Source organism: Streptomyces sp. CBMA29, assembly GCF_014596445.1.
Lineage (GTDB): Bacteria > Actinomycetota > Actinomycetes > Streptomycetales > Streptomycetaceae > Actinacidiphila.
Genome location: NZ_MECL01000095.1, coordinates 1 through 42,521, shown reverse-complemented (window position 1 = coordinate 42,521; position 42,521 = coordinate 1). Strand labels below are relative to the sequence as shown.

Genomic DNA, 42,521 nt, shown 5'->3' with positions numbered 1-42,521 from the left:
GTCGGGTCGCTCCTGCACGCGTGCGCCGCGGCCCGGCTGCCGCTGAACCGCCCGCTGCTGGTCGCGGCGGCCTCGCGAGGTCCCGGCGGGACCGGCCGGTGGGCCGTTCACCTCGTGCCGGAGCCGACGGGCGGATCCTGGTCGGGCGCCGTACCCGGTCCGGCGTCCAGCTCCGCGATCCGGGCGGTGACCCGGCCCGTGTCGGAAGCTCCGACGCTCTCGTAGAGCGCGACCGACCGCTCGTACGCACGCCTCGCGTCGTCCGGGCGGTCGGCCCGCTGAAGGACCACACCGAGCATGTCCAGGCTGTACGCCTCCCAGTGCACCGAACCGCGCGCCTCGAATTCCGCGACGGCCTGCCGCAGGCAGATCTCGGCCTCAGCGGTCCTGCCCGCCTCCCCGAGCGCGCGGCCGAGCAGCGCCAGCGCCCGGTTCGCCTCGTACGCGTCGGGCAGTGCCAGCAGGTCGGCCCGCGCCTGGCGCAGCGCCGCGACGGCGGCTTCCGGACGGCCGGCCAGCCGGGCGGTGTCGCCGAGGGACATCCGGGAGAGAGCGGCGCCGCGCAGGTAGCCGGTCTCCTCGCGCAGCCGCAGGGCCCGGCCGAACCAGTCCGCCGCTTCGTCGAGCCGCCGGGCGAAGTGGTGCGACTGGCCGAGGCCGTGGAGTGCCTGAGCCTCGCCGAGCCGGTCCCCCGCCGACCGCGCCAGGTCGAGCGCCTGGCCGAACCACACGATCGCCTCGTCCGTGGCGCCGGAGTCGCACAGACCGGTGGCACCGGAGGTCAGCATGCGCAGTTCGCCCGGCGTGTGCCCGGCGCGGCGGGCCGCCTCCAGGCCGAGGCGGTGCGCCTCGACCCACAGCTCGTAGGGCCGCAGCCGCAGCCACAGCGGCCACAGCGCGTCCACGAGTTGCCAGCACAGGCCGTCCCAGCCGCGCGCGGCCGACAGCCGCACCGCCGTCATGAGGTGGTGCTGCTCGGCCGCCAGCCAGGCGAGCGCCCGCCTCTCCTCGCTGAAGGCATGGGCCCGGTCGGGGGACAGCGCCGAGTAGTCGCGGTCGAGTGTGCGGTGGGACGGGCTGATCAGGGCTTCGGCCGCGGTGGCGGTCGCGAGGTACCACTCCAGGGCGCGGCGTACGGCGGCCGTACGGACGGGCTCCGGGTCGCGCGCCTCCGCGAGGCCGCGGGCGTGCAGGCGCACCAGGTCGTGGAAGCGGTGCCGCCCGCCCGCCGCCTCCTCCAACAGGCTGGCCTCGGCGAGCGTTTCCAGCAGCCGGTCGGCGACGGCCTCGCCGCGGTCGGCCGCGGCGGCGGCCAGCGGCAGGGCCACGTCGGCGAAGGGCAGTACGCCCAGCAGCCGGTACAACGCGGCGGCGTCCTCCGGCAGCAGGCGGTAGGACGCGTCGAGGGCGCTCTGCACGGCGGCTTCTTCTCCGATCCGCAGTTCCGCGAGGCTCTGCTCCCCGCGGTCGAGGGCTTCGGCCGTGGCCGCCAGCGGCTGGCCGGGGCGCGCCGCCATCCGCGCGGCGGCGACGCAGACGGCCAGGGCCAGGCCGCCGCAGGAGTCGATCACCCGGCGCACGGCCGCCGGCTCCGCCTCGGTCCGCAGGGCTCCCACCCGCTGGGCGAGGATGTCCGCGGACGCCTCGGCGTCCAGCACGCCGACCGGGTGGAAGAACGCGCCCTCCAGGCCGAGACCGGTCAGCCTCCGCCTGCTGGTCACGACCACGACGCTCTGCTCGGAGCCCGGCAGCAGCGGCCTGACCTGGGCGGCGGAGATGGCGTTGTCGAGCATGAGGAGCAGGCGGCGGCTCGCGGTGACGGACCGCCACAGGGAGGCGAGTTCCGCCGGATCGCCGGGGATCGCCGTCATCCCGAAGGCGCGCAGGAACATGCCCAGTGCCTCGGGAGGCGCCGCCGGGCCCTCGGGGGCGTGCCCCCGCAGGTCGACATAGATCTGCCCGTCGGGGAAGTCCGCGGCGACGCTGCGCAGCCAGTACGCGGCCAGGGCCGTCTTGCCCACTCCCGCGGGCCCGTTGACGACGGCGACCAGAGGTCCCGCGCGGAATTCGCCGCGCAGCATGGCGTCGAGGTCCGCCAACTCCCTTGTCCTGCCGGACAGACGGCGAGGCGCGGGGATCAACTGCCGCGGAGTCGGCAACGCCACGGGCGCCGGAGCGGCGTGCCAGTGGACGTCGCCGATGGTGTGTCCCTGGACGACGCCTCCTCGGTGGTCGCCGCCGGTGACGGTGTTGACCAGCCGGTCGGTGGGCGGGGCGTACGGCGCGTCGACCGGTCGGGGGTCGACCGGTCGGGGGTCGACCGGTCGGGGGTCGGGGTGCCGGGGGTCGGGGTGCCGGGGGTCGACCGGTCGGGGGTCGGGGTGCCGGGGGTCGGCGGGGCCGGTGCTGTCGGCGGCCGTTGACGCCATCCACCGCGCCAGGCGTCGGCGGAGCGTGTCGCTGACGGCCGCGGCGGCGCTCAGGGTCCGCGCCGGATCGCCGGGGCCGGTCGGGGACGTCCCGTCGAACGCGTCGGCCCCCTGCGCCGCGAGCAGGTCAACAGCCTCCCGCAGCAGTTCCTCCGCCGTCGCCCGCCCCGCCGCGTCCGCCCGCCGCAGCGCGGCCTCGACGTCCCCGCGACTGATCGCCTCCACAGCCGCTCTCCCCCGCTCTGCCCCGGGCCGCGCGCAAGCGCGGTCCTGCTGTCCAGCCGTCCGATGCCGGTACTCGGTACTCGGTACTCCGTGCGCCTACGCCTCCTTCGGCCACCAGCCGGAGCCGTCCTGGTCGTCGCGGGCCAGGGAGCGCCTGATCCGGTCCGACTCCAGCGGATTCAACGGTTCGAACAGGGCCAGGGCGTGCCGCCACAACGCGCGGGCGTCCTCCGCCCGCCCCTCGTCCCACAGCAGCCGGGCCAGTACGTCGGTGGCCAGCGCCTCCTCCTCGGGTGCCTGAATGCGCTGAGCGAGGGCCGCCGCGGCCTCCAAATGCATCCGGGCGTCGGGGAATTCACCAAGGGCGCGCTCCACGGTTCCGGTGCCGCGCAGAGCGGCGGCCTCTTCGTGACTGGCCCCGATCCCCCGGGCCAGACGCAGCGCGTCCTCGTGGTGGGCCTTCGCCTCCTGCCAGAGGCCCGCGCCCAGCAGAACCTTGCCGAGCACATTGAGGGCGTGCGCCTCGTGCCGTACGCCCCCGGTGCGGCGAAAGGTCGTGAGGGCCGTCCTGCCCAGTTCCAGGGCTGCTTCCGGGTCGCCCAACTCCCCCAGCGCGGCTGCCAGGTTGGTCCTGATCACCGCCCGGTCGGTCTCGCTGAGTACGACCGCTCCGATCGCCAGGGCCTCTTTGAAGCAGGCGCGGGCCGAGTTCGCGTCCCCGGTCCTGAGGTGGAATTCGGCCAGGTTGTTCACGAAGGTCGCCTGGAGTTCGACGTCACCGGCCTCGCGCACCGCCGCCAGCGCGGCGGTGAAGTTCTCCAGAGCGCCGCGGTAGTCACCCATGGACAGGCGCACGACGCCGACGTTGTTCAGACTTCTGCCGTAGCCGCGGATGTCACCGGAGCGGCGCCGCAGCTCCAGAGACTCCTGGTGCAGTACCAGGCCCGCGTCGTATTCGCCGACATGCCATTGCAGGACGCCGAGTTGCCCGAGCGCTTCCGCCGTCACGACGTCGTCCTCGCAGCCGCGGGCCAGGGCGAGGGCGCGCTCGACGGCCTCGGCCGACCGGGGGTAACGGCTCACGCGGGCGTAGGCGGTGGCCAGGTCGAGCAGCGCGCGGGCCTCCGCCCGCGGATGGTCGGCGGACCGCCAGTGCGCGGCGGCGGCCTCGTGCATGGTCACGCCTTCCCGCCAGTAGCCCTCGGAGTCGGCCAGTTCACCCAACGCGTGGGCCAGTTGAGCCGCCTGCCGAACGTGTCCCTGCTGGCGGAGGCCGCGTTCGACCGTCAGCGCGCCTTCGAGTTCGGCGCCGAGCCAGGTACGGGCCGCGGCGGCGTCCGCCATACGGGGGACGCTCGCCCGGCCCTGCGGTGCAAACTGTTCCAGCCGGTTGCGGTGCGGGTGCAGCAGCCGGTCGGCGCGGTCGGCGGCCCGCAGCGCGTAGCCGCCCAACCGCCGCAGGGCCGCGTCACGTTCCTCCGCCGCCTCCTCCAGCCCCGCCAGGGTGGCGGCGAATTCGCCGAGCAGGTCGTGGAAGCGGTACCGCTCCGTCCGGGGCTCCTGGAGCAGGCAGTACTCGAGCAGGTCCTCGATGAGACGTTCGGTGCGGTCCAGCGGTTCACCGATGACCGCGGCGGCGGCGTACAAGCCGAAGTCGGGCCCCGGGTGCAGGCTGAGCCTGCGGAAGGCGGAGCGCTGCTCGGGGGTGAGCGCGTGGTACGACATCTCGAAGGCGACGGCCACTTCGCGGTATCCGTCGCGCAGTTCCTGGAGTCTTCCGGGGCTGCGGGACAGCCGCTCCATCAGATGGTCCAGGTCCCAGGAGGGTCTGGCCTTGAACCTGCTGGCCGTGATCTCGACAGCCAGCGGGAGCAGACCGCAGCGGGTCACGATGTCGGCGATCCTGTCGGTTTCCGCGGCGCGCTCCGGGCCGACCAGCCGCTGGAAGAGGCTGACGGCGTCGTCGAGCGGCAGCACGTCCACGAACAGCGGCTGGGCGGCGGGCAGTTCGACCAGCCGGTGCCTGCTGGTGATCAGCACGAGCGAGGGTGAGCCGTCGGGCAGCAGCGGGAGCACCTGCCGTGTGCCGGCGGCGTCGTCCAGCACGATGACCGCGCGCTTTCCCGCTACGAGCGTCTGCCACTGCGCGGTGCGCGCCTGGAGGTCGGGACGGATCTCCTGCGGCGGTACCTCGAAGCTCCGCAGCAGTGCGGCCAGCGCCTCCTCGGTGGTCAACGGCGACTGGGCGACGGAGTGTCCGCGAAGGTCCACGAAGACCGAGCCGTCAGGGAAGCTGTCGCCGAGCCGATGGGCCGCGTGCAGGGCGAGGGTGCTCTTGCCGACGCCCGGCATACCGGAGATGGCCTCGATGGCGATGACCCAGCCCGAGCCGCCCGAGCCGCCCGACCGGCGCCCGGCCCGTAACAGACGGCTGATCTCCTGTTCCCGGCCGACCAACTCCTGCCTGCGGCTGGGCAGATGGCGCGGCGCGACCCGTACCGGTGGCGCGGTCGTCTCAGCGGGCTCGGCCGTCTGCGGCTCCGAGGGCCGCGGCGCGGGCGGGCGCAGACCGGGGATGAGGTCGGGGAGCGCGGCCCGGCGCAGGATCTGTCCGTGCACCCGCGCCAGGGGCTCGCCCGGCTCACTGCCGAGCTGGGCGCGGAAGAGGGCGCGGGCCCGCTGGTAGACGGCCAGCGACTCGGCATGCCGCCCGACCGCGTAGAGGGCGACCATCAACTGCCGTGCCAGGGTCTCGTCCAGCGGGTGACGGCCCGTCAACTCCGATGCCTCGGAGACGACATCGGCGAAGTGCCCGAGCCGTAAGCGCAGCGCCAGCCGGGTGTGCACCGTGGCGAGCCGCCGCTCGGCCATCATGTCCCGCGCCGACTGCGGCCAGATTCCCGGCAGTCCCGCCAGCGCCTCACCGATCCACAGCCCCTCGGCCGCGTCCAGGCCGTCCAGCGCCCGTGTGTCCTCGCCCGCTCGTGCCGCGACCGCCGCCTCCCGCGACAGCCGCACGAACCGGTGCCAGTCGACGCTCTCCGACTCCGCTTCCAGCGTGTACGTGTGCGCCCGCAGGGTGATCACCGCGGGCGGCCTGGAGCGCTGGCCCGCCGCGCCGACCGTGCGCAGGGCGTGCCGCAGCCGTGAGATGTACGTGTGGAGGTTGGCGCGGGCCGTCTTGGGCGGTTCGTCGTCCCACAGCCGCCCGACGAGGACGTCCTGACTGACCGGGCGGCCGACGTCGAGGGCGAGCGACGCGAGCAGACAGCGTTCTCTGTCCGAACCGAGCCGTACGACCGAGTCTCGCGCCGACAACTCGACCGCGCCAAGGAGATGAACCTCCATCGTTGCCCCTCCGGCCGATGGACACGCTCTGAAGAGTGAGCATGACACGACGGTGCGTCACGGGGCCATACCACCTCCGCCCTCACGCACGCGGGAAATCCCCGAAGGTTCGCTCGCGCGACGGTGCCTTCTGGTAGGTGCGGCCGGGCCGCGACGGGTTCACGCATCGCGTGCAGTTTGGCATATGCCCGAGGCAGATCCCATAGGCATATGTCCGAGATTGCAGGTGTTGACCCTGACTTGCGCCGAATGATCCACTCCGCCAGTCTCGCGCTGTACAACCCTCATATCCCCAACAGAACCAGGAACGAAGAGACATGAAGAAGCTTGCCGCCAAGCTCCCCGGCGTTGTGTGCGGTGTGGTCCTGTTCGCGGCCTTCGCGGCCATCTGCATCCCGTCGGTCATAGGCGGTTCGTCGGCCATGTTCTGACGGGTCGACGCAACGTCACGGCGCACACAGCGCGGCCCGCCCCGGCAGGTGCAGGGGCGGGCCGCGGCGCGTTGCGAGGGGGACGGGGCTACGGCGGGCCCTGGAGGGCGAAGGGGGCGCCTTCGGGGTCGGTGAGGGTGGCGGTGCGGCCGTGGGGGGACGGGTGGGCGGGGTGGGTGACATGGCCGCCGAGGGCCGCGGCGCGGGCGGCGGCTTCATCGACGTCCGCCACGCAGAAGTGGGTCGTCCAGTGGGCGCCGCGGTCGCGCGGGACGCGGGAGCCGACGCCGTGGATCGTGGCGACGGGGTGGCCGCCGACGCGGAGCAGGACGTCGTCGGAGCCGGAAGCGGCGACGCCGGCCTCAAGGCCGAAGACGGCCTCGTAGAACTTGCCGACGAGCGACGCGTCCCGCGTCACCAACTCGCTCCAGGCGAGCGTGCCGGGCTCGCCGGCGGCCTCCGCGCCGCCGAGGAGTCCGCCCTGCCAGACGCCGAAGACGGCGCCCGAGGGGTCGACGGCGAGGGCGAGCCGCCCTTCGTCGTTGACCTGGAGGGGGCCGATGCCGACGGTTCCGCCGCATTCGCGGACGAGTTCGGCGGTCTCGTCGACGTCGTCGGAGGCGAGCATCGTGGTCCAGGCGACCGGCCGGTGCGGCTCGGACGCCCCCTCGCCGATGCCCGCGATGCGGCGGCCGTCCAGCTCGGCGAGGGCGTACGTGCCCAGTTGCGGCGGTCCCGGTACGAACTCCCAGCCGAACAGCGCGCCGTAGAAACTCTGCGCAAGGTCGGCCCGGTGCGCCATGAGGCTGACCCAGCAAGGGGTGCCAGGTGGGCGACGGTTCGGTACCTCGGTCATGGATGCGGTCTCCTGGCGGGCAGCCCGCACGGCGTGCCCCGCCGGTCGGGAATGGTGTGGCACAGCCGATCGTCGCACCACCCGGAGCGGCGCGTGCCGTGACCGCGCCGCATTCATCACCCTGGTGCCGCGCGGCAACCGAAATGTCATGTCACGTCCGTTTCGCGGCCGTTGCCGTACGGTGTCCCGCCGTACGGCGGCTACGACGGGTCGACCACAATGTGCGTATGGAACCCCTCATCTCCGTGACCGAACTCGCGTCCGCCGCAGAGCGGGACGGCGTCACCGTCCTCGATGTGCGCTGGCAGCTCGGCGGCCCTCCCGGCCACCCCGCCTACCTCGAAGGCCATGTGCCCGGCGCGCGGTACGTCGGCCTGGACGCCGAACTGGCCGGGCCCGCCGGGGCCCGCGGACGGCACCCGCTGCCCGACCCCGAGGAATTCGGCGCCGCCATGCGCCGGGCCGGGGTGAGCGGCGACCGGGACGTCGTCGTGTACGACAACTGGCAGGGCTGGGGCGCGGCCCGCGCCTGGTGGCTGCTGCGCTGGGCCGGGCACCCCCGCGTACGCGTCCTCGACGGCGGTCTCGCGGCCTGGACCGCGGCCGGACACCCGCTGAGCCGGGACGAGCCCCCGCTCGGCACAGGAGACTTCGTGCCCGCGACCGGCGCCCTGCCGCTGCTCGACGCGGCCGGTGCGGCCGGCCTCGCCCGGCGCGGGCTGCTCCTCGACGCCCGCGCGCCCGAGCGCTACCGCGGCGACTCGGAGCCGATCGACCGCGTCGGCGGGCACATCCCCGGCGCCGTCAGCGCGCCCACCGCGCAGAACACCGGCGCCGACGGCCGGTTCCTGCCCGCCGCCGAACTCACCGACCGCTTCACCGGGTTGGGCGCCGGGCCGGACGCCGAAGTCGGCGTCTACTGCGGCTCGGGGGTCTCCGGCGCCCACGAAGTCCTCGCCCTCGCCACGGCCGGAATCCCGGCCGCGCTCTACGTCGGCTCCTGGAGCGAATGGTCCGCCGACCCGGCCAACCCGGTCGCCACCGGACCCCAGCCGGGCTGACCCCTGCGGCTCGACGGGACCCCGTACAGGCCCGACGGGCCCCGGACACCCGAGCCGCCGGACTCACGAGCCCCCACACACCCGAGCCGCCGCACCACGCGTAAGGGGCAGCCACCTTGGTGGCTGCCCCTTACGGCCGTCGGTTCCCGGTCCGTCGAAGCCGCGCGCCGCACGCGCTACGGGTTACCGCTACTCCTGCTTCTTGCGCCTGCTCCCGAACACGATCTCGTCCCAACTCGGCACCGTGGCCCGGCGTCCGGGGCGGACCCCGTCGGCCTCGGCCTGGCGGTCGGTGGTGCCGACCAGACGGTCGCGGTGACCGGCGACGGCACGCGGCATCAGGACATCGGCGTAGGCGGACCCGGCGCTGGCGGCCGGAGCCGCCTCTTCCTCGGTCTCCTCCTCCGGTTCCACGGCGGGCGCGACGTCCGGGGGACCCGGCGGGCCCGGCGGAGGCGCGGGCACGACCATGTCGCCGCGGAAGTTGGGCACCGCTTCGAGCAGGCTGGTCAGTGAGTCGCGCTCCTCCGGCTCCGGCCGGTCCTCGGCGCGCGCCTCACGGGCCTCGCGCTCGGCACGGTCGGGCCGGTCGGGCCGTTCCAACTGCCGGTCGAGGGCGCGGTCGAGAGGCCGGTCGCGCGGCAGGCGGGCGATCCTGGGCACGAAGGGAAAGCTCGGTTCCTTCGTGCTCTCCTGCTGCGCGGCGTTCTCACCGATCAGCGCCCTGGCCTCGTCGTCAACGGCCGCGACCAGGCGGCGCGGCGGGTCGTAGGTCCAGCTCGCGGAGTGCGGTTCACCGGCCACCCGGTAGACCAGAAGGACTTCCCACGTGCCGTCGTCGCGGCGCCAGGAGTCCCACAGGACGGTGTCCTTCTCGGCGCCGCGCAGCAACAGCCGCTCGGCGACGGCCTCGCCGAGCTGGGGCCCGGTGCTCTCGCCCTGGCGGCGTACCGGCGTCTTCCTGGCCCGCTCGGCCATGAAGGCGCGCTCGGCCAGGACGGGACCCTCGAAGCGCCGTACGCGCTCGACCGGGATACCGGCCATCGACGCGACCTCTTCCGCCGACGCACCCGCACGTATACGTGCCTGGATGTCGCGGGGCCGCAGATGGCTCTCGACCTCGATCTCGATCTGTCCGAGACGGGCCCGGTCGTTGCGGACGGCGGCGCGCAGCCGTTCGTCGATGGGGAGTGTGTATTCCGTGCTGTCGGCAGCCTTGAGCACCAGTCGTGTGCCGTCATTGCTGACGGCCACAACCCGCAATTCGGGCACGGTTACCTCCCGGGTGGTGCCTGCCGACGTCACGTGCGTCGCTGCTCCCGTTGGACGAGTGTGGCCTGCCCGGGTGCAGCGTGCCACAACCTTGCAGAGTTACCCGGCGTGTCGGGGTGACACGGTGACACGCCGTTATGGGACGGTGGTCGATTGGCCACTCAGCGTGACCGATCGCGGCACCCCGGGACGAGTGCCGTCGGGCTCCCCTCCCGCTGTTCCTGACCAGCTACCGACCACCCGGACGGGCAACCGGGAGCCAGGATTCGCCACGGTACTCCATTTGGGCCAGCGGGGTGGGCTGCCGCGCCGTCGAATCTGGGCCAGGGGCGCGGGAGTTGAGTGGCACGGCTCACACGAAAGGGTTGCGCGCCGGGTGCAAATGCGGACTTTCTCGCATGAAGCGACTACGAGCCCAGCACCCGCCGGAGGTAGTCGTTCGCGAACCGCCGGTCCGGGTCCAACCGGTCCCGCAGCGCCGTGAATTCACCGAACCGCGGATAGGCCGAGGCGAGGTACTCCGCGTCGCGGGTGTGCATCTTGCCCCAGTGCGGGCGCCCGCCACGCTCGGTCATGATCCTCTCGACCGCGGTGAAATACTCCTGGTAACGGCTACCCCGGTACATATGCACCGCAATGTACGAAGTGTTCCGGCCGGACGCCGTCGACAGCGCGATGTCGTCCGCGGGCGCGACCCGTACCTCCACCGGGAAACTGATCCGCAGATCGGACCGCTCGACCATCGCCTTCAGCTCGCGGATCGCGTCGACGGCCGCCTCGCGCGGCACCGCGTACTCCATCTCCACGAAGCGCACCCGGCGCGGACTGGTGAAGACCTTGTACGGGATGTCGGTGTACGAACGGGCCGACAGGGCGCGGCTGGAGAGCTTGGCGATGCCGGGGATCACGGCGGGCGCGGCCCTGCCGACGGCGCAGGCGGCCTGGAAGACGCCGTTGGACAGCAACTCGTCGTCGATCCAGCCGCGTACGGCGGGGACGGGCGCGGCCGGGCCCTGACTGCGGTTGTTCCGCTTGGTGTTGCAACTGTCGGTGTGCGGGAACCAGTAGAACTCGAAGTGCTCGTTCTCCGTGGCGTGCTGCTCGAACTCCGCCATCACCCGGTCGAAGGCCATCGGCTCCTCGCGCGCGGTCAGCAGGAAGACCGGCTCGACGGCGAAGGTGACGGCGCTGACCACGCCGAGCGCGCCGAGCCCGATCCGGGCGGCGGCGAAGACCTCGGGGTTCTCCTCGGCCGAGCAGGTCAGCACCGAGCCGTCCGCGGTGACCAGTTCGAGCGCGGTGATCTGGGCGGCGATCGAACCGGAGTCACGGCCGGTGCCGTGCGTGCCGGTGCTGGTGGCGCCCGCCACCGTCTGCTCCATGATGTCGCCCATGTTGGTGAGCGACAGGCCCTCGGCGGTCAGCGCCGCGTTCAACTGCTTGAGCTGGACGCCCGACTCGACGGTGACGGTGCCCGCCGCGCGGTCGATGGCGCGGATCGCGGTCAGCCCCTCGGGGCGGATCAGCACCCCGTCGGTGGCCGCCGCGGCGGTGAAGGAGTGCCCGGAGCCGACCGCCTTCACCGGCAGGCCGTCCTCGGCGGCCCGCCGCAGCACGGCCGCCAGTTCGCCCACGGAGGCGGGCGCCACGGCCCGCGCGGGCCGGGCCGAGACGTTCCCCGCCCAGTTACGCCACGCCTTCTGCTCGGCCCTGCTTGTCGTGCGTGCCGTACTGCCCGTCGTGCTCATCGCGCGGCCCCTCCCGCTCCGGCACCGGCTTGAGCCGGCGGTACCCGACAAACGCCACCACCACGGCGAGGACCGCCGAGGCGGCGGGCACCGCGAAAGCCGCCGACGCCCCGTGCGAGTCGATCACCCGACCCGCCACCGAGGCCCCTGCGGCGACCCCGACCGCCATCCCCGTGGAGGTCCACGTGATGCCCTCGGTCAGTTTCGTCCGCGGTACCAGCCCTTCGATCAGGCCCATCGCGGTGACCATCGTCGGAGCGATGGTCAGGCCCGAGAAGAACAGCGCCACGGCCAGAAACGGCAAGTTTCCGACCAGTAGTGGCGGGATCATACTCACTGTCATCAACGCGATCCCCAGCAGGAACCTCCCGGTGGGCGTCCCGCGCGGGGTCATCAGCCCGAAGACCAGCCCGGCCAGACACGATCCCAGGGCGTACGTCGCCAGCACCAGACTGGCCAGCGCCTTGTGCCCGCGCTCGTCCGCGAAGGCCACCGTGGCCACGTCGACCGCGCCGAACAGCGCCCCGGTGCCGACGAAGACGCCGGTGACCACCAGCAGCCCCGGCTCGCGCAGCACCGACCGGTCCGAGAGGCGGTCACGCGGATGCGGCGGCGGCTCGGTGGCGTGCTGCGCGGTCAGCAGCAGTACGCCGGCGCCCAGGAAGACCGCGGCCAGCAGCGGTCCCGCCTCCGCGAACCAGGCCGTGCACAGCCCGATCGACAGGATCGGCCCGAGGATGAAGACGATCTCGTCCACCACCGACTCGAAGGAGTAGGCGGTGTGCAGGAGTTCGGGAGAGCCGCGGTGGATCCGCGACCAGCGGGCGCGCACCATGGCGCCCATGCTCGGCGTGCAGCCCGCGCCGACCGCGCACACGAAGTACACCCAGTCCGGCGACCCGGCCCGTACCGCGATCAGCAGGGCCGCCACCGACAGCACCGTCACGGCGCTCGCGGGACGCAGCACCCGCCGCTGTCCGTACCGGTCGACCAGCCGGGAGATCTGCGGTCCGATGGCCGCCCCCGACAGGGCCAGCGCGGCGGCGAGCGCGCCCGCGAGCCCGTACCTCCCGGTGACCTGGGAGATCATCGTCACGATGCCGATGCCCAGCATGGACAGTGGCATCCGCCCGATCAGCCCGGCGGCGGAGAACGCCTTGGTGCCGGGAGCGGTGAAGATCGCGCGATAGGGGCTGGACAAGGGCGCTCCCGGCGGCGTCGCCGAATTCTCGGTAAGGAACGTAGCTGGCGCGTACAGCTTACGAGTCGGCGCAACCGGATTTTGACCGCCCGGCGCCCCCGGATTCCACCGTGCGAGAGGCGCCCGCGGCGGGCACCGCGTGACCGGGTACGCCCGTCGGGGGAGGCGGAGCGCGGCGAGATCATCGCGGGGTGGCAGGATCGATGACATGTCCGATCAGCCACCTCAGCGCGACCCCCACGACGCCGGCCCGTACGACGCCCTGCTGCTGCTCTCCTTCGGCGGCCCCGAGGGACCCGACGACGTGGTGCCCTTCCTGGAGAACGTCACGCACGGCCGGGGCATCCCCACAGAGCGGCTGAAGGAGGTCGGGCGGCACTATTTCCTCTTCGACGGCGTCAGCCCGATCAACGCGCAGAACCGCGAACTGCTCGACGCGCTCCGCAAGGACTTCGCCGGGCACGGCCTCGACCTGCCGGTCTACTGGGGGAACCGCAACTGGGCGCCGTATCTGACCGACGCTCTGCGGGAGATCGCGCGGGCGGGCCACCGCCGGGTCCTGGTGCTGGCCACCAGCGCCTACGCCTCGTACTCCGGCTGTCGGCAGTACCGCGAGAATCTGGCCGCCTCGCTGGCCGTACTGGCCCAGGAGGGCCACCCGGTGCCGCGGGTGGACAAGCTGCGGCACTACTTCAACCACCCCGGCTTCGTCGGGCCGATGACCGAGGCGACGCTGGCCGCCCTGGACGCGCTGCCCGCGGAGGTACGCGACGGCGCCCGGCTCGCCTTCACCACGCACTCGATCCCCGCCTCGGCCGCCGACACCTCGGGACCGGTCGAGGGCCACGGCGACGGCGGCGCGTACGTCGCGCAGCACCTGGACACCGCCCGGGTGATCGCCGACGCGGTACGCGCGGCGACCGGCGTCGACCGGCCGTGGCAGCTCGTCTACCAGTCGCGCAGCGGCGCCCCGCACATCCCGTGGCTGGAGCCGGACATCTGCGACCACCTGACGCGGGAGCACGCGCAGGGCGCGCCCGCGGTCGTCATGGTGCCGATCGGCTTCGTCTCCGACCACATGGAGGTGAAGTACGACCTGGACACCGAGGCCGTCGCGAAGGCCGCGGAGCTGGGGCTGCCGGTCAGCCGCGCCGCGACCGTCGGCGCCGACCCGCGCTTCGCCGCCGCGGTACGCGACCTGGTGCTGGAGCGGGCCGCGACCGAGCGGGGAGCGGCCCCGGCGCGCTGCGCGCTGGGCGCGCTCGGCCCCAGCCACGACATCTGTCCCGCGGGCTGCTGCCCGGCCAGGACCCCGCTGCCCGCCGCCGCCGGAACCGACTGACCGGTACCGGCCGGAACCGACTGAGGAGACCCCCGTTGAGCCCCACCCCCGACGCGTCGTCGACCGAGCCCACCGCGCTGCTGGAGATCGCCCTCGAAGCCGCGCGCAGGGCCGGTGAGCTGCTGCGCGACGGCCGCCCCGCCGACCTGGGCGTGGCCGCCACCAAGTCCAGCCCGATCGACGTCGTCACCGAGATGGACATCGCCGCCGAGAAACTGATCACGTCCTACATCAGCGGTCTGCGCCCCGACGACGGCGTCCTCGGCGAGGAGGGCGCGAGCAGCGAGGGCACCAGCGGGGTGCGCTGGGTGATCGACCCGCTCGACGGCACGGTGAACTACCTCTACGGCCTGCCGTCCTGGGCGGTGAGCATCGCCGCGGAGGTGGACGGCGAGGCGGTGGCCGGTGTGGTGGCCGCCCCGATGCGCGGCGAGACGTACCAGGCGGTACGCGGCGGCGGCGCGTTCGTCAACGGCGAGCGGGCCCGCTGCCGTCCGGCCCCGGCCTTCTCGCACGCGCTGGTCGGCACGGGCTTCGGCTACCTGTCCGAGCGCAGGGCGGCGCAGGCGACGGTGGTGGGCGCCCTGCTGCCGCGGGTCCGGGACATCCGGCGCGGCGGCTCGGCCGCCATCGACCTCGCGGACGTGGGCTGCGGGCGGCTGGACGCGTACTTCGAGCGCGGCCTGAACCCCTGGGACTTCGCGGCCGGGGCGCTCTTCGCCCGCGAGGCGGGCGCGCTGACCGGTGGACGGCCGGGAGAGGCCGCCTCGGGCGAGCTGACGGTCGCGGCCCCCGGCGGCCTCTTCGAACCGCTCCAGGAGCTGCTGGACGGCTTGGGCGCCTGGCACGACTAGGGCCGTCGACACAGGGGCGGGGCGGTGGGCCGGACCGCGGCGCGGGCCCGTAGGACCCGCGGGGCCGACCATCGGATGATCGGCTGATATCCGCGCGTAGACATGCGAACGCCCCGGCACCTGTGAGGTGTCCGGGGCGTGCGGCTCGGGGTCAGCCGGTGTGGATCAGGCGACCTTCGGCCGTACGTCCACGCCGTTCTCCGACGCGAGTCGGCGGAGGTCTTCCAGTTCCGCCTGCTCGACGTCGGCGAGGAAGTCGTCGCCCGTCTCCCGGGCCCGGCGCAAATCGGTCTCCGTGCTGTGTATGCGCTGGAGGATTCCGGTGGTGAACGCGTCCATTAGGCGCCCCCTCGTCGTCGTCGTTGACACGGGGTGTGTCAAGCCAGGTACCACGCGAGGGAAACGCGTGGCGAGGCGTGGTGGGTGGGTGTGCAGTCGTCTTGCCCACCCGCTTCGGGACGGAAACCTCCGTCGGCCGGAGGAATATTCCGCTCTCGGCTCCCTTACCGCCGATTTACGGTCCTCAGGTGCAGGATGGTGGAGCATCCGCACAGCTCATGCCGTTCCTGCCGGGGCTCCGCCCCGCCGCAGGACCGCTCATGTCCCCCCGCTCTGGAAGGAACAGCGCCTTGCGCGTACTGGTCGTCGAGGACGAGCAACTGCTCGCCGATGCGGTTGCCACCGGGCTGCGCCGCGAGGCGATGGCCGTCGACGTGGTCTACGACGGCGGCGCCGCCCTGGAGCGGATCGGGGTCAACGACTACGACGTGGTCGTCCTCGACCGCGACCTCCCGGTCGTCCACGGCGACCAGGTGTGCCGCGAGATCGTCGATCTCGGCCTGCCCACCCGGGTGCTGATGCTCACCGCCGCCGGTGACGTCAGCGACCGGGTGGAGGGTCTCGAACTGGGCGCGGACGACTATCTGCCCAAGCCCTTCGCCTTCACCGAGCTGACCGCGCGGGTCCGCGCGCTCGGCCGCCGTACCACCGCGGCCCTGCCGCCGGTCCTGGAGCGCTCCGGCATCAAGCTCGACCCCAACCGCCGCGAGGTCTTCAGGGACGGCGCGGAGGTGCATCTGGCGCCCAAGGAGTTCGCGGTCCTCGAGGTGCTGATGCGCAGCGAGGGCTCGGTGGTCTCCGCCGAGCAGCTGCTGGAGAAGGCGTGGGACGAGAACACCGACCCGTTCACCAATGTGGTGCGGGTGACCGTCATGACCCTGCGCCGCAAGCTCGGTGAGCCTCCGGTGATCGTGACGGTCCCCGGTTCCGGTTACCGGATCTGATCCGCGTGGCGTCCCCCTCCGCCGGCTCCCCCGCGCCCGCCCCGCCCTCGGCCCCGCCCAGGCCCCCCTGGGACCCGCTGCCGGGCGAGAGCCCGCTGCCCTGGCTGCGCCCGACCATCCGGATACGGCTGACCGTCCTGTACGGCGGCATGTTCCTGATCGCCGGTGTGCTGCTGCTGTGGATCATCTATCTGCTGGCGGCCCAGGCGCTGCACCAGGGCAGCGAGCCGCTGTTCACCGTCAACAGCGGCCGGGTCAACATCGTCAGCAACACCTGCCCGAGCCTGATCAACGAGACGGATTCGGGGCGCTTCAACTCCGCCCTCGCCCAGTGCATGGCCGTCCAGCGCGAGGCGGCGCTCAATGTGCTGCTCAAGCGCTCACTGCTGGCCCTGATCGGCCTGGCGGTGGTCGCGCTGGTCTTCGGATACGTGATGGCCGGGCGGGTGCTCGCGCCGCTCGGGCGGATCACCAGGACCGCGCGGGTCGTGGTCGGCTCCGACCTCAAACGCCGGATCGAGCTGGACGGCCCGGACGACGAGCTGAAGGAGCTGGCCGACACCTTCGACGAGATGCTCGACCGGCTGGAGAGATCCTTCGACGCCCAGCGCCGCTTCGTGGCCAACGCCTCGCACGAGCTGCGCACACCGCTGGCGATCAACCGGACGCTGCTGGAGGTCCAGCTCGCCGATCCGGACGCCTCGGCCGATCTCCTCCAGCTCGGCAAGACGCTGCTGTCCACCAACGAGCGCAGTGAGCAGCTGGTCGAGGGCCTGCTGCTGCTCGCCCGCAGTGACAACGAGATCGTGGACCGCAAGCCGGTGGACCTGGCGGAGGCCGCCTCCCGGGCGCTCGACCAGACCCGCGCCGAGGCGCAGGGCAAGGGCGTGGAGCTACGCTCCCGGCTCGACGGCGCGGTCGTCCAGGGAAACGGCGTACTGCTGGAAAGGATCGCCCTGAACCTGGTACAGAACGCGGTGCGGTACAACGTGGCGGAGAACGGCTGGGTCGACGTCTCCACGGCCGTGGAGGGCGGTCAGGGGCTGCTCGTGGTCTCGAACACCGGACCGGTCGTTCCGGCGTACGAGATCGACAACCTTTTCGAGCCGTTCCGGCGTCTGCGTACCGAGCGGACGGGAAGTGACAAGGGGGTGGGACTCGGGCTGTCCATCGCGCGTTCGGTGGCACGGGCGCACGGAGGCGTCATCGTGGCCGAGCCGCGCGAGGGAGGCGGCCTGGTCATGCGGGTCGCGATCCCGTTGTGAACCGCGTCACGCCCCGGACGGCCACCGGCGACGACAGCACCGACGAGTGTTCGCTATGCGAGAAATTTTGCGGTCTGTTCCCCGCCGGGAACCGTTGTGATCGACAGCACATGCTATTTGAGGGACACCTACACACAGTGATCAAGACGTTGGGGAAAAAGACCGGAAAATCCATGTTTCCCCAGGTCATGATCACGGGAAGTACACGTGATGGCGCCCGCGACATACGACTTTCAGACTGTCGCGAGCGACGATCGGCCACCCGTGCGATCACCCCTTCGGGGGCGACCTTGGGTGTCGATTGAGTAACAGGGCTTGATGTGAGGCAAAATCTCCGCCTCGGGTCGGGCACAAGTCCGGCCTCCCGCGCGTTACGTGCGCTGGAGACACCGCAGACACCCACAGGGGGAGAGCGAAAAATGGCTACGGATTACGACACCCCACGCAAGACCGACGATGACGTCAACGAGGACAGCATCGAGGAGCTGAAGGCCCGGCGGAACGAGAAGTCCACCTCCGCGGTGGACGTCGACGAGTTCGACCAGGCGGAGTCCCTGGAGCTGCCGGGCGCCGACCTCTCCAATGAGGAACTGTCGGTTCGCGTACTGCCCAGGCAGGCCGACGAGTTCACCTGCATGAGCTGCTTCCTGGTCCACCACAGGAGCCAGCTCGCGGCAGAGAAGAACGGAAACCCGATCTGCCGCGACTGCGCGGCCTGATCCGCGGGCGCGGTGACGGGCTCGCGGCGGGACGGCCGGGCGGACGACGACGGCCGGGCGCAGGACCAGGACCAGGACCGGGCACAAGGCTCGGTGGAAGGTCCGACGGAAGGCCGGGTGGAAGGCCGAGAAGGCGACGAGCGGGGCCGCATGGCCTCGCTCGCGGCCACGACCGCGCGCGGGGCGCGCGGAATACGCAGCGGGGCGCGCTACGGCGGCAGGAAGGCGAAAGCGAGCATGGGCTCGGTCGCCGAGCGGCTGATCGAGGTCGCCCCGCGCATCCCGGTCCGTGACCTGGCGACGCTGCGGGGGCAGTTTCCCGGTCTCGGCCCCGAGGACATCGCGGACCGGCTCATCGCCACCGCGGTGAAGGGCACCATGACCGTCGGCGCCGGTGTGGGCGCCGCCGCGATGCTGCCCGCCCCGCCGGCGATGCCGGCCGAACTGACCGCCGAGACGCTCGGCGTCGCCGCGGTCGAGTTCAAACTGATCGCGGAACTGCACGAGGTCTACGGACTGCGTGTCCCGGGCAACTCCAGGGAGCGCGCGACCGCGTATCTGTGGTCCTGGACCGAACAGCGCGGTATCGATGTGCTGAAACTCTCCACGGTCAACGTGGCCCTGGGCAGCAGCATGAAGAGGGAGATGCGCCAGCGGCTGCTGCGCCGCACGCTGCGCAATATGCCGACGCTGACGCCGTTCATGATCGGCGCGGCCGTCGGCGCGTTGATGAACCGGCGCGACACCCGCAAGCTCGCCCAGCGGATCCGCGACGACCTGCGCGCCGCCCAGCTTCCGTGGCCCGAGCTGCCCGCCGTCGGCGCACCGGCCGACGCGGCCCTGACCGGCACGCTGTGGCAGCCGCCCGCCATCGAGCCCTGACCGGCCGCGGGCGCCCCCGCAGGGGCCGCCCGGCACCGTCCGGCCCGACCGGTCCTACTGGGGCGCCTTCACCGCGTTGAGCGCCTCCGCCAGCCGCTTCGGCGAACGCGTCGACAGGTAGACGTACGGCGTCGGGTCGGCCGGATCGGTCACGTCGACCTTCAGCGCCGTCGGCACGTACGAGCGCATCAGCATGTACGCCCGCGGGTCGGCCTTGTGGGAGCGCCAGGCCACCGTCTCCGCCGGGTCGAGCACGGTCGCCTCGCCCAGCGCCGCCAGCGGGATCCTGGCCTTGCCGGCCACCAGCGAGCCCGCCACCACCCGGATCCGCGCGGACCCGTACGAGCTGACCGCCATCATGGCGCCGGCCGCGCCGGCCGCAAGACCGGCCAGCATCGGCAGCGGGCCGAACGGGAAGAGGATCAGCGCCATCGCCACACCCACCCCTGCGGCCATGAACCACCAGGAGCGCGGCACGGTGAGACGTTCGTCGTAAGGCTGCATGGCACCAGACTGCCATGCGGTCGTGTGCTATCTGCCGCGCAGGCGCGCCAGCGCACGGGTGACCCTCGGCGGAGCCTGCCGCAGCCCGGTGGCGAGCTGCTTCGCCCAGTCGGAGGCCGCCGTCGGCGCCACCGCGTCCAGCACGGCGGTCGAGCGGGCGCCGCCGCCCACCAGATAGCGCGGCAGCGGGTGCCGGGCGGTCAGCGCCTTGCGCACCGCGAGGGCCACCGGGCGCGGCCCCGGCAGGTCGCGGCTGCCGCGCAGCACGTCCCCGGCCGCCGCGTACTGCTCCTGGTACGCCGACGCCCGCTCGTCGGGCAGCAGCCCGGCGCCGGTCTCCCAGATGCCGGTGCCGTAGGAGCCCGGCTCGATCAGCGAGACGTGCACGCCGAACGGAGCCGTCTCCATCCGCAGCGCGTCCGTCACCGACTCCAGGCCGCGCTTGCTCGCGCAGTACCAGCCGAGCATCGGCAGCGACACCCGCCCGGCGATCGACGACACGTTGACGATCCGGCCCGCCCGCCGGTCCCGCATCGCGGGCAGCACCAGGCGGGCGATCCGCGCGGGCGCGACCAGATTGGTCTCCAGCTGGCGCCGTACCTGCTCGTCGTCCACGTCCTCCACCGCGCCCGGCTGCGCGAACCCCGCGTTGTTGACCACCGCCCACGGCCCGCCGTCGGTCATCGTGGCGATCTCGGTGAACGCCCGGACGCAGGACGTCGCGTCGGCCACGTCGAGCACCGCGGTGCGCACCGCCGCGCCCGTGCGGTCGACCGCCGCGCGCAGCGCCCGCGCGTCCCGGTCGTTGCGGACCGTGCCGATCACGTCGAAGCCGCAGTGCGCCAGCTCCAGCGTGATGGCACGGCCGATGCCGCGTCCGGCTCCGGTGACGACGACGGACTGGCCTACTCCTGGGGACATGCGCGCGCTCCGGTGCTACCAGATGACAACGGGGGGACTGCGGGGGCGGTACGAGGGTGCTACGGGGGGCGGTCTCCGCCGGCCACCGGGCGGCTCCCCCGGGACCAACGGACACCGGCAGGGAAAGGATCCCGCGGAAGGGTAGGGTCTCGGGCGTGAGTGGAGCGAACACACCCAGAAGCGCCGGACGGTCGTCGTTGACGCCGCCGCCCGACGCCACCGCGCCCACGCGGCACCCGGACGCCCCGGCGCCGGGCGAGCTGCTCGGGGCGCACTACGACCAGTGCTTCGGCTGCGGCGAGGGCCTGCCCCACGGGCTGCACCTGGCGGCGAGGGCGGGCGAGGGCGTCAGCGTCACCGCCGAGTTCACCGTCAAGCCCGCCCACCAGGGCGCGCCGGGCCTCGCCCACGGCGGGGTGCTGGTCACCGCGCTGGACGAGACGCTGGGCTCGGTCAACTGGATGCTGCGCGCCATCGCCGTCACGGGACGGCTGGAGTCGGACTTCCTGCTCCCGGTCCCGGTCGGCGCCACGCTGTATCTGTCGGCGCGCTGCACCGCGGTCGCCGGACGCAAGATCTACAGCTCGGCCGAGGGCCGGATCGGCGGCCACGACGGGCCGGTCGCGGTGCGCGCGGAGGCGCTGTTCGTCGAGGTCAAGCTCGACCACTTCACGCAGAACGGCCGCGCGGAGGAGATCCGCGCGGCGATGTCGGACCCCGACCAGGTGAAGGTCGCCCGCGCCTTCGAGGTGAACCCATGAGCCGTGAGCCGCTGCGCCTCGTCAGCGAGGTGAACCCGTGAGCACAGAGCGACAGCCGGTGGACGTACTGCTGCACCGGCTCGACGAGTCCGTGCCCGTACCGTCCTACGGGCATCCCGGTGACGCGGGCGCGGACCTGACCACCACGCTGGCGGCGGACCTCGCGCCCGGTGAGCGCGCGGTCCTGCCCACCGGGGTGTCGATCGCCCTGCCCGACGGGTACGCGGCCTTCGTGCATCCCCGCTCGGGGCTGGCCGCGCGCTGCGGTGTGGCCCTGGTGAATGCCCCGGGAACGGTGGATGCCGGGTACCGTGGAGAGATCAAGGTGATCGTCGTCAACCTCGATCCGCGCGAGACCGTGCGGTTCGAAAAGGGTGACCGGATCGCCCAACTGGTCGTCCAGCAGGTCGAGCGGGTCCGTTTCCATGAGGTGGCGGAGCTGCCCGGCTCTGCCAGGGCCGCGGGGGGCTTCGGCTCCACGGGGGGTCATGCCGCGGTGGAGACGCCGTCGGCCGACACGTCCAGAGTCGGATTCGCATCGGTCGTTGCAGACCGGGAAGGACAGTGACCGTGTTCCGTCGTCGCAAGGAGCGCGAAGACGACCTCGACGAGCTCGACGAGGCCGCAGGCCCTGACGAGCAGGTCGAGGACGCCGAGGAGTCGGACGACTCCGGTGAGTCCCTCCGGTACAACCTTCCGCCCGCCCCGAGGCCCGACGGCCCGTGGGACCTGAGCGAGGTCAGTGAGCCCGGCGAGGGCCGCGTCGACCTCGGCGGACTGTTCGTGCCCGGAGTCGAGGGCATGGAGCTGCGGGTCGAGGTCGCGGGCGAGTCCATCGTCGCCGCGACCGTGGTGCTGCGGGACAGCGCCGTGCAGCTCCAGGCGTTCGCCGCCCCCAAGTCCGAGGGCATCTGGGGCGAGGTCCGCGAGGAGATCGCCTCCGGTATCACCCAGCAGGGCGGCATCGTCGACGAGCTGGAGGGCCCGCTCGGCTGGGAGCTGCGGGCCCAGGTGCCCGTCCAGCTCCCGGACGGCACCAACGGCGTGCAGCTCGTGCGGTTCATCGGCTGCGACGGCCCGCGCTGGTTCCTGCGCGGGGTGATCTCCGGCCAGGGCGCGGTGCAGCCCGCCGCCGCCGGTGTGCTGGAGTCCGTCTTCCGCGACACCGTGGTGCTGCGCGGCGACACCCCGATGGCGCCGCGCGACCCGATCGTGCTGAAGCTGCCGAACGACGCGCAGATGGTGCCGGACGGCGCCGCGCCGTCCGAGCAGGGCGAGCCGTCGAAGTTCGGCGACGGAATCGACCCGCTGCGCCGCGGCCCGGAGATCACCGAGCTGCACTGAGCCGTCGCTCCGCGTACGCGCCGTTCGCGGCCTTACGGCGGCCCCTCCTGGCCTTTCGCGGCCTGTCGTGGCCCGGACCCGTCTCCACGGGTCCGGGCCACGGCGTTTGCGCGTACCGTACGGATACGCGACGGCCGTACGGTGGCCGGCGCGCCGCGGGCGGGGGCCGGGCAGGGGACGCGGCCAGGACGGGGAGGACGCATGAGCGAGGGGTCCACGGGACGCGCGGCGACGGCGGTCGCGGACGGTCCGCCGTCCGGGGACATGGTCGTCGTCGAGGATCTGCGCCGCACCTACGGCAGCGGCGACACCGCCGTGCATGCCCTGCGCGGTGTCTCGTTCTCCGTCCCGCGCGGCGAACTCGTCGCGCTCAAGGGCCGTTCGGGCTCGGGCAAGACCACGATCCTCAACCTCGTGGGCGGTCTCGACAGCCCCGACGGCGGCCGGATCATGCTCGACGGCACCGATCTGGCCTCGCTCGGCGACGACGACCTGCTCGCCCTGCGCCGGGACCGTATCGGCTTCGTCTTCCAGTCCTTCGGGCTGCTCCCCATCCTCAGCGCCGCCGAGAACGTGGGCGTGCCCATGCGGCTGCGCAAGACCCCGCCGCGCGAGCGCGAGGAGCGCGTCGAACTCCTCCTGGCCCTCGTCGGCCTCGCCGACCACGCCGCCCAGCGCCCCGGCGAACTCTCCGGCGGACAGCAGCAACGGGTCGCCATCGCCCGCGCCCTCGCCAACCGCCCCGTCCTGCTCATCGCCGACGAGCCCACCGGGCAGCTCGACGCCGAGACGGGCCTGGCCGTCATGGAGTTGCTGCGCGCGGTCGTCCGCAGCGAGTCCGTCACCGCCCTCGTCGCCACCCACGACACGCAGCTCCTCGCCCTGGCCGACCGCGTCCTGGAACTGCGCGACGGGCAGATCGTCCCGGCCACGGACTGAGGCGGCGCCGAGGTACGGAGCGGGCCGCTCCGGGACAGGCTGGTACGGGTCAGGCCGCTCCGGCCAGCAGTGAGGCGGCGTCGGCGAGGACGAGACCGGCCGCCCCGCGGACCTCGGCGCCGTCCCCGAGGCCGCCGGTGACGATCTCCAGGCCCTCCGCGGCGGAGGGAAGGGTGTGGCGGCGGACACCGGCCCGGATGGGTTCGAGGATGTCGGCGCCCGCGGCGGCGAGGTCGCCGCCGACCACGATCAGGCGCGGGTTGAGGAGGGTGACGAGCGTGCCGAGCGCGCGGCCGACGGCGTCTCCCGCGTCGCGGACGGCGCGCAGGGCGCCGGTGTTGCGGTCGCGGATGAGGGCGGGGAGGTCGCGGGGGGCGACGGTCTCGCCCCAACTGTCGGACAGCAGGCGGGCGATGGCGACGGGGCTGGCGACGGTCTCCAGGCAACCGCGGTTGCCGCAGCGGCAGATGAGGCCGTCGGTGACGAGCGGGAGATGGCCGATCTCCCCGGCGAGGCCCCGTGAGCCGAGCAGGAGGCGGCCGTCGCTGACGATGCCCGCGCCGATTCCGGCGGAGAGCCGGACGTAGACCATGTCGCCCGCCTGCCGCCCGGCGCCGTACATGCGCTCGGCGAGGGCGCCGGCGTTGGCGTCGTTGGTGACGCGGACCGGCAGCGAGGTGCGGTGCCGCAGTTCGTCGGTGAGGCGCAGGCCGACCCAGCCGGGCATGATGCCCTCGGCGCCGAGGGCGCCGCTGCCCTTCTCGACCGGGGAGGCGATTCCGGCGCCGATGCCGAGGACGCGTTCGCGGGCGACGCCGGTCTCCTGGAGGGCCCGGCCGACGAGGACGGCGACCAGGTCGAGGGTCTCCTGCGGGGCGCGGTCCACGTCCTTGGCGACCCAGTGCTCCCACAGGACGGCGCCGAACAGGTCGCAGAGGATGACGCGTACGTGCTGGTGGCCGATGTCCGCGCCGATGGCGTAACCGGAGCTGGGGACCAGCGAGAGGGACTGGGCGGGCCGTCCGGTGCGGCGGGGCTCGGGTTCCTCGGGGCCCTCGTCCTCGGTGACCAGGCCGACGGTGATGAGGTCGGCGATCAGCGAGGAGACGGTGGCCCTGGACAGGCCGGTGACGCGGACGAGTTCGGGCCTGCTGCTGCGGGCGGTGGTGTGCAGTGCCTCAAGAACCCGGAGCCTGCCGACCTCGCGGAGATTGACTGGAGTGTCGATCACTGCCCCCCGGATGTGTGACGTCTCGGCAACCGCACGGTGCCCTGTTGCCGTCGCCGACGTCAAGAGCCTTGACTTATGCCGAAGTTCAGGCAGAAACTCGCGAACTGTTCTATCCGGCGCCGTGAGTTTCAGTCGATGCCGGATGAATAACGATTCACGGCCCGTACCAGGAGCGGCATTCCGCCAGGAGGACGTACGTGACGACGACACCACCCCCGGTCCCCGCGCTGCGGATCGGCATGGTCGGCCATGCGTTCATGGGCGCGGCGCACTCCCACGCCTGGCGCACCGCGGGCCGCTTCTTCGACCTGCCGGTGCGGCTCGAACTCACCGCCGTCTGCGGCCGGTCGGAGCAGCGGGCGGCGTCGGCCGCCGAGCGGTACGGCTGGCAGTCGTACGAGACCGACTGGCGGGCGCTGGTGGCGCGGCCCGACATCGACGTGGTGGACATCTGCACGCCGGGCGACAGCCACGCGCAGATCGCGCAGGCGGCGCTCGCCGCGGGCAAGCACGTGATGTGCGAGAAGCCGCTGGCCAATTCGGTGGCGGAGGCCGAGGCCATGGTCGACGCGGCGCACAAGGCCCGGCAGGCCGGGGTGCGTTCGATGGTGGCCTTCAACTACCGCAGGGTGCCCGCGCTGGTGCTGGCGCGGCGGCTGGTCGAGGAGGGCAGGCTGGGCACGATCCACCAGGTGCGGGCGCAGTACCTCCAGGACTGGCTGGTCGACCCGGAGTTCCCGCTGGCCTGGCGGCTGCGCAAGGACCGTGCCGGGTCAGGGGCGTTGGGCGATCTCGGCGCGCACAGCATCGACGCGGCGCAGTATCTGACGGGTCAGCGGATCAGCTCGGTCGGCGCGCTGCTGGAGACCTTCGTGACCGAGCGCCCGCTGCCGGAGTCGGCGAGCGGCCTGTCGGGCAAGGGCGGTTCCGAGCGCGGCCGGGTCACGGTGGACGACGCGGCGCTGTTCACCGCGCGGTTCGACGGCGGCGCGATCGGTGTGTTCGAGGCGACCCGTTTCGCCACCGGGCACAAGAACGCCATGCGGATCGAGGTCAGCGGCTCGCGCGGCACGCTCGCCTTCGACGCCGAGTCGATGAACGAACTGGCCTTCCACGACCGTTCCGAGGACCCGGACACCGCCGGTTTCCGCCGCGTCCTGGTCACCGAGCCCACCCACCCCTACCTTGACGCGTGGTGGCCGCCGGGCCATCTGATCGGCTACGAGCACTCCTTCACGCACCAGGTGCGCGATTTCGCCGAGGCGGTGGCGGGCGGTACGGATCCGCGGCCGTCGTTCGCCGACGGGCTCCAGGTGCAGCGGGTGCTGGCGGCCGTGGAGACCAGTGCGGCGGCCCTCGGCGTGCACATCCCGGTGCCCGCCGCCCCTCGGTCCTGAAGCCCCTTCTGCCGAGGCCCTGTTCCGCACCGAGACACCTCGCCGACTCGCTGATCCCTGGAGGACGCACATGGCCCGACCCGTCACGCTCTTCACCGGCCAGTTCGCCGACCTGCCCTTCACCGAGGTGTGCGCGCTCGCCTCGCGGTGGGGGTACGACGGCCTGGAGATCGCCTGCTGGGGTGACCACTTCGACGTGGAGGCGGCGCTCGGCGACGACGCGTATCTGCCGCGACTGCGCGACACCCTGGACAAGCACGGGCTCAAGAGCTGGACCATCTCCTGCCATCTGACCAGCCAGGCGGTCTGCGACCATCCGATCGACGAGCGGCACCGCGGCATCCTGCCCGCCCGTATCTGGGGCGACGGCTCACCCGAGGGGGTGCGGGAGCGGGCCGCGGAGGAGATCAAGAACACCGCGCGGGCCGCCGCGGCCTTCGGTGTGGACACCGTGGTCGGTTTCACCGGTTCGTCGATCTGGCACACGGTGGCGATGTTCCCGCCGGTGCCGCAGGAGATGGTCGACCGCGGATTCGCGGACTTCGCCGACCGCTGGAATCCGATCCTGGACGTCTTCGACGAGGTCGGGGTCCGGTACGCGCACGAGGTGCACCCGGGCGAGATCGCGTACGACTACTGGACGACCGTGCGGACCCTGGAGGCGATCGGGCACCGCCCGGCCTTCGGGCTCAACTTCGACCCCAGCCACTTCGTGTGGCAGGACCTCGACCCGGTCGGCTTCCTGTACGACTTCCGCGACCGTATCTACCACGTGGACTGCAAGGAGTCGGTCAAGCAGTTCAACGGCCGCAACGGGCGGCTCGGTTCGCATCTGCCGTGGGGCGACCCGCGGCGCGGCTGGGACTTCGTGTCGACCGGGCACGGCGACGTGCCGTGGGAGCCGGTCTTCCGGATGCTCAACAGCATCGGGTACGAGGGGCCGGTCTCGGTGGAGTGGGAGGACGCGGGGATGGACCGGATGACGGGCGCGCCCGCCGCGCTCGCGCACGTACGGGCGCTGGCCGCGATCGAGCCGCCCGCGGCCTCCTTCGACTCGGCGTTCAGCTCATCCTCATGAACGTCTGGGATCGTCGCTGACGTCCTGCGGCTCCTCCCGGCGGGCCCGGTCCTGACAGGCTGGCCGGCCGGGCGGCGCTCGGCGCGCCGTCCTCCGCAGCGGGGGGACGGCGCGCCGCTGCATGTCAGCCGCCGACCGCGATCGAGAACAGGTGCATGGCGACCTGGTGGTCGACCTGCGTCCTGCTCACGTTCGGCAGGGTGATCGCCTGGACGGTCTTGCCGGGCAGCAGGTCCACGGTGGCCGCGGAGATGTGCACGGTCTGCTGCTGCTGTCCGCCGCCGTTGTTGAGGTAGGGCGTGCTGGCGGCGAAGTCGCTGCCCTGCGACGGTGATCCGGCCCACCAGTCGGACAGGGCCAGCGCGTAGGTCTGCGTGGTCCCGTCGGTGTAGACGATGGTGCCGGTGCCGGAGGTGGCGCCGAAGGCGCTGGTGCCGACAAAGCCCAGCTTGGTTCCGCTGCCGGTGATCTCGACGGCCTGGCCGCCCGCCACGGCGTTGTCCGGGGCCCCGGTGCCCGCGGTGGCGGGCCAGGGGTAGGACACCCCGTCGTGGTCGGTGTTCCGGCCCGCGTGCCAGCCCAGGGCGGCGAGCGCCTGGAGCGAGAAGCTGGCGCCCTCGCCGTCCAGGCTGCCGGTCGTGGTGTGGGCGTCGTCGCTGATGCCGGAGTTGTTGTAGGCGGCGGTCAGTGACGCGTACGGCACGGTGACGGGTGCCTGGGCGGTCTCCTCCCCTGAGGGGGTGACGACGGCGGCGTCGAGGGTGAAGTTGTCCGGGTCCGCACCGGCCGGGACGGTCACCTGCCAGGTGGTGGTGGCCTTCTGGCCCGCGCCGACGCTGTCGAAGGCCGCCGGGCCGGTGGCCGTGGCCGTCCAGCCCGCCGGGGTGGCGAGCGTGACCGACACATTCCGCACGGCGGACGCGCCGCCGTTGGTGTACGTGGTGGTCGCGGTCAGGGTGCTGCCCGCCTCGGCGATCGGCGGCGCCTTGAGCGTGAGGGTGCCGCGGACCACCACCGGGGTGGAGCCGGTGACGCCGCCCACGGTCGCCGAGACGGTGGCGACGCCGTCGGCCACGGCGTGCACCAGGCCGTCCTTGTCGACGGTCGCGACGGCCGGGTCACTGCTGTGGTACGTGACCTTGGCGGTGGACAGGTCGACGAAGGACTGGTCGTTGTTGACGGCCTCCACGACGTTGTCCGCGGTGACGGACAGGTCGCGCTGTTCCTTCGCCGGGTTCGTGTCGTCCTTGATCCACTTGTTCTTGCCGGTGAGCGGGAAGGTCTGGCCCGCGTCGTGGACGACGCTCTCGGGCTGCACGGTGACGTACCGCACCTTGGGGGTCAGTGTGCCGCTGATCTTCACGCTCGCGGTGCCCGCCGGGTGGGCGGAGTCCGGGCCGAGCCGGAAGGCGTAGGTGCCGTTGTAGACGGTCTGCCGGGAGCTCCCGGCGTCCCAGAAGGACAGGTCCGCGGCCTTGACGGTGATCGTCAGGTGCTGGCTCCTGCCGGGCCCCAGCACCTTGGTCTTGGCGAAGCCCGCCAGCCGCTTGGCGGGCAGTTCCACGCCGGGGACGGCGAAGGGGGTCGCCGCGTAGAGCTGCGCGACCGTGGCGCCCGCCGTCTTGCCGGTGTTGGTGACGTCCACGCCGATCTTCACGGTGCCGTCCGGCGTGATCCGTGTCTTGTTGGCACTGACCGAGGTGAAGGAGAAGGAGCTGTAGCTGAGCCCGTAGCCGAAGGGGTACGTGGGGGCGCCGGTGAAGTACTGGTACGTACGGCCGAGGCCGCCGGTGGCGCTCGGGGTCAGTCCGTAGTCCTGCTTGTCGGGGAGCTGCGAATCGTCCTTGTACCAGGTGAAGTTGAGGTGCCCTGACGGGTTGACGTCGCCGAAGAGCACATGGGCGAGCGCGGTGCCCTGCGACTGGCCGTTGTAGCCGCTGAAGACGATCGAGGAGACCGGTGAGCCGGCGGCGGTCTCCTTCTGGATGTCCACCGGGCCGTCGGACTGGATGACCAGGGCGAGCTTGTCGGTGCCGAGCGCCGACGTCTGGTCGATCAGCGACTGGTAATTGCCGGGCATGGCGAGGTTGTCGCGGTCGTTGCCCTCGTCGCCGTTGGCCTGGGTGGTGCCGACGAACAGCACCACGAGGTCGGCGGCCTTGATGTCGGCCCTGGTCTTGTCGGAGAGCACCGCGGCGCCGGTGCCCGTGGACGAGGTGCCCGCCGCGTCGTAGACCACGGAGGCCGTGGGGTCGATCGCGTGGATCTCGTTCTGGATGCCGCGTAGCGGGCTGGTCCGGTAGGTCGGGTCACCCGAGTACAGGCCGAGCGTCGCGGTGTCGGCCAGGTCGCCGAGGACGACGACCTTCTTGGTGGCGGCGGGGTCGGCGGGCAGCAGCTTGCCGCCGCCCGAGGCCCGCTTGTCGTTCTTCAGCAGCACCAGGGAGCTGTCGGCGACGGTGGTGGCGAGCGCCTGGTGGGCCGGGCTCTCGATCTGGTCCTTGGTGATGTTCGTGTACGACACCGCGCTCGCCGGGTCGAACTCGCCGGTCTCCATGCGGATGGTGAAGACCTTCACCAGGGCGGTGTCGATCACGCCCTCGCTGAGCGCGCCCGCCTCGACGGCCTCCTGGATGTTGGCGGTGGTCGCCTCGTCACCCGTGCAGTTGAGGTCGGTACCGGCCCGCAGCGCGTACGCCTGGCCGCCGGCCTGCCCGGACATCGTCGTGCCGGTGGCGGTCTCGGTCCACGTCGGGTCGTCCTTGTGGTCGGTGGTCCAGCCGGGTGGCGCCCAGTCGTGACCGCCGGGGAACTGCCGCCAGTTGGTGCCGACCGCGCCGCAGTCGGAGGTGATGTAGCCGTTGAACCCGTAGGTGCGCTGGGCGAGTTGGCTGGTGGTGTAGGTGTCCGAGACCGACGGGGTGCCGTTGATCGCGTTGTACGACGTCATGAGCCCGGACACGTGCGCGTCCTCGATCAGCGAGCGGAACTGCGCGGTGTAGTAGTCGCGCAGGTCGGTGTCGTCGACGTCCGAGCTGATGCCGGTGCGGTTGTCCTCGACGTTGTTGAGCGCGTAGTGCTTGGCGGTGGAGGCGACCTTCAGATAGCCGGTCTTCGAGGTGCCGTCGGGGTTGTTGCCCTGGTAGCCGTCGACGAACTGGCCGGCCATCCGCCCGACGAAGTACGGGTCCTCGCCGAACGCCTCGTCGGTCCTGCCCCAGCGCGGGTCGCGGTCGAGGTTGACCGTCGGCGCCCAGTAGGTCAGCGAACCGTAGTCGTCGGCGGACGGGCCGAGGTTGTTCTGGCCGGTGCCGAAGAGCGACTTGTCGACGAAACCGCGCACCTCGTCGGAGATCGCGGTGCTCTCCTGGTAGAGCAGCGCCGGGTCCCAGGACATGGACGAGGCGAAGTTGGTCGGGAAGCTGGTGGCGTGGACGCCGCCCTGCGCCCCGCCGTTGTTCTGGTTGGCCCCGAGGGTGTTGACGCCGTGCTGGCCCTCGCTCCAGTACGTGTACTGCTGGACGCCCAGCCGGGGGATGGCGGGGCCGCTGTTGGTGCTGAGCTGCTGGACCTTCTCCTGCGAGGTCATCCTCGACACCAGGTCGGCGGCCCGCTCCTGGAAGGAGTGGTGGGTGTCGAGGTAGACCGGGGTGGCGGCGACCGCCTCCTGTGGGGTGTTCGCCGCCGCGCTCGGGCCGAATCCCGCCGTCAGACCGATCGCACACGCCATGGCGCAGACCGCGGCCAGTCCCGCGCGTCGGCGCTTTCGCTCGTCCATCCTGCCTCCGTCGTCATCGAGCAGCATCGAGCAGGTGCCGGCACTGACTTCGGTGCAAGTCCGAAGGAAGTCCGGGTCTCGCGTCATCAGTTGGGCAGTGTGTTGCCATCTTTGACGCAGCGTCAAGACAAAGAACGCGATCGGACCGGCATTTTTTGACTTCTCACTGCAAAAAGCGGGACGCGGGTGGTTCGCCAGCGGCGCCCGCGCCCCGCCCGGTCAGGGCCGCTCGCGCCCGCGCAGCCGCGGGGTGAACGTGGCGTGGAAGATGGTCGACGCGGCGCCCACGGCGGCGGCCTCGGCGCTCAGCACCGAGCGCTCCACCTCGACCCGGCGCAGCCTGCGGGCGGTGGGGAATTCGTTGACGGCGCGGCCGATCTCGTCCAGGTAGAAGCCGGCGACGTCGTCGGTGAAGAACGGGCCGCCGAGCACGATGAGGTCGATGTCCAGCAGGTCGACCAGGCCGAGCGCGCCGCGTCCGACGGCGCCCGCCACCTCGCGCAGCGCGGCCGTCGCGGCCGGGTCACCGGCCGCCGCGGCCCGGCCGACCTCCCGGTAGGCGGCGGTGCTGCCGCGGGCGGCGTCGGCGGCGGGCAGGCCGCGGCGGACCGCGAAGTCGGTCACGGAGACCGGCGGATTGCACTCGGGCAGCAGTTCGGGCCGCCCGTCGGCGTCCACCCGCCCCAGCGCGATGGCGCAGAGCTGCCCGAACTCACCGGCGTTGGCGCTGACGCCCCGGTAGAGGTCACCGTTGAGGTAGAGCCCGGAGCCGACGCCCGTACCGAGGTAGAGGTACGCGAAGTCGCGGGCTCTGCGGTCGCGGCCGATCCACCGCTCCCCCGCCGCCGCGGCCAGCGAGTCCTTCTCGATGATCACCGGGCACGGGAAGTGGTCCTTGAGCAGATAGAGCAGCGGCAGGTCGTTCCAGGCCGACAGCAGCGGCGGGCCGAGCACCGTACCGGAGGCGATGTCGACCGGGCCCGGCACCGCGACGCCGATGCCGAGGAAGCCGTCCTCGCGGACCGCGCCGCCCGCCTTCCGCAGCGTCTCGCGGCCCAGCTCGACCACCTGCGCGACGAATTCGGCCGGGTCGATGTCGGCGCTCACCGGCCGGGTGCGGGTGCAGACGATCGCGCCGTCGAGGTCGATGACGACGGCGGTCAGCACCTCGGGGTCGATGTGCAGGCCGAGCGCGTGCGCGGCGGTGCCGCTGAGCCGCACCGGGGTGCGGGGCTTGCCCGAGGTGGCGCGCCGCTGCGCGTCCTCGACGAGGATGCCGCGGTCGAGCAGCGAGCGGGCGATCCGGGAGACCGACTGCTGGGTGAGTCCGGTGCGGTGGGCGATCTCGCCGCGGGTGATGGTGCCGGACAGCCGGACGGTCTCGATCACCACGCACTCGTTGAAGGAGCCGAGGTCGATCTGGTTGACACCGCTGAACGAGGGCGGGTGTGCGACGGCCTCGGGGGTGTGCGGGGCGCGCAGGTGGCCCGCGACGTTCTCGCGCAGCCAGCGGACCGGGCCCGGCGCGCCCGCGGTCTGCCGTTCCAGCGCGGCGACGAGGTCGAGGTAGACCCGCCGGGAGGACTCGGGGTGGCTGGTGCTGTCCAGGGCGATCATGGCGCGCAGGAAGCCGTGCCAGGTGGAACGGGCCGGGAGCTGGTGGAAGGTCACCGGCGTGGTGCCGGGCGGGGGTGCGGAGATCCGGCCGGTCTCCCAGAGGGTGATCGCGTGCAGGGCGATGTCCGGGTGGTGTCCGGCCGCCGCGGCGAGGTAGCCGGTGAGGCCGGGCGGCGGCGGGCCGCCGGGGTCAGGGGCCACGGCCAGGCGCATCGCGTCGAGGGCCCGGCCGAGGCCGGCCAGGACGTCCTCGCCGATGACGGTGGCCGCGGGTCCCTGCGCCGGGGCGGCGGCGCGGGTACCGGCGAGCAGGACGGCGCCGCGCGCGTCGGCGTACAGGCCCATCACCCACACGTCGGTGCCGGGCAGCGGCGGTCTGGTCGGTACGTGCGGGGCGGGTGCCGTCTCGTCCGCGGTGAGCTGCCAGCGGCGTCTGATCGCGGCCACCGTGGCGTGGGACAGGCCCAGTTCGCGGGCGATGGCCCGGCTGGCGCCGCTGCCGCCGGGCGCGAGCAGCGCGCGGGTGACCACCTCGGCCTCGTCCACGGTGGCGGGTCTGCCGGTGCGGGGCCGCTGTTCGAGACCGCGCAGCCCCGCGCTCTGCCAGCGGTGCCGCCAACTGCCCACGGTCTGCCGGGAGACGCCGAGCCGCCGGGAGATCTCGGCGTCCCGCAGCCCTTCGGCGGCGAGCAGGACGACCCGGGCGCGGGTGGCGAGCGGACCGTCGCCCGCGGCCCACTGGCGCAGCAGGTCGCGCGTCCGCGCGTCCGGCGGTCCCGGCGGGCGCTGCTCGTCGGGGAAGGCCGGCAACGCCTCGTCCCGCGAGGGCACTTCGGAGAGCGGCGAGTGGGGTGTTTCAGGCAACGCGGCCCTCCTGGCCTTCGCGGGGGCGGACCAGCCGCAGGGTGAGCACCTGGAACGGGCGCAGCGTCAGCGGGGTGCGCCCGTCGTCGTGCGGGTGGTCGGCGAGCCGTTCCTCCAGCAGGTCCGTCTCCTGGACGGCCGTCGCGGGGAAGCCCGCGGTCAGGACGGCACGGGCCCGCCCGCCGCGCGACTCGTACAGCCGGACCACGACGTCGCCGCTGCGGTCGTCGGCGAGTTTGACCGTCTCGACCACGACGTCGGGGTGGTCGACGGCGACCAGCGGGGTCGTTGACGCTACGTCAGAAGCGGTGCCGGGAAGGGGATCGGCGCCGCCGACCGGGCCGGGGCGCAGCGGCAGGTGCAGCGCGTAGCCCTCGCAGATGGCGTCGTCCACGTCGGCGCCGGGCCGCAGCCGGTGCCGGAAGCGCTGGAGTCCGCGGTCGGCGTGCGGGTCGGGGCTGCGCGGGGCACGCAGCAGTGTGCTGCGCACGACGGTGGTGGTGCCGCCGTCCGCACGGGTGTGCCGTGTCACGTCGTAGCCGTACGTCGAGTCCCCTGCGAGCGCGACGCCCCAGCCGTGCTCGCCGACGTGGATCCAGCGGTGCGCGACCGACTCCTGGCGGGCCGCGTCCCCGTCGGTGTTCTCGTGGGTGGGGCGCGCGACGTGGCCGAACTGCGTTTCCGCGCGGCTGTGTTCGGCGTGTACGTCCAGCGGCCAGGCGGCCTTGAGCACGGTGTCCTGCTCGCGCCAGTCGACCTCGGTGTCGACGGTCAGCGCGTGGCTGCCCGCGGTGAGCGTCAACTCCTGCACCACGGTGGAGCGTCCGGTGCCGCGCAGTATCCGCAGCCGGGCCAGCAGCGGTCCCGCGGCGGTGACCTCCACCTGGTCGGCCCGGTCCAGATCGCGGGACCCGGCCGCCGGGGCGTAGCGCGCCGCGCTCCACCCGCCTGGCTCGTCGCGGTGCAGTTGGAGCAGATTGCCCGCCGCGCCGGGCGCGATGGCCTCGCGTCCGGCGCCGAGGTCGGCGGCGGACCGCACCAGACCGGCCGCGTCGACCCGTATCCGCAGCAGCCCGTTGTCCAGGACGTGGCCGCCGTCCGAGCCCGCCGTCACGGTGACCGGCGCGAGGTCGCCGAGCGCGATGCCCGCGGGGCCCGAGCCGTGCGCCGGGGCCTGCGCGAGGACCGCGAACCGGCCGTCGGACAGGGGCTGAGCGGTACCGGATTGTGCGGTACCGGGCTGTGCGGCGCCGGTAGGAAAAGTGCCGGTCTGAAGCGTGCCGGTCTGAAGCGTGCCGGGTGCCGGGCCGTCCTCCGGTGCGAGGACGACGACCTCGCGGCGGGCCCGCGGCCCCGCGTTGAGCACGGTCGCGCCGTCCGGGTCACCGACCGCCCGCCGGATCAGCCGTTCCAGCCTGCGCGTCACGTCCCGGTGGGTCTGCTCGGCCTCCTCGTGCGCCCAGGCGATCGACGTGCCGGGCAGGATGTCGTGGCACTGCTGGAGCAGCACCTTCTTCCACAGCCGCTCCAACTCCTCGTAGGGGTACGGGATCGCGTGCCGTACGGCGGCGGTCGCCGACCACAGCTCGGCCTCGTGCAGCAGCGCCTCGCTGCGCCGGTTGCCGCGCTTGGTGCGGGCCTGACTGGTGTACGTGCCCAGGTGCGGCGCGAGGTCGAGCTCGCCGCGCCAGACGGGGGCGGCCGGATACTCGGCCTGGGCGTCGCGGAAGAAGCGGGCCGGGGCGCCGAGGGCGACGCGCGGCGCGCCGTCGAGGTCGGCCAGGCGGCGGGCGCGCTCCAGCATCGACCGGTCGGGGCCGCCGTCGCCGCGGCCGAAGGGCAGCAGGGAGCGGGTCGCGTGGCCCTTGTCGGCGAAGCCGTCCACGGACCGTACGAGATCGCCGCCGGTCAGCGCCTGGCCCTCGGTTCCGTGATCGCTGTCGGTCCCGGCCGGAGCGAGGTGCGCGAAGAGCCTCGTGCCGTCCAGGCCCTCCCAGCGGAAGGTGTGGTGCGGCAGCGCGGAGCCGCGGCCGGGTTCCGGGCGGCGGCCGAGGAACCAGCGGGCGCCCGCGAGCGCGGCGAGCTGCGGGAAGGCCGCGGACGCGCCGGAGGCACCGGGCAGCCACACACCGTCGGTCTCGGTGCCCAACTCATCGCGGAAGAACCGCCGTCCGTGCACGAGCTGGCGCACCAGCGCCTCGCCGCCGGGCAGTTCGGTGTCGGCCTCCACCCACATACCGCCGACCGGCGCCCAGTTGCCGTCCGCGACCGCCTTGCGGATCCGCTCGAAGACATGCGGCTGGTGGTCCTTCATCCAGGCGTAGTGCTGCGCGCTGGAGGCGGCGACGACCAGTTCGGGGTACTCGTCGGCGAGCGCGGCCATCGTGCTGAAGGCGCGGGCGCACTTGCGGACCGTCTCACGCACCGGCCACAGCCGGGCGGAGCCGGTGTGCGCGTGGCCGACGGCGGTCACGGTGTGCGCGGACTCGTGGGCGCGCCGGGCGAGCACGCCGGTCAGCAGCGTACGGGCGTATCCGGCGGTGCGGCCGACGGCCCGCGGATCGACGGCGTCCAGGGCGCGTTCCAGCGCGAGCCGGATCTCGTGCCTGCGCGGCTGCTGTTCGGGCAGGGCGCGCATCAGCCCTTCGAGGGTGTGCACGTCGTGGATGAGCTGCCAGACGTCCTCGTCGCGCACGGCGAGGTCGGCGCGGCGCAGCCGGTACAGGAGGGTGTCGCCCGCGGTGGCCGGGTCGCCGTAGCGGGTGCCCGCGCCGCTGCCCGCCGCGATGTGCGGGTTGGCGGCGGCCTCGACCAGCAGCCGTACGGACGAGCCGCCGGTGGCGGACCCGGCGATCAGGACGGCGCCGAGGCCGGGGCGCAGGCCCTGGAGCGGGATGCCGTGCGCGTCGTGCACCAGGCCCTCGGCCGGGCCGACGAAGGCCCCCGCCCCGGTCCCGTCCCCGGTCCCGTCCCCGCCCCCGGCTCCCGTCCAGGTCCTGTCGCCGGGTCCCGAGCCGAGGTCGAACAGCGCCTCGACCCGCCGCCCCGCCCAGCGCTCCGGCACGGTGGCGTGGACGCTGAACCAGGTGGTCGCCCAGGGGCGCCCCCACGCCTCGCCGACGGCGAACGGCGCGTAGTCCGCGCGCAGCGCGACCTCCGCGGGGACGGGCTCGCCCGCGATGTGCCAGGCGCCGACGTCCATGGGCAGCTTCTGCGGGTAGAGCGCGGGGCGCAGCCGTTCGGCGAGGAATGCGGCTATGCGCTCTTCGCCGGACTTCATCCGGTCATGCATCGGCAGCCCTTCCTGTCCAGCCAGTAACCGCCATGTAAAACTATGTGTGTTATCAAGTCAACGCTTCACGCGAATTCCTTCTTCTCGCAGGTGGTGACCTGCGACTATCAAATTGTCAGGCTAATTTGGAACCGAAAAGGGAGTCAGCTGTCAGTTAATTCGCCTGACATCGGGAACGGCAAAAGGCGGCAGGAAGGGCCGTGGCCCTTCCTGCCGCCCGCGAGGGAATTACGGTGTCACGGAATCCACCCGCGCCGGCCGTTCGCAGCCGCTGGTGACCGGCAGCGCCGTCCCGTCGTGCGCGGCGTCCAGCAGTGTCAGCATCACGTCCAGTACGTGCTGGGCGAGTTCGGCCGACGCCAGGTGCGGGCGTCCGGCGGCGACGGCGGCGGCGAGGTCCGCGAGGCCGGTGCCGCGCCCCGCGCCGCGGTATCCGGCCGAGACCGGCAGCGGCTGCCACGTACCGTCGGTGAACAACTCGACCCGGCCGTCGAAGCCGTTGGGGTCGGGGACGGACAGCGAGCCCTCGGTGCCGTACACCTCGATCCGCGGCAGCCGGGCGGCGTGGATGTCGAAGCTCATGATCAGCGTCGTGAGGGCGCCGCCTTCGTGCTGGAGGACGCCGGTGACATGGGTGTCGACCTCGACGGGGAAGCGCGCTCCGGCGCGCGGGCCGCTGCCGACGGCGCGTTCGGCGCGCGGGGTGGCGACGGCGCCGGTGACCTTGACGACCGGGCCCAGCAGATGGACCAGCGCGGACAGGTAGTACGGGCCCATGTCGAGCAGCGGGCCGCCGCCGGGCCGGTAGTAGAACTCCGGGTCCGGGTGCCAGGCTTCGTGTCCCGCGGTGGTCATGAAGGCGGTCGCGGCGACGGGCGTGCCGATCAGCCCGTCGTCCACCGCCTTGCGGGCGGTCTGGGTGCCGGTGCCGAGTACGGTGTCGGGCGCGCTGCCGACCCGGACGCCCGCGGCGCGGGCGGCGGCGAGCACGGCGGCGGCCTCCTCGCGGGTGGCGGCGAGCGGCTTCTCGCCGTAGACGTGCTTGCCCGCGGCGACGGCGGCCAGCGCCACTTCGGCGTGCACGGCGGGGACGGTGAGGTTCAGTACGGCGTCCACGTCGTCGCGCGCCACCAACTCCGCGACGCTCGACGCCACTTCGGCGCCCGCGCGCTCGGCGGCCTCCTTGGCCCGGCCGGGGTCGAGGTCGGTGACGGCGGTCAGCCGCAGCCCTTCGAGCCCGGCGATGGTGTCCAGGTACTGGCCGCTGATCTTGCCCGCGCCGACCATGCCGATCCTCAACGGCTCGCCCACAGCAGTCCCCTCTCGGTCAGCGCCCGCACCTCGGGCACGTCGAAGTCGTCGGCCTTGTGCCCGATGGCGGACACGAACACCCGTCCCGCGCCCTGCTTCCTGGTCCACACCACGGGCATCACGACCGGGTGCGCGCGCTCGCCGTCCGGCGGGAAGGCCGTGGTGGCCAGCACGTCGATGTCGGGATCGGTGGCCAGCCAGTACTGCTCGGTGTGCACGTCGAAGTCGCCGATCCCGGCGATCACCGGGTGGTCGGCGCGCTCGGGGCGCACATGGACCCGGTAGTCGAGGAACCCCGCCGGGTGCATGAGGAACTGACCGCCGGTCAGGAACTGGTAGTCGACGTCGCCGCGGAAGGAGTCGACGATCCCGCCGTGCCAGCCCGCGAAGCCGGTGCCCGCCCTGACCGCCTCGGCCAGGCCCCTGGTCTGCTCGCCGCTGATCTCGCCCATCGTCCAGCACTGGACGACGAGGTCGGTGGCGGCCATCAGCTCCCGGTCGGCGTAGACGTCGAGCGACTGCGCGGTCTCGACGGTGAAGCCCTCGTCCTTGAGGAAGGGCAGGAAGAGGTCGGTGATCGCGACCGGCGCGTGGCCCTCCCAGCCGCCGCGTACCACCAACGCCCTTCGTGCGGACCGCTCCCGGCCGCCCCCGTCCTGGTCGGTTCCCGCTCCGGGTTCACCGGCTCTGATCGGATTCGTCACGGGCGTTGCACGCTCCCATCGGTGTTGCGCAGCAGGGCCCAGCGGTCGTGGGCCAGAGGTTCGGGCACGGGGTGACGGCGGGCGGCGGCCTCGTCGAAGTCCACTCCGTGGCCCGGGGTGTCACGGGGTACGAGGCCGCCCGCGGTCGCGGTGACCGTGCCGGGGAACACCTCGTGGACCGGCGGCCTGAAGACCGCGGCCTCCTGGACGCCGAAGGCGTGGCTGGAGATGTCCATGGCCAAGGTGGCGGCCTGGGCGACCGGGCTGACGTCGGCGGGGCCGTGCGGCGCGAGCCGGACGCCGCGCAGTTCGCAGAAGGCCGCGATCTTGCGTGCGGGGGTCAGGCCGCCGAGGGTGGGGACGCGGATCCGGGCGAAGTCGATGTCGGGGCCGTCCAGCAGGGCGGTGAACTGGGCGGTGTCGTGGAAGAGTTCGCCGACCGCGAGCGGTACGGGCGAGGCGTCGTGCAGCCGCTTGAAGTGCCGGGCGTCCTCGGGCGCGAGCAGATCCTCCACGAAGTACAGTCCCGCGTCCTCGACTCTGCGCAGGAAGTCCCTGGCCTGCCGGGGGTCGAGCCGTTCGTGCACGTCGTGCAGCAACTCGACGTCGTCGCCGACGAGTTCGCGCACGCGGGTGAGCACACCCGGCACGTACCGCAGATAGCCCGCGCTGTCCCAGGGCGCGCGCCGCTCGCGTACCGCGTCGGCGTCCGCGGTGCCGCCGCCGGAGGCGCCGTAGGTGTCGGCGCCCGGCACGGCGGCCTGGATCCGGACGTGCCGGTAGCCGCGTTCCCTCGCGGCCTGGACCTTGTCGGCGATCTCGGCGGCGTCGCGGCCGTCGACGTGCGTGTACGCCTCGGCGAAGGCCCGGACCTTGCCACCGAAGAGCGAGTGCAGGGGTGCGCCGAGGCGCTTGGCCTTGAGGTCCCACAGGGCGACGTCGATGCCGCCGAGCGCGTTGCCGGTGACCGAACCGCCGCGCCAGTAGGCGCTGTTGAGGACCAGCCGGTGGATGTCCTCGATGTCGTCGGGGTCCCGCCCGGTCAGCAGCGGGGCAAGGTAGTCGTCGAGCACCGAGCGGACGGCCAGCGTGCGCTGGGGATCGCTGGCGCAGCCGAGGCCGTAGAGCCCCGGTTCGCCGGTCTCGACGCGGACGATGAGATGGGGGCACCCGTGGGGGGCGGTCAGAAAGGTGCGAACGGCCGTGATGCGGATCTTGGCGCCGCGCTCGTCGACCCAGGGGGCCGGGGCGAGCGGTGCGGGGCCGGCATCAGGCAATGCCATACGAACTCCCACGTACAGGTAGCGGAATGACGTACCGGTATCCGAACGTAGAGAGGACATTCCGATTTTGTCAACGACTTTGACAAACTCGCAACGACGGTAACCCCGGCCACGCGGGACACACAAGGGGTCGGCCCGCCCCCGCGGACCGGACGGTCCGTCAGTGCTGGCCCAGCCGTTTGAGCAGGGTGCTCAGCGACTGCGCGGCCTCGGTGACCGCCTGCGCGACCTCCTCGACCCGCGCGTCGTCCATCCGGCTCTTGGGCGCCGAGCAACTGATCGCGTCCTCCCCCTGGCCGCCGCCGAGCGCGACCGCGACGCAGCGGATGTCGACGGAATTCTCGCCGTCGTCGGCCGCCCAGCCGCGCAGTCGCGCCTCGGCCAACTGGGCCAGGAACGCGTCGGGGTCGACCACCGTGGTCGGGGTCATCCGCTCCAGCGGCCAGTCCAGCCGCCGCTGCACCTCGGCGTGGTCGTACTGCGAGAGCACCGCCTTGCCGAGCGCCGTGGCGTGCGCGGGGAGCCTGCGACCGACCGCGGAGTACATCCGCAGCGCGTGCCGCGACTCGCGTTTGGCCAGGTAGACGACGTGCGTACCGTCGAGCCTGCCCAGGTGCACGGCCTCGCCGGTCTCCTCGGCCAGCGCGTCGAGCACCGGCCCCGCCAGGCTGGTGACGTCGTCGCCCTCCAGGTAGGCGGTGCCCGTCAACAGCGCCTTGAGACCGAGGCTGTAACGCGTCCCCGAAGGGTCGAGATCCACCCACCGGCGCGCCTGCATCGTGCGCAGGATGGCGTGCAGGCTGCTCTTCGGCACCGCCATCGCCGTCGCCATCTCCGCCAGCGAGAGCCGGGCGCCGTCCGCGCCGAGCAGTTCGAGCACTTCCAGCACCCGAGCTGCGGACTTCACCTCTTCGGGCTTCCGCCCGCGCGCCGCTTGTGCCACCGATTCCACCGATTCCACCGATCCTCCGCTCCCCGCCGCCGATGCACGACGCATAAGAGTGCCCACTCCCATCGCGGCGTGCGTCTTGACGCTATATCAAACACGACCCTAAGTTCAGTCACTCCAACGTCATTCGGTCTTCTGAACGGTCGAATCCTAGGTAGGGGCCATGAACACACCATTCGCACGTTTTACCCCGAAGACGAGACTCGCCGCAGCCGCTGTGGCCACCGTCCTCTCGCTGAGCCCGCTGGCCGCCTGCGGCGGCGGCTCGTCCGGATCGGGGGACAGCACGTCGCTGGAGATGTGGACCTTCAAGCAGTCGCACGTCGCCGGACTGCGCAACGCGGCGGCCGAGTTCACGAAGCAGACCGGCATCACCGTCAAGGTCGAGGCGTACGGACCGGACGACGCGTACACCACCAAGGTGCAGGCCGCCGCCAAGACCCACGACCTGCCCGATGTGCTGGAGACCCACTCCGACGGCGAGGACCTGGTGCTCGGCGCCACCGGCATAGCCAAGGACATCGCGGGCGACGTCGACGCCGCCTGGAGCGGCCTGTACCAGAAGGGCGTCCAGATCTCGGGCACCGTCACGGACGCGAAGTACACCGAGTCCAAGCCCGCCGACTCCAAGACGCACGGCGTGAGCAAGGGCCAGCGTTTCAGCGTGCCCTTCACCTCCGGGACCTTCGGCATCGTCATGGCCAACAAGAAGATGCTGGCCGCCGCCGGGATCACCAAGGCCCCCGCGAACTGGGACGAGTTCCTGGCCGACCTGAAGGCCACCACCACCAAGGACCCGAAGAACGGCGGGGTCAGCCTCGGTCTGAAGGTCAAGGCGACCGGTCTGACCTGGGTCCTCCAGCCGCTGGCCTTCGCCCAGTTGGGCAAGGAGAAGTACCAGGCGCTGTTCGGCAAGGACGCCTCCGCGGACTTCTCCTCCGCCGACGGCACCAAGGTCCTCACCCAGTACGCGGGGCTCCAGCCGTACTGGATGCCCGGCACCCAGACCCTCGACATCGACGCGGCCGACCAGGCGTTCGCCCAGGGCAAGTCGGCCTTCGACATCGGCGGCACCTTCACGCTGGCCTTCCTCCAGCAGAACGGCATGAACCCCGACGACGTGATGGCCTTCGGCCTGCCCTCGCCGAGCGACGGCGCGGTGCCCGACCGGGCGCTCGGCCCGCTGGCGCTCACCGGTCTGACGGTCACCTCCACCAGCAAGCACCCGGACAACGCCGCGAAGTGGATGAAGTTCCTGGCGCGGCCCGACATCGCCTCGAAGTTCGCCAAGGACGCCACCGACGTGCCCGCCACCGAACTCGGCGCGGACGCCGCCTCGGTGATGGGCCCGACGCTCGCCGACATGCTGAAGACCTTCGTCGGCACGCCGGAGACCACCTATGACCCGAGCGACAACACCTTCCGGCCGCCGACGTACGACCAGGACTCGATGGGTGAGGTGCTGGCCGACCTGACGCCGCTGAAGCAGAAGAGCGTGGACCAGACCGGCAAGGCGATGGCCAAGCTCGACAACTCCTTCTGGGCGACGTCCAAGTGACCACCGCACCCCGTCCCACGCTCACGCGGACGCCCGCCGCCGGCCGGGGAGGCGATCCCCGGCCGGCCGCGCGC

Annotated in this window: 31 protein-coding genes; 14 read left to right on the top strand and 17 right to left on the bottom strand. The window is 72.7% G+C overall.

Annotation, left to right across the window (positions count from 1 at the left end; translation table 11 throughout):
* Window positions 1–107 precede the first annotated feature (107 nt).
* The 3 genes from BGM09_RS38845 to BGM09_RS14830 all read right to left on the bottom strand — a co-directional run bounded on the left by BGM09_RS38845 (window position 108) and on the right by BGM09_RS14830 (window position 7,289).
* Window positions 108–2,654: an ATP-binding protein gene (locus BGM09_RS38845; RefSeq protein ID WP_188282035.1), complete on the bottom strand. Its 2,547-nt coding sequence runs from the start codon at window positions 2,652–2,654 to the stop codon at window positions 108–110.
* A gap of 96 nt (window positions 2,655–2,750) precedes the next feature.
* The gene (locus BGM09_RS14835) at window positions 2,751–6,002 is read right to left on the bottom strand and encodes an AfsR/SARP family transcriptional regulator (RefSeq protein WP_188282034.1); all 3,252 of its coding nucleotides are present in this window, start codon (window positions 6,000–6,002) and stop codon (window positions 2,751–2,753) included.
* Between the two features lie 519 nt (window positions 6,003–6,521).
* Window positions 6,522–7,289, bottom strand: a complete 768-nt coding sequence (locus tag BGM09_RS14830) for a VOC family protein (protein WP_188282033.1) — start codon at window positions 7,287–7,289, stop codon at window positions 6,522–6,524.
* A 227-nt stretch (window positions 7,290–7,516) separates the two neighbouring features.
* Between BGM09_RS14830 and BGM09_RS14825 the strand changes: the two genes are divergently transcribed.
* A complete protein-coding gene (locus BGM09_RS14825) occupies window positions 7,517–8,350 on the top strand; it encodes a sulfurtransferase (RefSeq protein WP_188282032.1) in 834 nt (277 codons plus the stop codon).
* Window positions 8,351–8,539: 189 nt separating this feature from the next.
* Here the strand turns inward: BGM09_RS14825 and sepH are convergent, their stop codons facing one another.
* The 3 genes from sepH to BGM09_RS14810 form a co-directional block, all read right to left on the bottom strand.
* Window positions 8,540–9,655, bottom strand: coding sequence for a septation protein SepH (gene sepH / locus BGM09_RS14820; RefSeq protein ID WP_188282031.1), 1,116 nt, complete (start codon window positions 9,653–9,655; stop codon window positions 8,540–8,542).
* Window positions 9,656–10,029: 374 nt separating this feature from the next.
* Window positions 10,030–11,370 carry a D-arabinono-1,4-lactone oxidase gene (locus tag BGM09_RS14815; RefSeq protein ID WP_188282030.1) on the bottom strand — a complete coding sequence of 447 codons (1,341 nt, stop codon included), beginning with the start codon at window positions 11,368–11,370 and terminating at the stop codon, window positions 10,030–10,032.
* Complete coding sequence (locus BGM09_RS14810) at window positions 11,309–12,571, bottom strand: MFS transporter (RefSeq protein WP_188282029.1); 1,263 nt, start codon at window positions 12,569–12,571, stop codon at window positions 11,309–11,311. The genes BGM09_RS14815 and BGM09_RS14810 overlap by 62 nt, the downstream gene beginning before the upstream one ends.
* A 208-nt stretch (window positions 12,572–12,779) precedes the next feature.
* On the opposite strand from BGM09_RS14810, the gene BGM09_RS14805 reads away from it, so the two are divergent.
* Both BGM09_RS14805 and BGM09_RS14800 read left to right on the top strand, forming a co-directional pair.
* The gene (locus BGM09_RS14805) at window positions 12,780–13,913 is read left to right on the top strand and encodes a ferrochelatase (protein ID WP_188282028.1); all 1,134 of its coding nucleotides are present in this window, start codon (window positions 12,780–12,782) and stop codon (window positions 13,911–13,913) included.
* A gap of 35 nt (window positions 13,914–13,948) precedes the next feature.
* Window positions 13,949–14,767: an inositol monophosphatase family protein gene (locus BGM09_RS14800; protein ID WP_188282027.1), complete on the top strand. Its 819-nt coding sequence runs from the start codon at window positions 13,949–13,951 to the stop codon at window positions 14,765–14,767.
* A gap of 165 nt (window positions 14,768–14,932) precedes the next feature.
* Here BGM09_RS14800 and BGM09_RS14795 read toward each other — a convergent pair whose 3' ends face one another.
* On the bottom strand, window positions 14,933–15,106 hold the full coding sequence (locus tag BGM09_RS14795) for a hypothetical protein (protein WP_188282026.1): 174 nt from the start codon (window positions 15,104–15,106) through the stop codon (window positions 14,933–14,935).
* 290 nt (window positions 15,107–15,396) lie between these two features.
* Here BGM09_RS14795 and BGM09_RS14790 point away from each other — a divergent pair, with 290 nt between their 5' ends.
* The 4 genes from BGM09_RS14790 to BGM09_RS14775 all read left to right on the top strand — a co-directional run bounded on the left by BGM09_RS14790 (window position 15,397) and on the right by BGM09_RS14775 (window position 18,916).
* The gene (locus BGM09_RS14790; RefSeq protein WP_188282025.1) at window positions 15,397–16,050 is read left to right on the top strand and encodes a response regulator transcription factor; all 654 of its coding nucleotides are present in this window, start codon (window positions 15,397–15,399) and stop codon (window positions 16,048–16,050) included.
* 5 nt (window positions 16,051–16,055) lie between these two features.
* Window positions 16,056–17,315 (top strand): sensor histidine kinase, encoded by a 1,260-nt coding sequence (locus BGM09_RS14785; protein ID WP_188282024.1) that lies wholly within the window; start codon window positions 16,056–16,058, stop codon window positions 17,313–17,315.
* 419 nt (window positions 17,316–17,734) lie between these two features.
* On the top strand, window positions 17,735–18,034 hold the full coding sequence (locus tag BGM09_RS14780; RefSeq protein WP_103884889.1) for a DUF4193 domain-containing protein: 300 nt from the start codon (window positions 17,735–17,737) through the stop codon (window positions 18,032–18,034).
* 117 nt (window positions 18,035–18,151) lie between these two features.
* Window positions 18,152–18,916 (top strand): hypothetical protein, encoded by a 765-nt coding sequence (locus BGM09_RS14775; protein WP_411158305.1) that lies wholly within the window; start codon window positions 18,152–18,154, stop codon window positions 18,914–18,916.
* Window positions 18,917–18,970: 54 nt separating this feature from the next.
* Here BGM09_RS14775 and BGM09_RS14770 read toward each other — a convergent pair whose 3' ends face one another.
* Entirely contained in the window at window positions 18,971–19,420 is a 450-nt protein-coding gene (locus BGM09_RS14770; RefSeq protein ID WP_188282022.1) for a DUF3093 domain-containing protein, read from the bottom strand.
* A 27-nt stretch (window positions 19,421–19,447) separates the two neighbouring features.
* Window positions 19,448–20,341 carry an SDR family oxidoreductase gene (locus BGM09_RS14765; protein WP_188282021.1) on the bottom strand — a complete coding sequence of 298 codons (894 nt, stop codon included), beginning with the start codon at window positions 20,339–20,341 and terminating at the stop codon, window positions 19,448–19,450.
* Window positions 20,342–20,496: 155 nt separating this feature from the next.
* On the opposite strand from BGM09_RS14765, the gene BGM09_RS14760 reads away from it, so the two are divergent.
* From BGM09_RS14760 to BGM09_RS14745, 4 genes are all read left to right on the top strand, one after another.
* The gene (locus BGM09_RS14760) at window positions 20,497–21,102 is read left to right on the top strand and encodes a PaaI family thioesterase (RefSeq protein ID WP_188282020.1); all 606 of its coding nucleotides are present in this window, start codon (window positions 20,497–20,499) and stop codon (window positions 21,100–21,102) included.
* A gap of 37 nt (window positions 21,103–21,139) precedes the next feature.
* Entirely contained in the window at window positions 21,140–21,670 is a 531-nt protein-coding gene (gene dut / locus BGM09_RS14755) for a dUTP diphosphatase (RefSeq protein WP_188282019.1), read from the top strand.
* Between the two features lie 2 nt (window positions 21,671–21,672).
* Window positions 21,673–22,446 (top strand): DUF3710 domain-containing protein, encoded by a 774-nt coding sequence (locus BGM09_RS14750; protein WP_188282018.1) that lies wholly within the window; start codon window positions 21,673–21,675, stop codon window positions 22,444–22,446.
* Window positions 22,447–22,647: 201 nt separating this feature from the next.
* On the top strand, window positions 22,648–23,385 hold the full coding sequence (locus tag BGM09_RS14745) for an ABC transporter ATP-binding protein (protein WP_188282017.1): 738 nt from the start codon (window positions 22,648–22,650) through the stop codon (window positions 23,383–23,385).
* A gap of 49 nt (window positions 23,386–23,434) precedes the next feature.
* Here the strand turns inward: BGM09_RS14745 and BGM09_RS14740 are convergent, their stop codons facing one another.
* Window positions 23,435–24,616: an ROK family protein gene (locus BGM09_RS14740; protein ID WP_188282016.1), complete on the bottom strand. Its 1,182-nt coding sequence runs from the start codon at window positions 24,614–24,616 to the stop codon at window positions 23,435–23,437.
* Window positions 24,617–24,855: 239 nt separating this feature from the next.
* Between BGM09_RS14740 and BGM09_RS14735 the strand changes: the two genes are divergently transcribed.
* Entirely contained in the window at window positions 24,856–26,013 is a 1,158-nt protein-coding gene (locus BGM09_RS14735) for a Gfo/Idh/MocA family protein (RefSeq protein WP_188282040.1), read from the top strand.
* 70 nt (window positions 26,014–26,083) lie between these two features.
* Window positions 26,084–27,091, top strand: a complete 1,008-nt coding sequence (locus tag BGM09_RS14730; RefSeq protein ID WP_188282015.1) for a sugar phosphate isomerase/epimerase family protein — start codon at window positions 26,084–26,086, stop codon at window positions 27,089–27,091.
* 124 nt (window positions 27,092–27,215) lie between these two features.
* Here the strand turns inward: BGM09_RS14730 and BGM09_RS14725 are convergent, their stop codons facing one another.
* The 7 genes from BGM09_RS14725 to BGM09_RS14695 all read right to left on the bottom strand — a co-directional run bounded on the left by BGM09_RS14725 (window position 27,216) and on the right by BGM09_RS14695 (window position 40,901).
* Window positions 27,216–30,869, bottom strand: coding sequence for a glycoside hydrolase family 3 C-terminal domain-containing protein (locus BGM09_RS14725; RefSeq protein WP_223186948.1), 3,654 nt, complete (start codon window positions 30,867–30,869; stop codon window positions 27,216–27,218).
* Between the two features lie 219 nt (window positions 30,870–31,088).
* Entirely contained in the window at window positions 31,089–33,350 is a 2,262-nt protein-coding gene (locus tag BGM09_RS14720; protein WP_223186946.1) for an ROK family protein, read from the bottom strand.
* Complete coding sequence (locus tag BGM09_RS14715) at window positions 33,343–36,642, bottom strand: alpha-mannosidase (protein ID WP_188282014.1); 3,300 nt, start codon at window positions 36,640–36,642, stop codon at window positions 33,343–33,345. The genes BGM09_RS14720 and BGM09_RS14715 overlap by 8 nt, the downstream gene beginning before the upstream one ends.
* Before the next feature lie 228 nt (window positions 36,643–36,870).
* The gene (locus tag BGM09_RS14710; protein ID WP_188282013.1) at window positions 36,871–37,953 is read right to left on the bottom strand and encodes a Gfo/Idh/MocA family protein; all 1,083 of its coding nucleotides are present in this window, start codon (window positions 37,951–37,953) and stop codon (window positions 36,871–36,873) included.
* Complete coding sequence (locus BGM09_RS14705; RefSeq protein ID WP_223186950.1) at window positions 37,938–38,573, bottom strand: ThuA domain-containing protein; 636 nt, start codon at window positions 38,571–38,573, stop codon at window positions 37,938–37,940. The genes BGM09_RS14710 and BGM09_RS14705 overlap by 16 nt, the downstream gene beginning before the upstream one ends.
* An 80-nt stretch (window positions 38,574–38,653) precedes the next feature.
* Window positions 38,654–39,940, bottom strand: coding sequence for an enolase C-terminal domain-like protein (locus BGM09_RS14700; RefSeq protein ID WP_188282012.1), 1,287 nt, complete (start codon window positions 39,938–39,940; stop codon window positions 38,654–38,656).
* Between the two features lie 160 nt (window positions 39,941–40,100).
* Window positions 40,101–40,901: an IclR family transcriptional regulator gene (locus BGM09_RS14695; protein ID WP_317452703.1), complete on the bottom strand. Its 801-nt coding sequence runs from the start codon at window positions 40,899–40,901 to the stop codon at window positions 40,101–40,103.
* A gap of 151 nt (window positions 40,902–41,052) precedes the next feature.
* Here BGM09_RS14695 and BGM09_RS14690 point away from each other — a divergent pair, with 151 nt between their 5' ends.
* On the top strand, window positions 41,053–42,447 hold the full coding sequence (locus BGM09_RS14690) for an ABC transporter substrate-binding protein (RefSeq protein WP_188282011.1): 1,395 nt from the start codon (window positions 41,053–41,055) through the stop codon (window positions 42,445–42,447).
* The last annotated feature ends 74 nt before the right edge of the window (window positions 42,448–42,521 follow it).

Coding starts and splice junctions, on each gene's coding strand:
- BGM09_RS14835 (WP_188282034.1), bottom strand. CDS start 6,002: ATGGAGGTTCATCTCCTTGGCGCGGTCGAGTTGTCGGCGCGAGACTCG.
- BGM09_RS14830 (WP_188282033.1), bottom strand. CDS start 7,289: ATGACCGAGGTACCGAACCGTCGCCCACCTGGCACCCCTTGCTGGGTC.
- BGM09_RS14825 (WP_188282032.1), top strand. CDS start 7,517: ATGGAACCCCTCATCTCCGTGACCGAACTCGCGTCCGCCGCAGAGCGG.
- BGM09_RS14815 (WP_188282030.1), bottom strand. CDS start 11,370: ATGAGCACGACGGGCAGTACGGCACGCACGACAAGCAGGGCCGAGCAG.
- BGM09_RS14805 (WP_188282028.1), top strand. CDS start 12,780: ATGTCCGATCAGCCACCTCAGCGCGACCCCCACGACGCCGGCCCGTAC.
- BGM09_RS14795 (WP_188282026.1), bottom strand. CDS start 15,106: ATGGACGCGTTCACCACCGGAATCCTCCAGCGCATACACAGCACGGAG.
- BGM09_RS14780 (WP_103884889.1), top strand. CDS start 17,735: ATGGCTACGGATTACGACACCCCACGCAAGACCGACGATGACGTCAAC.
- BGM09_RS14770 (WP_188282022.1), bottom strand. CDS start 19,420: ATGCAGCCTTACGACGAACGTCTCACCGTGCCGCGCTCCTGGTGGTTC.
- BGM09_RS14765 (WP_188282021.1), bottom strand. CDS start 20,341: ATGTCCCCAGGAGTAGGCCAGTCCGTCGTCGTCACCGGAGCCGGACGC.
- BGM09_RS14745 (WP_188282017.1), top strand. CDS start 22,648: ATGAGCGAGGGGTCCACGGGACGCGCGGCGACGGCGGTCGCGGACGGT.
- BGM09_RS14735 (WP_188282040.1), top strand. CDS start 24,856: ATGGTCGGCCATGCGTTCATGGGCGCGGCGCACTCCCACGCCTGGCGC.
- BGM09_RS14730 (WP_188282015.1), top strand. CDS start 26,084: ATGGCCCGACCCGTCACGCTCTTCACCGGCCAGTTCGCCGACCTGCCC.
- BGM09_RS14725 (WP_223186948.1), bottom strand. CDS start 30,869: ATGGACGAGCGAAAGCGCCGACGCGCGGGACTGGCCGCGGTCTGCGCC.
- BGM09_RS14715 (WP_188282014.1), bottom strand. CDS start 36,642: ATGCATGACCGGATGAAGTCCGGCGAAGAGCGCATAGCCGCATTCCTC.
- BGM09_RS14700 (WP_188282012.1), bottom strand. CDS start 39,940: ATGGCATTGCCTGATGCCGGCCCCGCACCGCTCGCCCCGGCCCCCTGG.
- BGM09_RS14690 (WP_188282011.1), top strand. CDS start 41,053: ATGAACACACCATTCGCACGTTTTACCCCGAAGACGAGACTCGCCGCA.